Origin of the sequence: Pelomonas sp. Root1237, from assembly GCF_001425055.1 — a bacterium.
GTDB lineage: Bacteria > Pseudomonadota > Gammaproteobacteria > Burkholderiales > Burkholderiaceae_C > Pelomonas.
In genome coordinates, this window is the sequence record NZ_LMDK01000017.1 from 1 (window position 1) to 57,671 (window position 57,671).

Consider the following 57,671-nt stretch of genomic DNA (forward strand, 5'->3'; position numbering starts at 1 on the left):
CTCTTCTCCGTCCAGACCATGGGCTTCTTCCGGGGCTTCTAAACCCCGAAAGCGTTACCCATGTCCTGGCACACCCGTTACCTATGTCCCCGGTCTATACAGTCGCTCAAAAAGAAGGTCGCCCGCCGGGGCGACGTCCCGGCATGGGCCTCACCCGGAGGCCAAATGGCTAATCAGCAAGAGCCCGTTGGCTGACGTGACCTCGCGGCTCCGTCGCGTTGCGAGGCGGGATTTGTTGGGATTCACTGCGTTCACCCAACCTACCCACTGCGAGGTCAGTCGTGCCATCCAAACTGCAACAGCCAACGACGGCTGCCACTACAGAAGATGAATCCTTGCCAGACTACCGCCCATCCCAACGCGATAGCCTCTCCTCCGACTTCGAACACATCGGCATTACCCACAACGTGGCTCAGATGCTCTAGAAAGCCAATAACGACGTTCCGCTGAACAAGGTCTCCTTGGGTCGACGGCGAATACGCCTGCACGAAGAACCACTGAAAAACGGCCGCTTCGACCGCACCGCGCCAAGGCGCCGCAACCGGCAGCAGTTCGATCTTCTTTGCTAAGTCTGATCGGTCAGAACCAAAGATTTCCCGAGCAATTGCCTCTTTCAGTTCCGCAGATTCCTCAAGGGCAGCGAGCGTGTATTGGCAAGCGTGATCACTGCCCTCGTTGAGGGCTGCGACTACCGCCAAATACCCGTTGCATGTCTCAATAGTCATCGCGCTTTCCTGGAGAAACCGCTGCCTTCAACACCAGTGCTTGTTCGGGGGCGCGGGCCGACAACAGCTGGCAAACGCGGCGCCACTAAGAGTTCAGGCCTCAGCCCCTCACCTCACCCTGCCCCAACACCACCCACTTCATCGACGTCAGCCCCTCCAGCCCCACCGGCCCGCGAGCGTGGAACTTGTCGGTGGAAATGCCGATCTCGGCACCCAGCCCATACTCAAAGCCATCCGCAAAGCGCGTGCTGGCATTGACCATCACGCTGGCCGAATCCACCTCGCGCAGGAATCGCATCGCGTTGGGATGATTCGTCGTCAGGATCGCATCCGTGTGATGCGAGCCATAGCGATTGATGTGGGCAATGGCTTCGTCAAGTGAATCGACCACCTTGATGCTGATGATGGGGGCGAGGTATTCGGTGGACCAGTCTTCCTCCGTCGCCGGCACCGCACCAGGCACCAAAGCCAAAGTCCGCAGGCAGCCGCGCATCTCCACGCCCTTGGCCTTGAAGATGGCCGCGATGCGCGGCAGGAAGGCTGGCGCCTGGGCCGCATGCACCAGCAGCGACTCGGTCGCGTTGCAGGGGCTGTACTTCTGCGTCTTGGCGTTGTCGACGACCTTGAGGGCCTGCTCCAGGTCCACCTCGGCGTCGACATAGCTGTGGCAGTTGCCGTCCAGATGCTTGATGACGGGCACCTTGGCCTCGGCAGAGATTCGCTCGATCAGCCCCTTGCCGCCGCGCGGAATGATGACGTCCACCCATTGCGGCGAGCTGATCAACAGTCCCACGGCGGCGCGGTCCGTCGTGTTGACGAGCTGCACGGCCGCGCGCGGCAGCCCGGCTTCCTCCAGTGATGCGGCCACCAGCTCGGCCAGGGCCAGGTTGGAGTGAATCGCCTCCGACCCGCCGCGCAGGATGCAGGCGTTGCCGCTCTTGATGGCCAGCGAAGCGGCCTCGATGGTCACGTTGGGTCGGCTCTCGTAGATCATGCCGAACACGCCCAGCGGCACGCGCATGTGGCCGACGCTGATGCCGGTCGGGCGGCGCTTCACGCCGGTGATCTCGCCGATGGGGTCGGGCATGGCGGCGATCTGCTCGCAGCCTTCGGCGACCGTCGCCAGCGTCTTGGCGTCGAGTTTCAGGCGGTCGCGCAACGGGCCGCTGAGCTCGGCGGCGCCAGCCAGGTCGCGGGCATTGGCGTCGGCGAGCGCCGGGCCGGCCTCGCGAAGGCGGCGGGCCAGGGCCAGCAGTGCGGCGTTCTTGGCGGCCGTCGGGGCGGCGGCCATTGCGGTGGCGGCGGCGCGGGCGGCGCGGCCGAGGTCGTCCATGTAGGCAGGCAGGCTCATGGCCGCCATTTTCGTCGACGACCCTCGACCTACAGCTTCGTAAGGTCTGGGCCGCCCTCCGCGCCGAACCAAGCCTTGCTCAACGCCTGGCGAGCGCTGTTCTCGGCGGCCGTGTCGCCGCGCTTCCTGTAGACCTCGGCCAGGGCCGCCAGCGCCCAGCCGTTGTTGCGCACGCGGGCCAGCGATTCCCGCAGGGCTTTCTCGGCCTCGTCCAGCCGGCCCTGGCGCAGGCGCACGGCGCCCAGGGACTGGCGCACCGGGTAGTACCAATAGGCCGGCTCGGTGTAGGCCAGGCCCTCCTCGATGGCGACGGCCTGCTCCAGTGCGGCGGCCGCGCCCGCCAGGTCGCCCTGGGCGTCGGCCAGGCGGGCCGTGGCGACGAGGCGGGCCGTCTGCGCGATGGCTTGAGCCGGAATGCCCCAGGCGTCGAAGGGTTTGAAGTCGGCGCCCTTCTCCAATGCCGTGATGGCGTCGATTTCAAGCCGGGCCGCGGCCGCATCGTGGCGGGCCGCCTGGGCCAGCGCGCGGGCGTAGTGGTACATGACGCGCACCAGCACCAGGTCGTCGGGCGGTGCGGCCAGCTTCAGGATGACGTCGGGCGGGCTGAACTGGGCGTGCGTCGTGTAAGGCGCGGCCTTGACGGGCTGCATGATGGGGAAGGCCTTGACGACGTCGACGGGCATGGACGCGTCGAGCTTGGCCGCCGCGTCGATGGCTGTCTTGGCCGCACCACCCATCTGGGCCGACACCATCAGGAAATGGATGTTGTGCGGGTAGTAGGCCGAGCGGTAGAGCGGGTCGGACGGCGAGCTCTTGAAATAGGCCTCGTCGACGGCGATGGCCTGGCGGTTGGCATCCAGTGACTCGCGGTACAGGCCGACGCGGTAGTAGATGTGGGCCGGCATGTGCACGATGTGGCCGGCACCGGGCATCTGCGCGACCAGGCGGCGCGCGGGCTCCAGCGCGCGCTCGGGCCGCGTCGAGGCCTCGACGGCATGGATGTAGAGGTGGATGGCGGCGGCATGGTTGGGGCGGCGCTTGAGCACGGTCTCCAGCGCCGCCACGATGTCGGCGGTGCGACCCTTGGGCTTTGCGCCGGCGGCCTCCCAGTAGTCCCAGGGCTGGGTGTCCATGGCGGCCTCGGCGTAGAGCACCTGCATCAGGTCCTCGCCGGGGAACTGGGCGACGACGCGCTTCATCGCGTCGGCATAGGCGGCGTCCAGCGCGCTGCGATCGGCCGGCGGCTCGGCCGCATAGCGCTTTTGCAGGGCTTCGACGAGGACGCGTTCGCGCGGCGGCAGCTTGTCCTTCAGCGCGACGGCGCGGGCGAGCGCAGCCCAGGCGGGCGCATTGGCCTCGGCCTGCATGGGCACGTTGATGTTGGGGCCCAGCACCAGCGCCTCGCCCCAGAAGCACAGGGCGCAGCCGGGGTCGAGCTTCTGCGCGGCCTGGAAGGCACGCTGCGCCTCGGCATGGTTGAAGGCAAAGGCCAGGCGCAGGCCCTGGTCGAAATAGGCCTGCACCTTGGGCGACGCATGCTCGAGCTTGAAGCTCATGCGCCCCAGATCCTTGTAGAGCGGCACGTCGCCCGGCGCAGCCTTCATGGGCGCGGGCTGGAAGGGCGCGGTCTCCGTCCTGGGCGTTGTGGTGGCTGAGGCCAGCAGGGCCTGCAGCAGCACGGGCCGACCGGCCACTGACGGGGCGCAGACGCCGCCGGGGCTGCTCAGCAGCGGGTCAAAGGCGGCGGCCGTATCGGCGCTGCCGGTCAGGGCAACGAGGCCCAGCGCGGCAAGGGCCTGCAGCAGGCGGGTGGCGGGGTGATGGCGTGACGGCATGCGACCTCCAGGCCCGGCAGGGGCCAGGAGGGGCATGCTCGCACCAGCGCCGCGCGGCCGCAATCAGGGCCGGGTCAGGGCAGTGGTTTGCCCTCGGCGTCGCGAACCTCGGGCTTGCGGCCAATCGCTTCCAGCTGCGGCACGATCTTGGCCTTGTCGCCCACCGCCACGACGATGAGCTGGGCTGGGTCGAGGTGCTGCTGGGCGGCCTTCAGCGCGGTGGCAGCGGTGACGGCACCGACCTTCTTCGGCAGCTCGGTGATCGCGTCCAGCGGCCGGCCCGCGGACCAATTGCCCGAGTAGCCGGCCACGACCGCGAGGTTGGTGTCGAACAGGCCGGGCAGCGACAGCAGCTGGGCGTTGCGCACGCGGCCCAGCTCGGCCGCGCCCATGGGCTTGGCGCGCATGCCCTCGATCTCCTTCCACATGTCGACCAGGGCCGGGCCGGTCACGTCGGTGCGCACGCTGCCGCGGATGCCGAACTGGCCGCGCTCGCGGCCCATGGTGTAGCCGGAATGGATGCCATAGGTGTAGCCCTTGACCTCGCGCAGCTGGTTGTTGATGCGCGACGTGAAGAGGCCACCCAGGGCCGCATTCATGACATTGATGGCGGCTGCATCGGGCGCGGCGGCGAAGGGGCCGGGCGAGACGACGGCCAGTGCGGTCTGCGGCGCGCCGGGCTTGTCGACGACGACGGTGCGCGCGGCGATGGGCCTGGACGCGGGCAGCGGCGCGGCGGCTGCAGCGGCGCCCTCGCCCTTCCAGGCGCCGAACAGCGGTTCGATCAGTGCCCGCAGCTCGGTCTCGGTCAGGTCACCGGCAACCACCAGGGCCGCGCGCTCGGGGCGGTAATGGGCCTGCCAGAAGGCACGCAGCGCAGCGCCATCCACGGCCTTGATGCTGGCCTCGGTGCCCAGCGCATTGGTGCTGAGCGGGTGGCCCTCGCCATAGGTCACGCGGTTGCCGACTGCATTGGCCAGCAGCGGTGCCTGCTCGCGCATCTGGGCCAGGGCGGCCAGGCGCTGCGCCTTCTGGCGCTCGATCTCGGGCGCCGCAAAGGCGGGGTTCAGGGCCAGGTCGGCCAGCAGCCCCAGGCCTTCCTTGGCACTGGCCTTGAGGCCGGAGAAGTCGATGCGCGCCTCCTCGCTGCCGGCCTGGGCGTTCAGCGTGGCGCCCAGGACCGCGGCAGCTTCGGCAATCTGCTGGGCGCTGCGCGTCTTGGTGCCCTCGGGCAGCATGGCGGCGGTGAAGCCGGCCAGGCCAGGCTTGTCCGCCGGGTTGGCGCCCTGGCCGGCACGCACCACCAGGGCGGCGCTCACCAGCGGCAGGCCGGGCTTGGGCGAGTAGATGACGGTCAGGCCGTTGGCCAGCGTGAAGCTCTGCGCGGCCGGCAGCGTCAGCGCCTTGGCCTTGGCGGCACCCGGCGGCTTGGCGCGCCAAGCCTCTGCCGCGTTCAGCGACTCGCGCTCACCCTTGGCGGCCTTGGTGGGCGCCGGCGGCGTGGCCACCTCGGGCGGCAGCACCTGCTCGCCAGGCTTCGCTTGCACGACGACGCGGTGGTCCTTCTTGAGCCATTGCGTGACGGTGGCACTGACGTTGGCCTGGCCCAGTTGCCCATAGCGCGCCAGGTCCTTGCCGACAAAGCCGGGGTCGCCGGCCATCTGGTTGTAGTGGTTGATGAGGTCGGCCAGCGACGTCACCTTTTCCATGCGCTGCAGCAGCTGGGTCTGGATGGTGGCGCGGGCCTGGCCCAGTTCGGCCTCCGTGGGCGGCGTGGTGGCCAGTTTGGCGATCTCCGCGTCGACCAGCTTCTCGATCTCGTCCAGCGACGCGCCAGGGCGGGCGACGATCTCGATGTTGAAGATCGAGCTCAGCGACTGCGAGTCCTGCCCCACCTGCACGCTCTGGGCGAGCTGCTTGTCGCGCACCAGCAGGCCGTACAGGCGGCTGGCCTTGCCACCACCCAGCACATGAGCAGCGACGTCCAGCTCGGCGTCACCGGCGGCGAACATGGGCGGCGTGTGCCAGGCGAGGTTCAGGCGCGACAGCTCGATGCGGTCGGTCACGACGAGGCGGCGCTCCTTCGTGATCTCGGGCATGGCGACCTTGACCTCGGGCACCTTGGCGCCGGCCTTCAGCGAGCCGAAATACTTCTGCACCAGGGCCTTGGCCTGCTTGGGGTCGAAGTCGCCGGCCAGCACCAGGGTGGCGTTGTTGGGCCGGTAGTAGGTGCGGGCAAAGTCCTTGACGTCCTTGAGCTGGATGCCCTGGATGTCGGCATGCGAGCCGATGACGGCGGCGCGGTAGGGGTGGCCTTCGGGGTAGAGGGCCTGGTACATCGCCTCCTCGACGATGCCGTAGGGCCGGTTCTCGAAGCTCTGGCGGCGCTCGTTGCGCACCACGTCCTGCTGGTTGGCCAGGGACACCGAATCGACCTCGTCGATCATGTAGCCCAGCATGTCGGCCTTCAGCCACAGGCCGAGTTCGAGCTGGTTGGACGGCAGCGTGAAGAAGTAGTTGGTGCGGTCGAAGTTGGTCGAGCCATTGCTGTCGGTGCCGCCGGCGGCGTCGACGAATTTGTCGAATTCGCCGCGCGGGATGTGCTTGCTGCCGGCGAACATCAGGTGCTCGAATAGGTGGGCAAAGCCGGTCTGGCCTTTGGCCTCGTTGCGCGGGCCGGCATGCACCCACAGGTTGAAGGCCACCAGCGGCAGGCGGTGGTCCTCGACGAGGATGACCTCGAAGCCATTGGCCAGGGTGAGCTTCTCCTGGCGCACGGCGAGCTGGCCGGCCTCGGTGTTGACCGCACCCTTCATCGCGGATTCAGGGGCGGCGCCCGCGGGCAGGGCGGCCGAGAGGGCGCCGGCCAGGGCCAGCAGCGCGACGAGACGGCGGGGGGCGGGAGCTTTCATTCGTATCGGTCCTCGAAGGGCAATGCGGGATTGGGCGACGTGTTCAACGCGGTGCGGAAGTGCCGGGAGTCACCATGAGCCTACCAAGGCGACAGCCAGGCGAGCAGTGCCAGCCAAAGTGGCGCCGTGGCGACGTAAAGGATGGTGGAAACGACGGTGGCGGCCGTGACCTCGGCCTCCAGCGCCCGGTAGCGCTGCGCGAAGATCAGCGCGTTGGAGCCGGTCGGCAGCGCCGCAATCATGACGATGACGGCCAGCGGCATGCCGTTCAGCCCCAGGCCCCAATGCGCGACGCCCAGCACCACGGCCGGCATCAGCAGCAGCTTGGCCAGCACCAGCCCGGCCAGGCCGCGCCAGGTGCGTGGCCAGCCGTAATAGGCCAGCGACATGCCGATCAGCGTCAGGCACAGCGGCACGACGGCCGTGCCCAGGCTTTGCAGCGCCTCATCGGCCACGGCGGGCAGGGTGAGGCCGGTCGCGTTCCAGGCCAGGCCGGCCAGCACCGGCAGCACGACGGGATGGATGACGGTGTTGCGCACGGTCTGCAGCAGCGTGCCGGCCAGGTTCCCGCTGCTGCGCTCGCGCGCCAGGTCGAGCTCGACGATGGCGGTCAGCAGCGTGAGTATCGACAGCGCATGCAGGCTCACCACGGCGATGTGGATGGCCAGGCCCTTCTCGCCGAACACGCCGGCCGCGACCGGCAGGCCCACCTGCAGCGTGTTGCCAAAGCCTGCGGTGATGGCCCTGACACTGGGCGCGACGACGTTCTCACCCGGCTTGCGCAGGCCGCGGTACAGCACGTAGAGCAGCGCGATCAGCACCAGCACCGGCACGAAGAAGGCGAACAGGAAGGCCCAGGGCAGCGCCGCCGTATCCAGCCGCGCCGTGGTACGGAACAGCAGGGCCGGCACGAAGATGTAGAAGGCCGCATTGGCCAGCACGCGGGCCGGGTCGCTGTCACTGCCCGCCTCGCCACCGCCCAGCCAGCGCATGCGGCCGACGGCCCAGCCGATGGCCACCGCAACCAATATCGCCAGCAGCTTCGCCGCAATTGCCCAGGTCATTCAGGCCCCTCGCCTGGTCTCGCCGCGCTGAACGCCGGCGCGCCCAATCGGTCTTGCAGACCGCGCTGCGGCAAATGCCGCAGCTCTTCGGCAGGCACATCGCGTCCACTGGACGCAATGTGTCCGGCCAAAGCCCCCGAGGGGACGGTGATGCTTGCCGGATCGACCGGCAAGCACATCGCCAAGGCGGGCCGGCTCGGGAGCGGCCCAGCGCTCGGCCCGAAATGCGTCAAAGAAGCTCACGCCAGAGGAAGACGAAGTTCGAACACAAAGCTGCTGCCCTGCCCCGCCGTGCTCTGCACCAGGATCTGGCTGCCCATCAGGCGCACCAGCTGCTGGCTGATGGACAGGCCCAGGCCCGTGCCGCCGAGGTGGCGCGAGGCGTCGGACACCTGCTCGAAGGCCTGGAAGAGCCGCGCCTGCTGGGCCGGTGTCATGCCGATGCCGGTGTCGCTGACCTCGAAGCGCAGCCGCGTGTGCCTGGCATCGAGCTCGACGACGCGCGCGTCGAGCTGCACGCTGCCGCTGTCGGTGAACTTGACGGCGTTGGACAGTAGGTTGAGCAGCACCTGGCGCAGGCGCTGGCCGTCGGCGATGACCTGGGTCGGCAGGCGGGCGTCGATGTCCAGCCAGAAGGCCAGGCCCTTCTGCTCGGCGCGCAGGCGCACGCTGTCGCAGGCCATGTCGACGAGGGCGCGCAGGTCCACGGACGCCGGCTTGAGCGAGACCTTGCCGGCCTCGATGCTGGCCATGTCCAGCACGTCGTTGATGAGCTCCAGCAGATGCAGGCCGGAGTCACGCATCAACTGCAGCTTGGCCTGCTGGCCGGCGGGAATGGCGGCATCCATCTGCATCAGCTGCGTGAAGCCCAGGATGGCATTCAGCGGCGTGCGGAACTCGTGGCTCATGGTCGCCAGGAAACGGCCCTTGGCCTGGTTGGCGCTTTCGGCGCGCAGCTTGGCCTCGCTGAGTTCGGCGGTGCGCTCGTTGACGAGTTCTTCGAGGTGGTCGCGGTGGCGGGTCAACTCGGCCTCGGCCTGGCGGCGCAGCGAGATGTCGCTGACCATGCCCTCGATGCGACGCTGGCCGCTCTCGCCCTCAACCCAATGCGCGTTCAGCTCGACCCACAACGGCCGGCCACCCGCGCCGCGGAGCTGCAGCTGGCATTGCTGGATCTTGCCCTGCTCGTTCATGACGGCGGCGACGCGCTGCATCTCATGCCGGTCAATGCCGGACAGCTCGCGCAGCCGCCGCCCGACGGGGCTTTGCGAACCCAGGCCCAGCATCTGCGTGAAGGCGCGGTTCATGCTGAGCACGCGGCCATCGGCGTCGGCCTGGAAGACGCCCTCGGTCGCGTTCTCGAACAGGCTGCGGTAGCGCGCCTCGCTGGCGCGCAGGCCTTCGGAGCTGAGCTGCACCTGGTCGGCCGCGCTGCGCAGCTTCAGGCTCATGGCGTTGAAGCGCATCGTCAGCTCGCCGATCTCGTCGCCGCGCTCCACGGTCTCCTGCGCCCCGAGGTCGCCCTTGGCAACGCGCTGGGCCAGCGCGCCCAGCTTCAGCACCGGCCGGCGCACCAGCCATTGCACGAGCAGGGAGCTGGCGATGACGATGCCGATGACGACGACGGCCAGCAGCTCGACGACGAAGAGGCGGGTGCGGCTGATCTGCTCGTCGATGAGATCACGCGTGACGGTGAGAACGGCCGAGGCGACCTGGGTGCCGGCCGTGTCAGCCGCGGGCTGGTAGGTGATGGCGAACTCGCGTCGCAGCGGCCCCACGGCCGGGGTGTCGCGGCCGCGCCGCGCCTGGCCGCCGCGCAGGCCCAGGCCCTTGAGCTCGATGGCATGCACCTCGGGGTCGGCCATGACGGCGTCGAGCAGGTTCTCGATGGCGACATGGTCTAGGTTCCAGATCGGGCCCGCGAAACCGCGCTCGATGAGGCCAGCCATGCGCGCCTCGCGCTGGCGCAGGCCGGCCATCAGCTCGGCCTCTTCATGTGTCGTCCAGTACCAGCCCACCGCCAGCACCAGCAGGCTCGCAACCAGCGCAATGCCGGCCGTCAGGCGCGTCTGTATGCCGATGCTGATCGGTGCCAACGCCATCCCCTCTCCCCCGGTGCAGCCTTGTCAGGCCATGCGGCGAGCATAAATGCTGTGGCGCCGCGAATTTCCTGCCCGCTCAGCTCTTGGCCGCCGTCTTCTTGGCTGCCACCTTCTTGGCAGCAGGCGCCTTGGCAGCGCGCGGCTCGAACTCGAAGATGACCTTGCCTTCCTTCTTGTCATAGGCCAGGAAGGCCTTGAACTTGCGGCGCGTCTTGTTGGAGACGAAGTTTTCCAGCAGGTCGGTCTTGCCGTTGGCCAGCAGCTTGTGCACCTGGGCCGGCTCGATGGGCTGGGTCAGGATGACCTTGCCGGTCTTGAAGTCGCAGGTGACGGTGGCACCGACCGAATGCTCACAGACGTAGTTGGCGCCGTGCTCGTAGACGTGGCCCTTGCACTTGGGGCAGGCCCCGAGCGAGTTCTGGCCGGAAAAGTCCACCGGTTCGCCATCGCCCTCGGCCTTCTTGGCGTCCTCGCCGAAGTCGAATTCCAGCTTCCAGTTGGCGATCTCCTCGTCATAGACCAGCGCCAGCTCGGCCGTGAAGGGCCAGCCCGCCTTGGAGCGGAAGCCTTCCAGCGGGCCGATCTTCTTGTTCGCCAGGAAGGTCTCGACCTCGTTCAGCTCAAAGCTGCGGCCGCCCGGGATCTTGCCGATGGAGAAGCCGCAGGCGTCCTCACCCGTGCCGCTCTTGCCGGTGCAGGTGAAGCGCCGATAGTTCTCTTTCACGATGCCGCCGCACTTGGGGCAGGGCGTCTTCAGCGTCGCATAGTCGCCGGGGATGGTGTCGCGGTCATAGCCCTTGGCCTTGGCGACCATCTTCTCGGTCATGGCCGCGATCTCGGCCATGAAGACCTCGCGCTTCAGGCGCCCCTTCTCCATCTCGGCCAGCTTGTATTCCCAGTCGCCGGTCAGTTCGGGCTTGGTCAGGTCCTCCACGTCCAGGCCGCGCAGCAGCGTCATCAGCTGGAAGGCCTTGGCGGTCGGGATCAGCTCGCGGCCCTCGCGCAGCATGTACTTCTCGCTGATCAGGCCTTCGATGGTGGCCGCGCGCGTGGCTGGCGTGCCCAGGCCCTTCTCGGCCATGGCCTCGCGCAGCTCGTCGTCGTCGATGAGCTTGCCGGCGCCTTCCATGGCGGACAGCAGCGTCGCTTCGGTGTAGCGCGCCGGCGGCTTGGTCTGCAGCGCCTTCACGTCCACGCTCTCGGTGCGCACGACTTCGTTGGCCTGCACCGGCACGAGGTTAGCGTCCTCGTCGTCCACGTCCTTGCCGTAGACGGCCAGCCAGCCCGGCTTGACCAGCACCTTGCCGTTGGTCTGGAAATGGTGCTTGTTGTCGATTTTCGAGATACGCGTCGTGACCAGGAACTCGGCCGGCGGGAAGAACACCGCCAGGAAGCGCTTGACGACCATGTCGTAGAGCTTGGCCTCGATCTCGGTCAGGGCCTTGGGCGCCTGCAGCGTCGGGATGATGGCGAAGTGATCCGACACCTTGGCGTTGTCGAAGACCTTCTTCGTCGGCTTGATATAGCCCTCCTTCAGCGACGTGGCGGCATGCTGGGACAGCGCGGCCAGCGGGCCGGGCAGGTCCTCGGTCGCCAGCATCTTGGCCGTGTCCTTGGCCACGGCCACGTAGTCCTCGGGCAGGAAGCGCGAGTCCGTCCGCGGGTAGGTCAGCACCTTGTGCTTCTCGTACAGCGCCTGGGCGATGGACAGCGTCGTCTTGGCCGAGAAGCCGAAGCGCGAATTGGCCTCGCGCTGCAGCGTCGTCAGGTCGTAGAGGCCGCCGCAGCTCGTGGTGCTGGGCTTGCTTTCCTCGGTGACGACGGCGGGCTTGCCGAGCACCGCCTTGGCGATCTCGTCGGCCTCTCCTTGAGTCCAGAGCCGGTCGGCCCGGCGCTCCAGGTCGTCGTTCTTCTTCCACGCGGGGTCGAACCACTTGCCTTCGTACTGGCCGGCCTGGGCGTCGAAGTTGGCGCGCAGCTCCCAGTAGTCGCGGGCGACGTGCTTGCGGATCTTTTCCTCGCGCTCGACAACGACCGACAGCGTCGGCGTCTGCACGCGGCCCACCGTGGTCAGGAAGAAGCCGCCGTCGCGCGAGTTGAAGGCCGTCATGGCCCGCGTGCCGTTGATGCCCACCAGCCAGTCGGCCTCGGAGCGGCAGCGCGCCGCGTCGGCCAGCGGCAGCATCTGCGCGTCGCTGCGCAGCTTCTCGAAGCCCTCGCGGATGGCGGCGGGCGTCATGGACTGCAGCCACAGCCGCTCGATGGGCTTGTTGAGCTTGCCCTTGGCCGGCTGGGCGTACTGCTCGATAAGCCGGAAGATCAGCTCACCCTCGCGGCCCGCGTCGCAGGCGTTGATCAGCGCCGTCACGTCCTTGCGGCGGATCAGCTTGGCCAGCGCGTTGAGCCGACCCTTGTTCTTGTCGATCGGGTTGAGGTCGAAATGCGGCGGGATGACGGGGAGGTTGTTGAAGCTCCACTTGCCGCGCTTGACGTCGAACTCCTCGGGCGCCGCGATCTCCACCAGGTGGCCGACGGCCGAGCTGACGACGTACTGCTCGTTCTCGAAGTGGTCGTCGTGCTTGTCGAACTTGCCCGCCACGGGTGTCAGCGCGCGGACGATGTCCTGCGCGACGGAGGGCTTCTCGGCAATGATCAGAGTCTTGCTCATCGGTCTTTCAATCAGTTGTCAGTTCGTCTTCCCGGGCCGAGCGCCGGGCCGTTCCCAAGCCGGCCCGCCGGGCGATGTGCACGCGGCTCGAAGCCGCGTGTATCGCCGTCCCCTCGGGGGACCGGCCAAGGTAGTCCTTGGACGAGGGGTCTCATTCTTGCTGCCTACAATCCGGGCCTCGCGCGCACGCCTACGCACACGCGCACCCATGAAATCACCGTACCACAGCGCCGATGACCGCCAAATCCCCGCGTCCTGCCCCGCGCCGCAAGATCGAAGTCCGTGATTCCGGCGTGCATGGCCGGGGGGTTTATGCAGCAGCTCCCATCGCCGCCGGTGCCCGCATCATCGAGTACACCGGCGAGCGCATCACCTGGGAGCAGGCGGTTGACCGCCATCCGCACGACCCGGCCCAGCCCAACCACACCTTCTACTTCCACCTCGACGGCGGCCTCGTCATCGATGCGCTGTATGGCGGCAATGACGCGCGCTGGATCAACCACGCCTGCGAGCCCAACTGCGAAGCCGACGAGGTCGATGGCCGCGTCTTCATCCAGGCCCTGCGCGATCTGGAGCCCGGCGAGGAGCTGTTCTATGACTACGGCCTGGTGCTGGACGACCGCCACACGGCCAAGGTCAAGAAACAGTTCGCCTGCTGGTGCGGCGCGCTGACCTGCCGCGGCACCATGCTCGCCCCCAAAACCCGCAAGTCGGGGCGCTGACCTGATGGAACGGCGCCACCTCGCCGAATGCGGCTCGACCAACACCGAGGCGCTGGCGCATCTGCGTGAGGGCGGCGGGGCGCTGCTGGTTTCGGCCTCGCGCCAGACCGCGGGTCGTGGGCGCCTGGGCCGGGCTTGGCTGACTGAACAGGGGGGGGATGACGCCGCGCTGACTTTCTCCATCGCCTTGCCACTGCCGGCCGCGCTTCACCTGAGCGGCCTGTCCCTCGCCGTGGGTTGCACGGTGGCCGATGCGCTGGACCCGGCGGGCCGGCACATCCAGCTCAAATGGCCCAACGACCTCTTCCTGGATGGCGCCAAGCTCGGCGGCATCCTCATCGAAACCGTGCCGTTGCCGGCGGACCAGCGCGGCGTCGTCATCGGCATCGGCCTCAACCTGCGGCCCTTGCCCGAAGGCGCCGACCGCGCCGCCTTTGCCAGCGGCCACGCGGCGCTGCAGACGCTGGACCCGGCCGCCACCACGCATGCCACGCTGGACCGTCTGGCTCCTGCGCTGCGTGGCATGCTGGCTGATTTTGAAACTCTGGGCTTTGCGCCCTGGCAGGCGGCATTCGCGCGCCGCGACCTCGCGGGCGGCCAGCGTGTGCGCGTCGGCGAGCAGGCCGGCACCGCACGCGGCGTCAGCGAGCGTGGTGAACTGCTGCTGGAAACCGCCGCTGGCCTGCTGCCGATCAGCGGAGGCGAACTGAGTCTCAGATTGGAGAAATCGCTGTGATGCGCGTGGTCGTGCTGGTACTGCTGGCGGTGAACGCCCTCTTCCTTATCTGGTCGCGAGGCTGGCTGGACACCGTCACGGGCCTGCCGGCCGAGGGCGGCCGCGAGCCGCAGCGCGTCAAGGCCCAGCAGCATCCCGAACGCATCCAGCCCCTGGCCGCCAGTGCGGCCGCCGTCGCCGCCCAGCGCAGCTGCCTGGAACTGGGCCCGCTCGATGGCGATGCGGCCCTCGCCGCCGCCCAGGCCGCTTTGAAGGCTGCCGGTGCTGAGGCCCAGGTGCGCAGCAGCGAGCAGCCGGGCGTGTGGGTGGTGGCGACCATCAAGCTCGCCGACCCCGAGTTCCGCGCCCGCAAGGAAGCCACCTACAAGCAGCTGCGCATCAACTTCGAACCGCTGGACGGCCTGCCCGCCGAGCAACCGGCCTTCGTGCTCAGCAAGCACCCCAGCCAGGCCGAGGCGAACGCCCAGGCCGAGAACTTCGACAAACGCGGCCTCAAGGGCCTGCGCGTGCTGACGCTGAAGGCGCCGCTGGCTCGCCACAGCCTGGTCATCAATCAGGCCGACGGCCTGCTCGCGGCCCGGCTCAAGGCGTCCAAGGACGCGGCCCTGGCCGTCGGTTTCAAGGCCTGCAGTGCGGCGCCCGCCGCAGCCGCATCAGCGGCCAGCAGCTGAGCGTCGCAGCGCCAACGCCGCCAGCAACAGACCAGCCAGCCAGGCCGCGCTGGCTGCGCCGCCGCCGCCACCACCCGACGAGCCGCTCGACGAAGACGCTGCCGCGACGCTGATCGTCGCCGACTGGCTATAGACGACACCGGCGTTGTCGGTCAGGTCGGCGCGCACCGTGAAGCTGCCGGCCGCCGTCGGCGTGATCGTCGCCGTGGCCGTGCTGGCACCGGAGGCAAAGGCCGTCACGATGCCGCCGCCATCGACCAGCACCCAGGCCGTGGAGGCGACCGAGCGGTCCCCGGGCAGGCCGGTGGCCGTGGCGGTCAGTGTCAGCGTCTGGCCAGCGGTCAGGCCGCTCGCCGGGCTTGGCGTGATGGTCACCGTCGTGCCGTTCAGCGCCTGGGTCGCGGCCACGGCCGCAGCGGCGTCCACCATGCCGGCGCCGCAGGTGCTGGTCGTGCAGTAGCACTCGTCCTGCGCCGTGGCACTGGGTGCCTTGCATTGCGGCGGGTTGCCATCCGCGGCGCTGCCGCCCCCGCTTGTCGGGAAGGGGCGCGCCGTGCTCTTGAGGATCTGCGTCGCCTCGGCCGAGGTCAGACCCGGCCGAACCGAGGCCATCAGCCCGACGATGCCACTGACGATGGGTGCCGAGAAGCTCGTGCCCACCGAGGCGCCGCTGCCGGTGTAGGTGTCTGCGCCCGCCACCGGCGTCGTCGTGCCCGAGTTGGTCGTGCTGACCATGGGATAGAGGCAGGCTTGGTTGGTCAGCGTGTTGATGCAGTTGCCGCCCGGCGCGGCGATCGTCACTTCGGAGCCTAGGCTGGAGAAGCCGACCTTGGTGCCGACATGACGCAGCGCCGCCACCGTGATGACGCCGAGGCAGTTGCCCGGCAGGCCGACGGCCTGGCCTTCGGAATTGCCGGCCGCGACGACGATGGTGGCGCCGGCCGCGTTGACCTGGCTGATGACGTCGCGGTAGAGGGCGCCCGTGCCCGTGGCGCCACAGGTCCCGCTGCCGCCCAGGCTCATATTGAGCACCTTGGCCTTGTTCGCATTGGCCGGCAAGCCCGGCACGGCAATGCCGGCAGCCCACTTCATGCCAGCCATGATGTCGCTGTCATAACCGCCGCATTTGCCCAGCACACGCACGGGCAGGATCTTCAGGCCCCAGCCGACGCCGGCCATGCCCAAGCCATTGTTGCTGCTGGCAGCGATCAGGCCGGACACACGGGTGCCGTGCCAGGAGCTGTTGCCGATGTCGCTGCTGTCGCAGCCACTGCCCAGGGCGCCGCCGTTGATATCGGTCTGGCTGACCCAGTCGCCCGGGTCGGACGGGTCGTTGTCAGCACCGCCACCATCATTGGCGATGGCAATCGACGTCGCTTGCTGGCTGTTGCCGGCGCTGCCGAAGCCGATCATGTCGTAGCCGCTGACGAATTGACCCGACAGGTCGGGGTGATCCAGGCGCACGCCGGTGTCCAGCACGGCGACTATCGTTGTGGCGGTGCCGGTCGTGGTGTCCCACGCTGCCGGCGCATTGATGCTGGAGACAACCTGGCCCGGCGTGGCGCTGGGCTTCTTCAAATACCACTGGTCGATGGTGCGGGCCTGCACACCACCGACGGTCGATTCAGGGTTCACGTCCGCGCCACCGAACAGCGGGTCGTTGGGGAGGCGGGCATGCTTGCGGCGTTGGTCGACGACCACCAGCTCGACCTCGGCATCGGTGGCCAGCTTCTTTGCCAGCGCGGCACCGGTCATGCCCTTGGCGATGACCACATGGGTGCGCTCGTCCAGGCTGATGCCGGCCGCCAGCCGCTGGCCGCTGCGCAGGCCCAGGGCCGTCGCGCGCGTCTGCGCCACCTCGCGCGCCTCGGCCCGGGTGGCCCGCAAGGCCAGGGCCTTGGCGCGCACGCTGTCGGCCTGGGGCTTGAAGCGCACGATGACGCGGGCTTCGGTGTCTGGCGTCTGGGCCAGCACGGGCGCGGCCATCACGGTCAGGGCGGCGATCAGCAGCGGACGCAAGGACTTCATGACGGCGAGCTCGAACGGGCGGGGCGGCCAGTTTAGGCGCGCCCTTGTGAAGCAATCGCAAACAAGTGTGGGGCGCAAGAAAGCAGAAAGGCCAGCCGATCGCGAGATCGACTGGCCTTCATCAAAGCTCTGGCCCGCGTTCAGCGCGGCCAGACTGTGCGAGCGGCTCGTCAGCCGGCCACAACGCGGGCCATTTCGAGGACCTTGTTCGAATAGCCCCACTCATTGTCGTACCAGGACACCAGCTTGACGAAGGTGCTGTCCAGCGCGATGCCTGCGTCGGCATCGAAGATGGAGGTGCGGGCGTCACCGCGGAAGTCGGTCGCAACGACCTTGTCCTCGGTGTAGCCCAGCACGCCCTTGAGCGCGCCTTCGCTTTGCGCCTTGAATTCGGCGCAGATCTCTTCGTAGCTGGCGTCCTTCAGCAGCTCGACGGTCAGGTCGACGACCGACACGTCGCTGGTGGGCACGCGAAAGCTCATGCCGGTCAGCTTCTTGTTCAGCTCGGGGATGACCTTGCCGACGGCCTTGGCGGCGCCGGTGCTGCTCGGGATGATGTTCTCGAGGATGCCGCGGCCGCCGCGCCAGTCCTTGTTGCTCGGGCCGTCGACGGTCTTCTGCGTGGCGGTGGTGGCGTGCACGGTGGTCATCAGGCCGCGCTTGATGCCCCACTTGTCGTTCAGCACCTTGGCCAGCGGGGCCAGGCAGTTGGTGGTGCACGACGCGTTGGAGATGATGGCTTCGCCGGCGTACTTGGTGTGGTTGACACCGAAGACGAACATCGGCGTCTCGTCCTTGGAGGGGGCCGAGAAGATGACCTTCTTGGCGCCTGCGGCCAGGTGCTTCTCGCCGCCGGCCTTGTCCAGGAAGATGCCGGTGGCTTCGATGACGATGTCGGCGCCGGCCTCGGCCCACTTCAGTTCCGACGGGTCCTTCACGGCGGTCAGGCGGATGCGCTTGCCGTTGACGATCAGGGTGTTGCCGTCTACCGAGACTTCGCCGTCGAACTTGCCGTGCACGCTGTCGTACTTGAGCATGTAGGCCAGGTAGTCGGGCTCGAGCAGGTCGTTGATCGCGACGACCTCGATGTCCTTGAAATTCGCCACGGCGGCACGGAACACCATGCGCCCGATGCGGCCGAAGCCATTGATGCCGATCTTGATGGTCATGGAACTGTCTCCAGAGGATGAAAAATTCGGTGCGGGCGCGATTCTCGGCGATTCGCGGTACGGGGTGGTTTCAGGGCGATTTCAGCCCGCCGGTCGCGGCGGCAAACCGGCCGCAGGGAATGTCAATGACCATGGATTCATCGAACAGCCAGTCCTGCGAACGCGAGTCCAGCTCCATCTCCAGCCCGGCCAGCCAGCGCAGGAATTCCAGGCGGTTGGGATCGGGTCGTCCGACCTCGAAAGCGGTGTTGGGCAGGTGAGGCCGACGTTGCGTCCAGGTCACCTTGAAGGGGCACGCCATGGTGTCGAAATCAAACGAAGCGTCCAGGGTCCGGCGGCCTTTCACCCAGCCCATGAACTTGGACAGCGGCACCTCGGCCTCGCGGAACTTCGGCGGCTTGGCGGACGTGAAGACGTACTGGAAGAGCTGCTCGAAGGCAAATGGGGGATCGCCTGCCTGCCGGCAGGGCATCCGGTATTGCTCCAGGTATTCCTGGATCGCCTTCTGCGGTCGTGGGCCGGCGTTGGAGTAAAGGACCTGAACCTTGGGCGGCTGTTGGCCGTCGCCGTCGAAGCGGGCCACCACCAGGGTCTTGACGATGGGGCCCTCCATCTGCGAATACACGAAATCGGGCGCCTTGCGCGGCATGACCACACACTTCTGCGTCGCGGCCTGCTCCGACCACCCCCGTGCCGCCGATATCCGCACCGGTGCATCGCCGGCGAATACGAATTCCTGGACAGCCACGAGCGGGGCAGCGCCCGCAGGCAGGCAGGGCAGGCGATGGCCCTTGAGATAGTCGAAAACCTCGTCCTGCATGGACTCATCGGCCGTGTTGGCCAGCACCTCCACGCGCGGGGCCGCGTCCGGGCGCTCGAACAGCAGCTTCACCCGCACCATCCGTGAACTCGACGGTTGACCGCGCAAGGCCTCCCGCTTTTCCCTCGGCAGCTGAGGGAGTGCGTTGGCATTGAGCAGGCAGGCCAGCATCTGGTCAGCCCTGTCATCCGGCCTTGGCACCTGGCCCTGAGCCGCCAATGTGCACAGCCCTGCCGCCAAAAGAATGATGAAGTCGCGCATTGCATCTCCTGCCGCCATGACCGGAGGTTTTACCGCAAGACCGCCGCGTTATTCCTTCTTCAGCACCGCCTTGACGGTCGCGGCCACGTTCTCCGGCGTGAAGCCGAAGTGCTTGAACAGCACACCGGCCGGCGCGGTCTCGTCGAAGGTGTCGATACCAACGACGGCGTCGACACCGTATTACCACCAGAAATCGCTGACTTCAGGTCAAGCCCTTCTCCTGCAAACTGGCCAGCACGGCCGAGAGCTCGCGCTCCACCGCCTGCAGCAGCGGCTCCAGGCCCACCGCTTCGACGCCCTGGCTGCAGGCTTCCTCCAGCGTGGTGGCGGCACGTTGCAGGGCGGGCATGCCCAGGCTGCCCGCGACGCTCTTCAGGTCGTGCGCGCAGCGCAGGGCGGCCTTGCCATCACCGCGCTCACGGGCGGCCCGCAAGCGCACGACGATGTCGCTCTCACGCTCGCGGAACAGCGCCAGCAAGCGCCGATACAGCGCCTCGTCACCCATCAGCGCGGCCAGGCCGGCGCCCATGTCCAGGGCCGCGGGCGGCGCCTGCGGCGCGGGCGCGGGCAGCGCCGGACGCACCCAGCGCGCCAGCGTGGCGAACAGCTCGTCAACGCGGATGGGCTTGGGCACATGGTCGTTCATGCCCGCCTCCAGCGCCTTCTGGCGATCGCCAGCCATCGCGTTGGCCGTCATCGCGATCACCGGCAGGTCCTGCAGTTCGGGGCGGCGGCGCAGTTCGCGCGTCGCCTCGTAGCCGTCCATCACCGGCATCTGGCAGTCCATCAGCACGGCCTCGAAGCGCTCGCGCGCGAGGATCGCCAGCGCCTCCTGGCCGTCGCCGGCGATGTGCACGACGATGCCGGCGCGGTTCAGAAGGTCGCGCGCGAGCTCCTGGTTGATGGGGTTGTCCTCGACCAACAGGACGCGCGCGCCGGCCAGCCCGGCCTGGCGCGCCTGCAGCAGTTCGTGGCGCTGCACGTTGCGGCTGAGCCCGGCACGCGGACGGCCCAGCGCATTGGCGCAGGCGTCCAGCAGGCCCGAGGGCGTGACCGGCTTGGCCAGCAGCCCTGCCACCAGCAGCCCGCGTGCGGTGAGCTGGCGTTCGGCCTCGTCGCGGTTGAAGGCAGTCACCATCAGCACCGTCGGCGGAGCGTGCCTGCCGGCGGCCTGCCCCAGCCGTTCCAGGCAGCCGATGCCGTCCAGGACCGGCATGTGCCAGTCCAGCAGCAACAGCCTGAACGGCCGGTCCTCGGCGTCGGCCTGCGCCACGGCCTGCAGTGCCGCAACGCCATCCGCCGCCGTCTCGGCCTCCAGGCCGAAGGCCGTCGCCAACGTGTGCAGCAGCTCGCGTGCCGCCGGGTGGTCGTCGACGACCAGCATGCGCATGCCGTGCAGTTCGTTGTCCTGCGGCGCTGGCGCCGCCCCGGGCTGCAGGCCCAGGGGCAGGCTGAAGTGGAAGCAGCTGCCGCGCCCGGGCTCGCTGTCCAATCCGATCTCGCCGCCCATGCGCTCCACCAGGTGGCGGCAGATCGCCAGGCCGAGCCCCGTGCCGCCGTAGCGCCGGCTGGTCGATGCATCGGCCTGCGTGAAGGGCTGGAACAGGCGCGCGACGGCCTCGGGCGCGAGGCCGATGCCGCTGTCGCGCACCTCGAAGCGCAGCGTCACGCGCTGGCCTTCGCGCGCCGTCTCGGCCACCGCCACCGTGACCTCACCCTGCTCGGTGAACTTGACCGCGTTGTTGCTCAGGTTCAGCAGGATCTGGCCCAGCCGCGACGGGTCGCCGACGAGCGCGGTTGGCAGCGTGGGCGACAGCGCGAACAGCAGCTCCAGCCCCTTTTCCTCGGCGCGCATGCCCACCAGCGTGGCGAGCTGGTCCAGCACGTCGCCGAGCTGGAAGGGGATCTCCTCGATCTCCAGCCGGCCGGCTTCGATCTTCGAGAAGTCGAGGATGTCGTTGATGATCCCGAGCAGCGACTCGGCGGCACGGTGCACCTTGTCGACGTAGTTGCGCTGGCGCGCGTCCAGGCCGGTCTGCAGCGCCAGGTAGGACATGCCGAGGATGGCGTTCATCGGCGTGCGGATCTCGTGGCTCATGTTGGCCAGGAACTCGCTCTTGGCCCGCGTGGAGGCCTCGGCGGCGTGCTGGGCGCTGGCCAGCTCTTCGGTGCGCTCGCGCACGCGCTGCTCCAGCCCTTCGGCCACCTCGCGCGCGACGCGGGTGCGCTCGTCGAGCCGCGCCTGGAGCGCGATCTCGAAATGGCGGTGCAACTGGCGCATGCGCAGGCGGTAGGCCAACCACAGCGCCGTCAGCAGCAGCACGGCGACCGCGGCGCGGAAGTACCAGGTGGCATACCACGGCGGCGGAACATGGATCTTGAGCGGCACCGCGCTCTCGCTCCAGTCCCCGCGGGTGCCGCGCGCCTGGACGAGGAAGGTGTAGTCGCCCGGCGGCAGCATCGTGTATGTCGCGTTGCGCCGCGCGCTGTCCGTGTCGTTCCACTTCGTCTCGAACCCTTCGAGCCGGTACCGGTAGCGGGTGTGCGCCGGGTCGACATAGTTCAAGGCGGCGAAGTCGAAGGACGCGATGCTGCGTGGTTCCAGCGCCAGCGCAGAAGCAGACCAGATCGGCTGCTGCAGCGGCGTGCTGCCTGGCAGCACCGACTCGCCGAACAGGCGGAAGTCGGTCAGGAACACCGGCAGCGTGCGCTTGCGGTCGACGACCTGGCCGGGGATGAACGCCACCAGCCCCTTTTGCGAGCCGAAGAACAGCTCACCGCTTGAACTCCTCGCGGCCACCACGGGGTTCGCGAACCGGTCGGTCAGCAGGCCGTCGGACGCGCGGTAGTTCGTGAAGGTCCCGGTGCGCGGGTCGAAGCGCGACAGCCCGTTCGGCGTGCTGACCCACAGCTGTCCATCGTCGTCTTCCAGGATGCCGAACACGCTGTCCGCGGGAAGGCCGGCGCGCGAGTCGTACGAGGTGAACGTGCCGTCGCGGGGATCGAGCTTGACCAGCCCGCGGAAGGTCCCGGCCCACACCGTCCCGGCGCGGTCGACGTGGACCGCATTGACGCGTTGATGGCCCGGCGGACGCGCGGCGCGGAGTTCCGCATCGAAGACCTTGAAGGTGCTCGTGCGGGGGTCAAAACGGTGCAGGCCGTGAGATGACGTCGCCAGCCACAGCACGCCGCTGGCGTCCTCCGCGATCGAGCGGTACTGGACCAGGGTGCCGGGCTGCGGGCTGAAGGTCGAGAACCTTTCCGTCGCCGGCTCCCAGCGGCTCAGGCCGAAGTCCGTGGCGACCCACAAGGTGTTGCCGCGATCAACCCACAGTGCCGTGATGCGGTCGTGGTTCAGCGAACTCGGGTCCGATGCGACGTGGGTGTACGCCGTGTAGCGCTGCGTGCGGCGATCGAAGCGGATCAGGCCGTTGCCGTAGGTGCCCAACCACAGATCGCCCGCGTGATCCGCAATCGCCCGGACGCCCCGCGCGAACACCGGCAGGTCGATCTGCGTCACCTGATCGGTCGCGCGGTCGACCCGGTTCAGGCCGCGGTCGGTGCCGATCCATAGCGTCTGATCGTTCTCGGCGTAGGCGGCGGTCACCGGGCCCTTGCCGAGGCTGCGCGGGTCCGCCTGCTGGTGGCGGTAGGACCGGAAACGCGGACGCTCGGTGTCGAAGCGGTAGACGGTCCCCGCCCTCGTCGTCGACCAGAAGCTCCCGTCGCGGTCCCGGAACAGGCCAACGACGAGGTCGCCGCGCAAGCCGTCGGGGTCGTCGGGGTCGCTCTGGTACCAGAGCGCCTGAGTGCGGTCCGGCGTCAGCTTCACGAGGCCCAGCTTGCTGGTGCCGAGCCAGAGTGCGTGGTCGTCGTCCTCCTGGATCGACACGACGCCGGAGGAGGCGTTCGGCGCCAGCCCGCCGCCCCGCAACGCATAGACGGTGACGGCGCCGCTGGCCACGTCGACCGAGGCAAGGTCCCCGCCGGAGGAGAGGCCAAACCACAGCATGCCCCGGCTGTCCAGGAACGGCTTGGACGGGAATCCCGTGGCGACGACTTTGCGCCCGGGACTGGTCTCCAACCGAATGTGTCGCCTGACCTCGCCCGAGCGCCGGTCCAGCACGTAGAGGCCTTCGGTGCTGGTGACCCAGAGCGTGCCGTCGCGCAGCGCCAGCGTCGCGATGACGCGCGTCTCGCCGAGCCCGGGCGTGTAGCGCGGCCGATGGCAGGTCGTCTTCGACGTGACCGGATCCAGGGCCGTCACGCCGTCGTCCGTCGCGAGCCAGATCAGGCCGTCCGGGTCCTCGCTGATGTCGTGGGTGATCGCCACGGTGCCGCAGGCTTCGTTGGGTGACCGGTACTGTTTGAAGCTGCCGGTCGCAGGGTCGTAGCGGCTGAGCGAATCGTCGGCGCCGATCCACAGCCGGCCCGCGTGGTCCTTGAACAGCGACTGGCCAATGATGAAGCCGACGCTGCTCGCGCGCTGGTCCGCCGGGACCTTCATGAAGTCGTAGCCGTCGTAGCGCCGCAACCCGTCCTCGGCGCTCAGCCACAGGAAGCCGAACTCGTCCTGCACCATCCGCTGGACCGCCACGGACGCAAGGGGCGACGGCAGCGGGTAGAACGGCATTGGCGCGCCGGCGACGAGCGGTACGTCGACGACGCGGATGTCCTGAGCGCAAGCGGCCCTGCAGGTGGCGAGCGCAGCAAGCGCGGTGAACAACGCGACGAAATTGCATAGCCGTGCGCTGATGGCGCGCCAGCCCCTCGAACGCGCACGAAACAAATCGCCAGTCGCCAACGCCAGCCCTCCAGAGCCCCCGGAATCAAGGGCCATTGGATGTCTGTCCGGGAACCCCGGCTATCGGCATTCACCCGCTGCGCCGGGCAGGCCCGCGGCGGCGCCCCCGAGCCCCTGATGTCCATCGCCACCCCCTGACCGCACATGGCCCGGGGCGCGACGGCATCACTTCTTCTTCAGCACCGCCTTGACGGTCGCCGCGACGTTCTCGGGCGTGAAGCCGAAGTGCTTGAACAGCACGCCGGCCGGGGCGGACTCGCCGAAGGTGTCAATGCCGACAACCGCGTCGACACCGTACTTCCACCAGAAGTCGCTGACGCCCATCTCGACGGCGACGCGCGGCAGGCCCTTGGGCAGCACGCTCTTCTTGTAGTCCTTGTCCTGGCGGTCGAAAACGCTGGTCGACGGCATGGAAACCACGCGCACCTTGATGCCCTCGTCGGCCAGCAGCGCCTTGGCGGCCATGGCCAGCTGCACCTCGGAGCCGGTGGCGATGATGACGGCCTCGGCCTTGCTGTTGCCCTTGGCGCTCACGGGGTCGAACAGCACATAGGCGCCCTTGGCGATCTCGTCGACGTTGGTCTTGGGCGAGTAGGTCAGGTTCTGGCGGGAGAGGGCCAGCAGGCTCGGGCGCTGGGCGTTGCCGATGGCCATGGTCCAGGCGACCACCGTTTCGGTCGTGTCGGCCGGGCGCCAGACGTCCAGGCCCGGGATCAGGCGCAGCGACGCGACATGCTCGATGGACTGGTGGGTCGGGCCGTCTTCGCCCAGGCCGATGGAGTCGTGCGTCATCACGTGGATGACGCGGGCCTTCATCAGTGCGGCCATGCGGATGGCGTTGCGGCTGTAGTCGCTGAAGGTCAGGAAGGTGCCGCCGTAAGGGATGAAGCCGCCGTGCAGCGCGACGCCGTTCATGATGGCCGCCATGCCGAACTCGCGCACGCCGTAGTTGATGTGGCGGCCGTTGTTGGGCGTGCCGTCGGCGGCGATGCGCAGGGCCGGCGTGCTGCTGGTGTTGGTCAGGTTGGAGCCGGTCAGGTCGGCGCTGCCGCCGAGCAGCTCGGGCAGGGCGAGCGTGAAGGCTTCCAGCGCCAGTTGGCTGGCCTTGCGGCTGGCGACGGTCTGCGCTTCGGCATGGGCCTTGACGACGGCGTCGACGGCGATCTGCGCGAAGTTGGCGGGCAGCACGCCGGCCATGCGGCGCTGGAACTCGGCGGCCAGCTCGGGGTGGGCTTCGGCATAGGCGTCGAAGCGGCTGTCCCACTCGGCCTCAACCTTGTCGCCCCGTTCCTTGGCATCCCAGGCGGCATAGACCTCGGCCGGCACGGCGAAGGGCTCGTGTTCCCAGGCGAGGGCCGCGCGGGTCAGCTTGATCTCTTCGGCGCCGAGCGGTTCGCCGTGGGCCTTGCTGGTGTTGGCACGGTTGGGCGAGCCCTTGCCGATGGCCGTCTTGGCGATGATCAGCGTGGGCTTGTCCTGGCTCTCCTTGGCCTTGCCGATGGCGTCGTCCAGGGCGTCGACGTCATGGCCGTCCACCGGGCCGATGACGTGCCAGCCATAGGCCTGGAAGCGCTTGGCGGTGTCGTCGGCGAACCAGGGCGCAACCTGGCCGTCGATGGAGATGCCGTTGTCGTCGTAGATGGCGATCAGCTTGTTCAGCTTCCAGGCGCCGGCCAGCGACGCGGCCTCGTGGCTGATGCCTTCCATCAGGCAGCCGTCGCCCAGGAAGGCGTAGGTGTGGTGGTCGACGATCTCGTGACCTTCGCGGTTGAAATCGCGCGCCAGCAGCTTCTCGGCCAGGGCCAGGCCCACGGCGTTGGTCACGCCCTGGCCCAGCGGGCCGGTGGTCGTCTCGATGCCCGGGGTGATGCCCACTTCGGGGTGGCCCGGCGTCTTGCTGTGCATCTGGCGGAAATTGCGCAGCTCGTCGATCGGCAGGTCATAGCCCGTCAGGTGCAGCAGCGCGTAGATCAGCATCGAGCCGTGGCCGTTGGACAGCACGAAGCGGTCGCGGTTGGCCCAGTGCGGGTTGGCCGGGTTGTGCTGCAGATGGTGGCCCCACAACGCGACGGCGATGTCGGCCATGCCCATGGGTGCGCCCGGGTGGCCGGAGTTGGCCGCCTGCACCGCGTCCATCGCGAGGGCGCGGATCGCGTTGGCCATGAGGGTGGGGGAAGCGGTCGATGCAGTCATGGCCGGGGCTTTCTTGGGGCTGAAGGGCAAAACCAGGGATTTTACGGGGGTGGTTCGATTGACTTGATCCAGCGCAAGACCGCCCGCGCGGCGAAGCGCGACGCTTGGCGCATGACCACGCCCATGCCCCTGGCCGTGCGCATCATCCGCGCCGAGCACGACGCCCTGGCCGCGATGCTGCGCACCTTGCCCCTGCTGCTCGAAGCCCAGCAGCGCGCCGGCACACCCTGCGACTTCGGTGCGCTGCGGGCGATGCTGTTCTATGTCGACGAATTTCCAGAACGCTTGCATCACCAAAAAGAAAGCGAGCTGCTGTTCCCCAAGCTGCGCGCGCTGGCGCCCGAACTGCGCGAGACGCTGGACGAACTCGACGCCGACCATGCCCAGGGCGAACGCGCGGTGCGCGAGCTGCAGCACAGCCTGCTCGCCTGGGAGCACATGGGCGAGCCGCGGCGCATGAAGTTCGAGCAGCAGCTCAAGGTCTACACCGCCCGGTACCTGCGCCACATGCGGCGCGAGGAGACCGAGATCCTGCCGCGCGCGGCACGGCTCCTGAGCGCCGCGGACTGGGCCGACCTGGACGAAGCCTTCAGCAGCCACCAGGACCCGCTGGCCCCGCGCCCGGGCCAGCCGGTGGACGAGTCCTATGCGCCGCTCAGGCAGCGCATCCTGGCGGCGCTGCCGGCGCCGCTGGGCTGGGGGCCGGCGCTACCGCCTCCCACTTAAACCAAAGCCTGAAGCGGATTGGCCTTGGCCTGCGCTCGCAGCGTGAAGCGAAAGCCGACGTCGTCACGGATGTCCAGGCGATAGATAAGCCGCGTGGCGGCCGACCGCGTCCCGCCTGGGGGATCGGCAAAGGAACCACCGCGTGCAGCGAAGTGAACATCGATTCCCTCAGCGGGTCCAGCCGGTGGTAGCTCGTCTCGGCAGATCTCGGCCACGTTGCCGTGCATTTCGTAAAGGCCCCAGGCGTTGGGCGGCAGGCTGGTCACCGCGCAGGGCGCGCCGGTCAGCATCTGAACCTGGCTGTTGTTGACGCTGCTGCCGAAGGACCAGCCCGTGTCCGTACCGGCGCGGCAGGCGTATTCCCATTCCGCCTGGCTTGGCAGCAGCGCCTGGCAGGCCGGCAGTAGGGCGCCCAGGCGGCGCAGGAATTCGAAGGCTTGCGCGGGCGTGATGCCCGTCGCAGGATCGTTGTCGCGATCGCCGTTCCAGTCGGCGGGTGTCTCGTCGGCCATCAGCATCAGCCACAGCCCCGAAGTGCAGGCCGTGTCCGCGATCCAATAGCCCTCTGTCAACTGCATGGGCTCCGCAATGCGCTCATTGCCGAGGCGGCCGCTGTCGGTCAGCGGCGAGCCCATCATGAAGCCCCCCGGCTCCATCCAACGCAGGCGCTGGGTGACAGGCCGCGCGCCACCGTCGCGCGTGATCGTCAGCAGCGCGAAGACACCGAAGAGGGCGTCCGCGCCCACTCGCAGCAAGGCCGCGTGCTCGCCGTCTCGATGCGTCAGCAGCGTTTCGGTGGGGCAGGACCAGCCTCGCGGCACGGACCAAGTGGAGGCAGTGGTTCCGTCCCGCGTCGCCAGCCAAAGCCGGTGGTTGCGGTCCAACATTGGCGCTAGCACGCGTGGCACCGGATGTTCTGCACTCACCTCCACACGCGGCGCCCAGCTTGGGCGGCGCAGGATGGCGTGCAGAGATGCGCCGAAACCCTCGAGTAGCTGTAGTGCCATGGCCTGGGACAGGTGCGGCCGCAACTCACGCAACGTCTGCTCTATCGGTCCGGGCGGCATGCCCTCCGCCATCCAGTCATTCAGACGCTGCAACCAGGGCGAGCTATAGAGCGTGCGCCAGAGGCCTTCCGGCAGACTGCGACCGCCCAAAGCGGGTCCTTCCCTTGACAGAGCGAAACGCACCAGCTCCGGGTGGCCCGAGACCAATGCTTCGAGCAGACCGCGCTCGTCCTCCAACCGGGGCTCGTCGAGTGGGGCCGGTCCCGGCTCGGGCACTGCTGGTGCCGGCGGCATCGCCACGACAGCGGCTGGCGCAGCAGGGGCCGGTTCGACCGCCGCGGCTGCTACCGGATCGACCAGGGGCGGCTGTAGCGGTGCCACAGGCTCGGGCATCACCGCTACGGCCGACGGCGGCATCGCGACGGACTCCGACGCCCTGTCCTCCGCCTTGGCCTCGGTGAAGGCCAGCAGCGCGCCGAGCTGCGTCGGCGTCAGCGGCGCCCGTTGCCTCAGATCACCCACCCGCGCCAGCAGCTCCAACAGGTCAAAGCCGGAGCGGTTCTGCATCGCAGCCTCGCAGAGGTCGGGCAGGCGCAGCAGCACCAGGCGGTAGTTCAGCTCTGCCGGCGACGTCACCGCGCGCACCTCGCCCGCCAATTGCTGGCGCAAGGCATCTAGGTCGCGCAAGCGGGCGTCGGCGCGCCAGTCGGCCAGCGTCAGCAACAGCATCGGGCCGCGCATACGCAAATAGCGGTAAAGCGATGGCGTGAACAGCTGCAAGGCGCAGACGACGGCCAGCCACTGGCGGCGCTCCTGACCCTGGCCGGTGACGGCGGCGGCGAGCTGGTCAGCCATCTCCAACAGGTTGACCATGCGCAGCAATTTGCGCGGCACCGAAGGCGTGATGGCCGCCACCAGCCGGGCCAGGTCGTTGCAGGCGCCCGGCGTGCCAAACAGTTCCGGGTGCTTCAGCGTCAGGAAGTCCTCGGCCTCGGCGCGCGTCGGCCGCGGCAGCCGCACCGGCAGGTGCACGAGCTTTTCCAGGTACTCCGCGCCGGTGATGGGCGTCATGCCCTCCTTGCCCTGCAGCGCGTAGTCGCGGTAGCGGTGCGCGATGCCACGCTCGATGACCTCTTCGTCCAGCGCCAGCACGAAGGCGCAGCCCTCGACCTCGAGGAAGAGTTTCACCGCCTCCAGTACCTCAACGGCCTTGTCGGGCAGGCAGCGGTCCAGGTCGTCGACGAGAAACACCAGGTTGACCTGCACGCCCGGCGCCGTAGCCACTTCTCCGGTGAAGAACCAGTCCCAGGCCGTGCGGGCATGAAAGCGCAGCGCCGGCCACAGGCCGCTGCCGCGCCGCAGCAGGCGCTGCCGATGCAGGGTCAACGCCGACGGGTTGCGCCCCGTGACCGCCTTGAGCTGTTCGAGGAAGTCGTAGTAGAGGCTTTGGAGCTGGCTGATGGGTGTGTCCAGCCGGCGCGCGTTTGCCCTCAGGCGGCGGTTCAGCGCCAGCACCTCCAGGGCGCTAGGGCTGGGCTTGCCCTCGGTCGGCTTGATGGCTGGCAGCTTGAGCGCAACTCCATGAGCCGTCAGCGCCGCCTGGGCGAGGTCGCGTCCGCCGTGCTGGTAGATGACCTGGGCCAGGTCGCCCAGCAACAGCAGCTGATCGGACAGCCGCTCGTGACGCTTGATGTCGGTGCCCAGGCTGTCGTCGATCGCCTTGCGCAGACATTGCTGGGCGACCCGCAACAGCGGCACCAGCAGATGCTCCTCGCGCTCGAAGCGCCAGGCGTTGAAAGGCACGACGACCGTCAGCAGCCCCTCACCGTTCTTCTGGCCGCGCTGGTTCAGCTCGTCGCCAATGGTCTGCAACAGCCGGCTCTTGCCTGCACCCCATTCGCCGAACACGCCGATGACCAGGGCCGGCTCGGTGCTGCTGCCGGCGCCGGGCTGCAGGCTGGCTTGCAGCTCATCGACAAGGCGCCTGGCCAGCGCCGCGTGGCCAAAGGACAGAGGCGCGTGGGCAGGCAGCATGTCGGATGCTCCGCCTGCCGCGCCGGCCTCAGCTGCGACCTGAACGCTGCAGCGTCAGCCGCCCGCTGGCGGCCCAGCTGTCCAGCGGCCGGCGCATGTCCTGGCGCAGCTCGTCCTCGCCATCGGCTTTGGCGTCCAGCAGGCCGACCCAGGCGTTGCGGCCGGTGTCCTTGGCGTCGTACAGCGCCGCATCGGCCAGGTCGATGGCGGCATGCCAGTCCAGCGCGCGCGGCAGCCTGGGGCACAGCGGGAAGGCCGAGAAGCCGACCGAGCAGGTCAGGGTCAGGCGCAGCCCGCCGTCGAGCTCGAAGGGCTGGGCCATGATGGCCTGGCGGGCGCGTTCGGCCAGCTCGGCCGCGCGGCGGCGCGGCGTGCCGCGGGCGACGATGAGGAACTCCTCGCCGCCCCAGCGCACCAGGTAGTCGGTGGCGCGAAAGACCTGCTCCAGGCGGCCGCGCATCTGCATCAGCACGGCGTCGCCGGCCATGTGGCCATGGGCGTCGTTGATGCGCTTGAAGTGGTCGATGTCGATGAGGAAGAACAGCAGGTCCTGGTCGCTGTCGGGGTTGGCGACGAGAGCGCCCGAGGTCGGCTCGTAGTGGCGCAGAACCATGGCGACGTCGGCCGGCATCTGGCGGTCCAGGAAGCGGCGGTTGCGCAGGCCGGTCAGCGGGTCGGTGAGGCTGGCCTCTTCCAGCTCGACGGACTTGGCCGTCAGCGCGGCAGTGGCGGCCTCCAGCGCTTCGGTGCGCTCCTGCACGCGCAGCTCCAGCACGCGGCGGTGGCGCAGCAGCAGCCGCGTGCGCATGCTGACGATGGCCGCCACCAGCCCCACGGCCGCGATGACGGCCAGGGCCAGGGCCCAGCGCGTCTGCCACCAGGCGGCGCGCACGTTGACACCGATCTTGATCTCGGTGGGGCTCCAGGCGCCGTCACGATTGCTGCCCTGCACCTGCAGCTGGTAGTGGCCGGGTGACAGGTTGGTGTAGGCCGCCGTACGGCCCAGCATGCCGGCGTCGATCCAGCCGGCGTCCAGGCCCTGCAGCCGGTAGCGGTAGCGGTTGCGGCTGGGCTGGCTGTAGTCCAGCGAGGCGAAGGCCAGGCTCAGGCCCCGCTCGCCGGGCGCGAGGACGATGTCGCTGCCGTTGGCCGGCAGCGCGCGCTCCTCGCCATCGACGCGCAGTTCCGAAACGACCAGCGGCGGCTTGTACGTCCAGGGCGAGAAACGGTCAGGGTCGATGACGAGCAGGCCGCGTGCGCCGCCGAACAGCATGCGGCCGTCGTCGAGCTTGGCGTAGGCGCGGAACCAGCCGGTGCCGAGGTCGGCCCCGTCGGCCGCGCCGAGTTCGCGGCGCTCGCCGCTGCGCGGGTCGTACATATTGCGCTGCGACCAGATGCGGCCCTGCTTGTCGAACAGCAGGTTGGCGCCGAACGCCCCACCGATGTCGGAGGCGCCGACGACTTCGAAGCGCGCCTTCTTGCCGTCGCTGTCGATGAGGCGGTGCAGGCCGGTGCCGGTGTCCACCCACAGGCGCCCGGCCAGGTCGACGGCCATGCCCAGTACGGTCTGGCCGGTCAGGCCCACGGGCTCGACCCATTCGGCCACGGGCTCGTCCGACCCCGGCTTGGCGACGCGGAACAGGCCGGCCGCGCCGCCCGCCCACAGGCTGCCATCGGGCAGGCTGGCGAAGGCATTGACCTCACCGGTGCCACCCACCAGGCCGGCGGTCGGGATGGCGCGCATCTGCGGGTGCTCGGGCGTCCAGCGCATCACGCCGTCCAGCGTCGCGATCCATAGCGAGCCGTCGTCCAGCGCGTGGAAGCGCCGCGGCACGGCATTGCCGCTGCGCAGGGTTTCCTTCCAGCGGCCCTGGGTGTCGAAACGAAGCAGCTGGGTGTCGATGGCGACCCAGACGGAGCCGTCCTTGCTCTGCCCCAGTGCATTGACCCGCCCTGACGGCAGGCCGCCATTGCCCTGGGCGACCACACCCAGCGGCATCAGCTGGCGGTCGCGGCGTTCGATGCCGCCGGCCAGCGTGCCCAGCCAGATCTCGCCGTTGTCCAGCTGCAGGATGCTGCGCACGTCCAGGCCGCCCGAGACCGAGCCGATGGCCTCGCGCACCATGGACAGGCCAGGCAGCGACGGCACATGGCGCATCAGGCCGCCACCATAGCTGCCGGCCCAGACCGTGCCGGACGGATCGCGCATCAGCGCGCGCACATCGCTGCGCGGCGCGGTGCCGGCACCGGTGGCGGGCAGGCGCTCGATCAGCGCGCCGTCGACCGCGCGACGGCGCGACACGCCCGAGGCGTCACCGAACCACAGCTCGTCGGCATCGGGCTGGGCCATGGCCATGACGGGCCAGACGCCCGAGGTGGCGCCTGGCTGGGCGCCGGGGCTGAAGGGCAGCGGCTGGCCATTGGGCGACAGCGCGCGCAGCCGCCCCTGGGCCGTGCCGACGATGATGCGGCCGTCCTGGGCCTCGCTGATCAGCGTGACGAGCTGGTCGCCGATGCCGACGTCCAGCGCTTCGATGGGGCCGTCGGGCGCCTTGCGTGCCAGGCCCCGCCAGGTGCCGATCCACAGCGTGCCCTGGCGGTCGACGAGCAGGGTCTGCACGCGCGGGTCGGGCAGGCCGTCCTCCTTGCCGCGGTGGTGGGTGAAGCGCTGGCTCTTGACGTCAAAGCGGTCCAGGCCGCCGCTGCCGCCAATCCACAGCGTGCCGTCCTTTTCCAGCGCGAAGGTGCGCACGGTATTGGCGGCGGGCGCGGTCTCGTCGGCCGACTTGCCGTTGCGCGCCCAGCGATCCCAGCGACCGGTGGCCACGTCCAGGCGCACCAGGCCGCTGTTGCCGGCGGCCACCCACATCCAGCCGCGCGGGTCGGGCAGCATGGCGCGCACGAACTGCTCGGGCAGCAGCTGCCCGTCGGGGCCGCTCAAGGGGTAGCGCCGGAAGGCATAGCCGTCAAAGCGCAGCAGCCCCTCGGGCGAGCCGGCCCACAACACGCCGCGGGCATCCAGCGCCAGTGCGGAGACAACGTTGTCCCTTACCGCGCCCGCTTCCCCGATGGGCTCGAAGCGCGGCACCACCGCCTGTGCCGCGGTGGCCAGCAGCGCCGCGGCGATCAGCAGCGCTGCAGCGCACCCTTTTGTTGTCAAGACCCTCATAACGGCATTCTCAGGCACCCAAAGGGCCTGCTTTGCCGGGTCTTGCCCTCAGAGAACGTGAATGATCACTGCGCAAGAGGCTTGGCGATGCTGTCGACGCGTTCGATGACTTCCGGGGTCAGCTTGGGCGTCACGGCCAGGGCGCCGAGGTTGTCGCGCAGCTGCTCGATGCGGCTGGCGCCCAGGATGACGGTGGACACACGCGGGTTGCGATTGATCCAGGCGATGGCGAGCTGGGCCATGCTGCAGCCCAGCTCGGCGGCGATCTCGGACAGCTTGCCGACAGCGTCGTTCCTGGCCTTGTCCTGCAGTTGCTCGCGCATCCAGCTCATGTTCTCCAGCGCGCCGCGGCTGCCGGCGGGGATGCCGCTGCGGTACTTGCCGGTCAGCAGGCCCGAGGCCAGCGGGCTCCAGGTCGTCAGGCCCAGGCCGATGTCCTCGTACAGGCGGGCGTAGTCCTGCTCGACACGGCGGCGGTGGAAGAGGTGGTACTGCGGCTGCTCGACGACGGGCTTGTGCAGGTGATGGCGCTCGGCAATTTCCCAGGCGGCGCGGATGTCGGCGGCGCTCCATTCGCTGGTGCCCCAGTACAGCGCCTTGCCCTGGCGGATGATGTCGCTCATCGCCCAGACGGTTTCCTCGATGGGCGTGTTCGGGTCGGGGCGGTGGCAGTAAATCAGGTCCAGATGCTCGAGCTGGAAGCGCTTGAGTGACGCGTCGACCGCCTGCATCAGGTATTTGCGGTTCAGCGTGTCCTTGCGGTTGACCGTCACGCCATCACGCTGCAGACCCCAGAAGAACTTGCTGGAGACGATGTAGTCCAGCCGGTTCCAGCCCAGCGCCTTGAAGGCCTGGCCCATGACGACCTCGCTCTCGCCCTGCGCATAGACCTCGGCGTTGTCGAAGAAGTTGATGCCGGCGTCGAAGGCGGCGGCCAGCATCTCGGTGGCGGCCTTCGTGCCGACCTGGTTGTGATACGTGACCCAGGAGCCGAGGGAGAGTTCGGAAACCTGGAGGCCGGCGCGGCCGAGACGGCGGTATTGCATGGAGCGTTCCTGTGCGGGAGGGGCGGAAAAGCCGCAGCTTATCGGGGCCGCCCGGCCCGGGCGGTGCATGGCCGCAATGGCCCCGAGCACGCCGGGGGCGAGGCGCCCGACACCCCGAGTCGCCGCGCAGCTGCATCGCCGGCAGTTATCGTTGAGCCCATGAAGCTCGCCGTCATCGGCGCCGGTCCTGCCGGCCTCGCCCTCGCCCTGCTCGCCGCCGAGCGCCTGGCAGGCGCTGAAATCCATCTTTTCGACACCCGGCCGCTGGACCACGACATCAGCGGCGACGCCCGCACGCTGGCGCTCAACCTCGGCAGCATCCGGCTGCTGCAGCGCCTGCACGCCTGGCAGCCCCAAAGCGCCCAGGCCATCCAGACCGTGCATGTCAGCCAGGCGCCGCCCGCGCCGATTGCCGGCGAGGTGCGCATCAGTGCCACCGAGCAGGGCCTGCCCCAGCTTGGCGCCGTGCTGCCCTATGGCGCCCTGGTCGCGCCGCTGCAGCAGCGTTGGCTGGAGTTGGCCACCGCCCAGCGCGAGCGCCTGTTCACCCGCTTCGGGACCGCCGTGCATGCGATTCGCTCGAACCTGGCTGGTGTGGAGCTGGACTGCGGCGAAGGTCCGATCGTCGACAGCTTTGACCTCGCCGTCGTCGCCGAGGGCGGCGTGTTCGCCGAGCAGGATAGAAAGTCCATCACCAGCGACTACCACCAGAACGCCTGGGTCGGCACGGTGCGCCTGGCGCCGCCCGGCCTGCAGGGCCTGGCCATCGAGCGCTTCACACGCAACGGGCCCCTGGCCCTGCTGCCCCTGCCCGACGACGCGCAAGGCCCGCGCGCGGCCATCGTCTGGTGCCTGCCCCAGGCCGAGGACGACATCGCTACCTTGAACGACGCCCAGCGCCTGGTCGTCATCCAACAGCAACTGCCCGCCGTGGCCGGCCGGCTGACCGGCATCTCGGCGCTGAAGTGCTTTCCGCTCGGGCTGAACGCCGAGACCCGGCTGCTGCAAGGCCGGGCGCTGCGCATCGGCAATGCGGCCCAGACCCTGCACCCGGTCGCGGGCCAGGGGCTGAACCTGGGCCTGCGCGACGCCCAGGCGCTGATCGATGCATTGCGCGATGCGACGGAAACCGGCCTGGGCCTGGACGCCGTGCTGGCCCGCGTCGACTGGCAGCGCGCCCCCGACCGGTGGCCCATGATTGCCGCGACCGATTTCCTCGCCCGCAGCTTTGCCTGGCGGCTGCCGGGGCTGCCGGCGCTGCGTGGCCTGGCCCTGGCCGGCCTGGAGCTGGCCACGCCGCTGAAAAAAGCGCTGGCCCATCGCATGATGTTCGGAGGCTGATCTGGAGATCCGACCCATCCAGCCTGCCGAGGTCGAAGCCGCGCGCGAGCTGCTGATCGCCAACCACTGGGGACCGCGCGTGGCCGATGCCGACGTCTTTGCGGAACTGGTCCGGCGCTCCCAGGTGGCCCTGGCTGCCGTGGACGACGACGGCGAGGTCATCGGCTTCCTGCGCGCCATCACCGACGGCCTCTTCAACGGCTATATCTCCATGGTCGTCGTGGCGGACTCCCACCGCGGCCGCGGCGTCGGCAGCGCCCTCGTCAAGGCGGCCATCGGCGACAACGACGAGATGACCTGGGTGCTGCGCGCCGGCCGCGACGGCGTGGCCACCTTTTACGAAAAGCTGGGCTTTCAGGTCTCCCAGGTGGCCATGGAACGCAAGCGCAAATCCTGAAAGCATCGATGCGACACGCTCTCCTTCTGACCCTGCTGCTGGCCACGACCGTGCCGACCCAGGCCCAGGCCCAGCTCATCCCGCCGGGCAAGGCTATCGCTGGCGCCACGCAGGAGGAATGGTCCAAGCGCTGGTGGCACTGGGCCTTGTCCTTCGACGAAGAGGACAGCCCCGTGGCGGACACCGACGGCAGCCTGTGCGCCAGCGGCCAGTCCGGGCCGGTCTGGTTCCTGGCCGGCACCTATGGCACAAAGCGCACGGTGCGCCGCTGCAGCATCCCGGTGGGCAAGACGCTGTTCTTCCCGCTGATCAACTTCATCGCCTTCCCGCCCGACGATGAGCGCGAGGCCTGTGCCTCGCTGATGCTGCGCGCCGAGTCCCTGACCGAGGCGCCCGCGGCCCTGGTGCTGGATCTCAACGGCAAACGCTTCGCGGGGCTGGAAGCGCACCGCCAGGCCACCAAGGGCTGCTTCCTCGTCGCGCCTGACGACGACGCGCCGGCTGCCGGCAATGGCTACTACGTGGCCCTCGGGCCGCTCAAGCGCGGCCGCTACACGCTGAACTTCGGCGCCATCCTGCCCAGCATGTCGCAGGCCGTGACCTATACGCTTGACGTGAAGTGACCCCGTCATGCCGCGGGTGAAAGCTCCCGCCAGCGGCACGGTCATGACGCACCGGCTGTTTTCCGAGGCCTGAAAAGCCGGGCAGAGCGGCCGCTTTTGTTGCCCTGCCCAGCCGCGCCTGGGCCTAGCATGGGACACCCATGTCGCGCCCTGCCCTGCTTCCCGCCGCCCTGCTGGCCCTGTTGCTGGCCGGCTGCGGCACGCCCAGCCAGCCCCTGCCCATGGCGATCAGCCCGGCCGAGGCGCTGCAGATCCGTGGCTGGGTGCCGGATGCGCTCAAGGCCCAGGTCGGCGTCGCTGCCGTCAAGGGCGGCCAGGAGACCGGCCGCTGGTGGGGCTCCAAGGTCAGTGCGCTGGCACTGCAGCAGGCGCTGGAAGAGTCTCTGCATGCCGTCGGCATGAAGCCGCTGTCGCCCGAGCCGGCGCCGCGCTTCGAGTTGCAGGCCGAGCTGCTGCAGCTGGACCAGCCCCTGGTGCCCGCCGTCGGCGTGACCGTCGGCGTGGCGGTGAGCTACACCCTGGTCGACAAGGCCAGTGGCAAGCCGGTCTACCAGCGGCGCGTCGCCAACACCGACGAGGCCCGCTTCAGCGAGGCCATCGTGTCGCCCAACGAGCGGCTGCGCATCGCCAACGAGCGCGCGCTGCGGGCCAACATCGACCTGCTGCTGCGCGACCTGGTCACGCTGCGGCCGTGACCTCGTGCCGGCGCCGACCGGCCGTCAGCCACAGCGCCAGCGCGCACAGTAAGCCCAGCGCGCTCGCGGTGCCGAAGAAGGCCATCATCGGCCCGTAGCCCGCCGGGTTGGCCGCGCCGGCACCGGCCTGGTCGTTCAACCAGCCGGCCATCAGGTTGGCACCGCTGACACCCGCGTTCTGCGCCACCCACATGAGGCCGATGGCCGTGCCGAAGCGCGCCGGGGCAACGAGGCGACTGGTCAGCGGCCACATGACGGCCGGCACCAGCGAGAAGCTGATGCCGATCAGCGCCGTCGACACCCACAGGGACCAGTCCGTCAGTGCCATGACGGCCAGCGCCAGCGGCAACAACAGCGCCCCCAGGGCCAGGAAAGGCGCATAGCGGCCAAGCCGGTCGCACAGCCAGCCGAAGGCCGGCGTGGCGAACACCGCGGCCAGGAAGACATAGCTGTTCATTTCGCCGGCCGTGGCCAGGTCCAGACCATGCGTGTGCTGGAAATACTTGATCGAGAAGGTGCTGCGAAAGGCCAGGATGACCGAGTACCACAGCACGCACAGCGCCAGCAGATACCAGTAGGCCTTGCCGAAGTACAGCAGGTCGCGCAGCACGAAGCGCTCAGCCGCAGGCGCGGCCTCGACGGCGGGTACTTCACGCTGGGCATCCCGGTCCACCCACCAATAGGCCAGCGACGCCACGAACGACGTCGCAGCGAGGGTGGCGGCGATGACCAGCGGCGGCTGCCAGCCCTGGGCGTAGGCGCTGGCGAACCAGGTCGGCGACATGTCGGCGCCAAAGGAGCCCAGGCGCCCGATCGCCAGCGCCAGCCCCATCGCGAAGGCGACGGTGCCGCCGGCGAAATACTGCGCGATGGCCGCCAGCGTGGCGATGCCGAAGGTCTCGGCGCCGATGCCGAACAGCAGCCGGCCGGTCGCCATGCCGGCGAAATTGGGGCTGAAGGCGGTCAAGGCCGCGCCAGCCAGGCAGATGGCCGCCGTCCACAGCGTCATGCGCGCGGCGCCGAAGCGGTCCACCAGCACCCCGCCGACAAGGATGAGCACGATATTGGGCAGGCTGTAGATCGCGTTCAGCAGGCCGATCTGGCTGTCGCTGAAGGCGCGCTGCTGCTGCAGCAGGTCGGCCACCGGGCCGATGGAGTCGTAGACGTAGTAGTTGCCGAACAGCGCCAGCGCCACCAGCGCACCCACCAGCCAGGCCGTGGAGCGGCTGGCCATCTTGTCAGTCATGGGGAATCCTTTGCAGACGCCGCTCGCAGGCCCGGAGCGGCGGAGTGCGCCGATTCTCGACGCGCCTGCTCAGAGCTTGCGGTGGGCCAGGGCCGGCAGCTGCTGGCGCACCTGAGTCAGGCGCGCCGGGTCCACGTCGGCGACGACGACGCCCTCGCCTTCGGCCAGCACGCTGAGCACCTGGCCCCAGGGGTCGATGACCATGCTGTGGCCCCAGGTGCGGCGGCCGTTGGCATGCTGGCCGCCCTGGGCGGGGGCGACGACGTAGCACTGGTTCTCGACGGCGCGGGCGCGCAGCAGCAGCTCCCAGTGCGCCTGGCCGGTCGTGTAGGTGAAGGCGGCCGGCACGGCGAGCAGGTCACAACCGGCATAGGCGCGGTAGAGCTCAGGGAAACGCAGGTCATAGCAGACCGACAGGCCGACCTTGATGCTGCCGGTGTCGAAGCTGGTGGGCTGGTTGCCAGACTCCAGCACGCGGCCCTCGTCATAGCTCTCGCGGCCGTTGTCGAAGGCGAAGAGGTGGATCTTGTCGTAGCGCGCGACGCGCTCGCCGTCGGGCGAGAACACCAGTGTCGAGTTGCGCACGCGCTCAGTCGTTGTCGACCTGATCGGCAGCGTGCCGCCGATGAGCCACAGGCCGAGGTCGCGCGCGGCGCTCGCCAGCATGGCCTGGATGGGGCCTTCGCCCTCGGTCTCGGCCAGGGCCAGCTTGTCGCTGTCGTGCATGCCCATCAGGCAGAAATACTCCGGCAAGGCCGCGAGCTGGGCGCCGCGGCGGGCGGCGTCCTCCAGCAGGCGGCGCGCCGCGCCGAGGTTGGCGGCCACGTCGGGGCCGGAGACCATCTGGACTGCTGCGATCTTCATGTCAGCGTCGCCCGGCCGCCCGTAGGCGCTGACGCGCCCCCTCGGGGGGCAGCGAATGAAATGAGCGTGGGGGCATTCATAGCGCTGATGCTAGCCGCTCGATGTCCGCTGGGTTGTTAAGCCAGGAAAATGAAGCGCGCACGATGCCGTCCAGGCCACGGGCCTGCATGTCCAGCGGCGTGTAGGGCACGCCGTTGGCGCCGACATGGATGCCTTGCTGAGCCAGGCGCGCGCGGGTCGCCGGGGCTGCCTCGCCTTCGACGGTGAAGCTGACCAGGCCCGAGCGCGTGCCGTTGCCGAGGTCGTGCACGCGGACGTGGGGCAGCTCGGCCAGGCGTTGGCGCAGCCGGGCAGCCAGGCCCTGCACATGCACGGCGATGGCTTCGATGCCGATTTCCAGTGCTTCGGTAATGGCCACCTGCAAGGCCAGTCGCAGCGCCACCGGTTGCTCCGCCGTTTCGAAATACCCTCCCGAGACGTCCACCCAAGGCGGTTCCAGCTGATTCAGGAAGCCTTTGCGCACATACAGCAACGCCGTGCCGCGTGGCCCGCGCAGATGCTTGCGGCCGGCGCTCTTCAGCACATCGCAGCCCAAGGCCTGCACATCCACCGGCAACTGCCCCACGGCTTGGCCGGCATCGATGAAATACGGCACGCCGGCCGCGCGCGCCACCTGGCCCAGGGCGGCAGCGCCGTTGATGAGGCCGCCATTGGCGGGCAGCCAGGTCAACGAGATCCAGCGCACGCGCTCGTCAATCAGCGCCGCGCTGGCCTCGGCGTCGACGCTGCCGTCTTCACGGCAGGGCAGCACCTCGACGCTGGCACCGCTGCGCTGGTAGGTCGCCAGATTGCCGCCCCATTCCTGGCGACCGACCAGGATGCGGTCGCCGTGGCGCAGCGGCGTCTTGTGCGTGAAGGCCGACCAGGCCGCGCCAAAGGCGGCCGAACCGCTGCTGAGAAAGGCAACCTCGTCCGTGCCAGCGTTCAACAGCCGTGCGGCGTCCTCGCGCAGGCGCTGCAGTTGGGGCGCGACCGCGTCCCCGGCCTCCATCGGCCCGAGGCGAGATTCCAGCGCCAGATGTGCCTGCAGGGCCGCGAGTGCCGCCGCCGACATCGGCGAGGCGCCGGCATGGTTGAGCAGCAGGTGCCCGGTCACGACACCAGCTCCACCAGCGCCTCGACCTCCACCGCCGCACCCGCCGGCAGGCTGGCCACACCGATGGCCGCGCGCGCATGCCGGCCGCGCTCGCCCAGGGCGGCCACGACAAGGTCGGACGCACCGTCGGCCACGGTGCTGTGTTCGGTGAAGCCCGGCGACGAAGCGATGAACACGCCCAGGCGCAGCACCTGGCGCACGCGGCCCAGGTCGCCACCGACAGCCGCGTCCAGCACGGCCAGCAGCTTCAGCGCGGCGACCTCGGCCTCGGCGCGGCCGGCTGATGCGTCCAGCGCGCCGCGACCGGGCGTACCGATCTGGCCGGCGATGACGAGCAGGCCTTTGCCTTCGCGGTGGTGCAGATAGTTCGCAGCAGGTTCGCCGAGGTCGGGCAGGGTGTGGCCGAGGCTGGCCAGGCGGTCTTGCAAGGTGGTCATGGCTTGAGCAGCAATTTGCCCTGCGTCGCACGCGACGCGAGCAGTTCATGGGCGCTGGCCGCGTCGGCCAGCGGGAATTCGGCATGGATGCGCAGCTGCACGGCGCCGCTGAGCAGCGCATCGAACACGGTTGCCGCACGCGCGCGGCGCTTGGCCGCATCGGGCAGGAAGTGGGGCAGCACGGGCCGCGTCAGCGTCAGGCTCTTCTTCTGCAGCGCCAGCACGTCGACCGGCTCGGGCTGGCCGCTGGCCGCGCCGAAAAGCACGAGATGGCCGCCCATGCGCAGCACATCCAGGCTGCCGGCGAAGGTCGAGCGGCCGACCGAATCAAAGACGACGGCGACGCCGCGGGCGGCGGACACCCAGTCGCTGTCCACCAGCAGCGGCGCGGCGCCCAGGCCGCGCAGCCAGTCGGCCTTGGCAGCGTTGGACACCGTGCCGAAGACCGGATGGCCGCGTGCAATCAGCCACTGCACCAGCCAGCCGCCCACGCCACCGGCCGCGGCATGCACGAGGACGGGCTCGCGCGCCGGCAGCCGCGCGACGTCGTCGAGCAGCATCGCCGCCGTCAGGCCATGCTCCAGCGCCGCAGCGGCGTCACGCAACGACAGCGCATCGGGCACACGCACCAGATGCTCCAGCGGCACGGCGAGATGGCTGGCATAGGCACCTTGCACGCCGGTCGTGAAGGCGACGCGATCACCGAGCTGGAACTCGGCGCCTGGCGTGACGTCGACGATCTCGCCCGCCCCCTCCAGGCCGAGGCGCCAGGGCAGGCTGATGTTGGGATAGCGGCCTTCGCGCTGGTAGAGGTCGACAAAGTTGATGCCGGCGTAGTCGATGCGCACGACCGCCTGGCCGGGCATGGCCTCCGGCATCGGCAGCTGCTGCAATTCCAGCACCTCGGAGCCACCGAACCGGTGGACAAGAATGGCTTGTGCGGGCATGGCTTTGATCTCCAGCGTTAACGTCGCGCCACTGTCGGCCCCACCCGCCCGCCACACCAGCGAGGCTTTGGCACACCGGCTGTGCCGATTTCTCAACACCATGCGCGAACGCCTGCCACCCCTGTTTTCCCTGCAAGCCTTCGAGGCCGCCGCCCGCCTGGGCAATTTCAGCCGCGCCGCCGCCGAGCTGCATCTGACGCCCGGCGCCATCAGCCGCCAGGTGCGCCAGCTGGAAGACTGGTGCGGCCAGACCCTGTTCGAGCGCGTGGGCAACCAGATGCGGCTGACGGCCGAAGGCCGCGAGCTGCTGGCGCGCCTGGGTGGGCCGCTCGCGGCCCTGCACGACGCCGTCTACCCCGAGCCAGAAGAGGCACGCACGACGCTGCAGATCGCCACTCTCGGTTCTCTCGCTCGCGCCTGGCTGCTGCCGCGGTTGCACGGCTTCATCGCGGCCGCGCCGACGGTGCGCCTCATCGTGCAGACCGACTACGCGCTGGTGCGCCCGCCGCCGCGCGTGGCCCTGGTGGCACTGCGCCACGGCCGGCCCGAGGATGGCGGCGAGCTGCTGTTCGAGGACAGCCTGCTGGCGGTCGCCGCGCCAGCGGTGGCCCACGCGCTCGGGCCGGATGCCATGCGCTGGCCTGCAGCGCAGATGCTCAGCCATGTGACCGGCGACGCGCCGCTGTGGCAGGCCGCGGCCGGTGCCACCGCTCAAGCCGAAGGGCCGGCCTTCAACGATGCCGGCGTCACGCTGGACGCGGCCGAGGCCGGCCTGGGTGTGGCGGTCACGCGCCTGTCGCTGGCGCTGCCGCGGCTGCGCGTGGGCACGCTGGTGCAGGCGCACGCGCTGCTGCTGCCGTCGCCGCGCGCCAACCTGCTCGTTGTGCGCGAGGACGCCGCCGCCCTGCCCGTCGTGAAGCGCTTCGCGGCCTGGTTGCGCCAGGAGGCTGCACAAACGGCCGCCGACTTGAAAGCCTACGCACCGGCCTGAACTGACCTCGATGAGCCAGGCCGGACTGTTCGACGATCTTGCGCCGTCGCCGGGCGCACTGCCCGCCGGCTTGCGCTACGACGCAGGCTTTCTGTCCGCCAGCGAAGAAGCGACCCTCATCGCCATCGTGCAGGCGCTGCCGCTGCAGGAAGCGAAGTACAAGAGCTATACCGCACGCCGCCGCGTCGTCAGCTTCGGCGGCCAGTTCGATTACGACAGCAACGAACTGCGGCCGTCGTCACCCCTTATCGCCGAGCTGCACCCGCTGCGCGAGCGGGTCGCCCGCTGGGCTGGTGTCGACGCACAAGCCCTCGTGCATGTCCTCGTGGCCGAGTACGCGCCCGGCGCGCCACTGGGCTGGCATCGCGACGTGCCGGATTTCGAGGACGTCTTTGGCGTGTCGCTGGGCAGTGAGGCGCTGCTGCGTTTCAGGCCCTATCCGCCACACAACCCGAAGCGCGAGGACATCATCAAGCTGAACGTCGAACCGCGCTCCGTCTACGCACTGCAGGGCGCGGCGCGCTGGGGCCGGCAGCACAGCGTGGCGCCGGTGGACGCCCTGCGCTGGTCGATCACGTTCAGGACTGCGCGGCAGAAGTCACGCCCGCCGGCATGACGCCCCAGGGGCTGCGGCATGAGAATCGAGCGGACATGCAGCTTCCCTCCCGCCTGCGGCGCCAACTGCTGGCGCTTCCCCTCGCCGCCGCGCTACCCGCCGCGCTGTCGCCAGCCCATGGTGCCGGCACGCCGCTGACGCTGCGACTGCCCGACCCCAATGCCTACAGCGCCCACGGTGACTTCTTCATCGAGGCGTTGAAGCTGGCCCTGAGCAAGACGGGCGACGGCGAGCCGGCGCCCGTCCTGGTTCACGCGGCACCTGACCTGCCACGGCCGCGCATGCGCCAGATGCTGCAGGACGGCCTGCTGGACCTGATGTGGAGCACGACGACACCCGAGCGCGAGGCGCAGGCGCTGCCGGTGCGCTTCAACCTGCTCAAGGGCATCAACGAGCTGCGCTTCCTGCTCGTGCGGGCCGCCGACCTCTCCCCCCTGCGATCGGTGCGCACGCTGGAGGCGCTGCGCCGCTTTCGCGCCGGCGCGGGCACCTACTGGAGCGACGCGCAGATCCTGCGGGCCAATGGCTTCATCGTCGAGACGGCGACCAAATCCGAGCTGCTGTTCCGCATGCTCAAGGCCGGCCGCTTCGACTTCATCCCGCGCACCCGCGAAGAAATCGACGCCGAGCTGCTGCAATTCACCGACCAGGGCTTCGCCGAGCTGCCGGGCGTGGCGCTGCAATACAAACAGCCGCTCTACTTCTTCGTGGCGCGCGACAAGCCGCAGCTGGCCGAGCGGCTGATGCGCGGGTTGAGCCTGGCGGCGGCCGATGGCAGCTTCGACACCCTCTTCATGGCCGAACCCGGGCTGAAGACCGCGCTGATGCAGCTGCGCGGCTACACGGGGCTGCGGCTGCAGCTGAAGGCGCTGGATTAGGGCGCGCTCGCCGCCTTGGCCGGCAACGCTTCGACCTTCTCCACCTTGGGATCGTCCCAGGTCCCGGTGATGTGGAACTCGCGCGTGTTGGCCGCGGCCACCGGGCGGCTGAGGATGAGCTGGGCCAGGAAGGCACCGAGCGCAATGGCCGGGTTGATGGCCGCATAAGCCAGCGATGCACCGCCGGCCGACACCTCGGGCACCACGACGACGCGCAGCTTCTGCGTCTCGGCCGCCAGGTCGGTGCTGCCGTCCACCAGCACGGCCGCCTGCAGGCCGCGGATGCGGATGTTGTCGCTGCGGGCCACGCCGGCGGTGATCTTGACGTCGCCGGTCACGCCGTCGAATGTGAAGCCCTCGGCAAAGACGTCGCGGAAGTCCAGCAGGAAGCGGCGCGGCAATGATTGCAGGCTCAGCACGCCCAGCAGCCGCCCGACGCCGGGCTCGGCCTTCAGGAAAGTGCCCGTGTCGAGCTGGATGTTCAAGGCGCCCGCCATGCTGGCGTAGTGCGGCGCCAGCGGCGAGCCGTCCCAGCCGACCTGGCCGGCCAGCACGCCCTTGCCGCCGCGCAGCACGGGGGCGTCCTTCTGGCCTTGGCCGAGGCGCTCCAGCAGCTTGCCGGCGTCGGCGATGTCGAGCTTCCAGTCGAGCTGGGTGCGGCGCCGGGCGTTGCCGTCGCCACCCCAGTGGCCGGTGGCCATCAGCGTCGCCTCGGGAGAGTGGATCTGCAGCTTCTCCAGCTTCCAGTCACGCGCGGCGGCCGGCGCGTGGGCCAGCACCTCCAGCCGGCCCAGACGCTTGCCGCGCAGCTCGAAGTCGTCGACCGCGATGTCCAGCGACGGCAGCGGGCCGCTTCCCGCGTCGGTCTTGCCCGGATCGATGAGCTCGCTGACCGACTCGGCTTCCTGGCGCGGCAGCGATAGCCGGGTCAGCCGTGCCTGCACGGCGTCGATCTGGCCGCCCTTGACGCCCTTCAGGTCGATGCGGCCGGAGAGCTGCTCGGCGTCGATGTTGACGCGCCAATTGGCGCCCTCGCGCGCCACCACCGCGGACGCGTGGCCGAGCTGGCGGCCACCGACCTTCAGCGCCTGGCTGCGCAGCGAGATCTGGCTGGGCAGCAAGCCCGCGTCGTCAGCACCCTCGCCGCCGCTGCCGCCGCTGCCACCACCCGCCAACCCGCCCAGGCGCTGCTGCCAGGCGTCCAGGTCCAGGGCCGCGACATTGACCTGCAGCAGCACGCCGGTGGCCGGCAAGGCCGGCAACTTGTCCTGCACGGCCAGGGCGCCACGCAGCACCTGGGAGCTGGGGCCGGAGATATCGCGCTGCAGCTGGGCCTGCAACAGCGGCGCTGCGGGGGTGCCGACTTCGAGGCGCAGTTCGTCGCGGCCGGCGGCGGTTGGCGTCATCAACAGGCGCAGCGGCAGCACCGCATCGGCCTCCTTGTGGCCGGGCGCGGGCAGGTCCAGGGCCAGGCCCTGCAGATTGCTGGTGACGCTGAGCTCGCTCTGGCCGTCCCGGGGAATAGCGAGCTGGAAGCGGTAGGCGGCCTGGCCGCTGGCCGCCTGCGCCAGGCGGGTGACGGCGCCCAGCTCCGTGGCGCGGCGCAGGCCCTCGGCCGTGGCCTGGCCCTGCACGGCGAAGCGCATGCCGCCGTCGCGCTGGGTACCGCCCTCGATGCCGGCGTCGCCGCCGAGCAGGCGGGCCGTCATGCCGGTCAGCTGCAGGCCCTTGCGGTCGAAGTCGACCCGGCCACGTGCGCCGCTGAGCGCCGGCAGCTCGGGGCGCAGCTTGAGGTCGACGCCACCGAGCTGGAGCTGGCCTTTGACCGCCGTCTGGTGGGTGTCGTCCAGCGGGATGGTGATGCCAAGCTTGAGCCCGACCGGGCCCTGGGCTGTCGTGGTGCTCAGCGCATGGCCCAGCCACTCGTCCAGCGGCGAAGCACGCACGAAGCGCAGCAGGTCGGCGCCGGCGCCGCGGCCGTTGCCGTCCAGCTGCAGCACGCGGGCATGGTGCAGGTCCTTGATACCACCGTTGACACCACTGAGTTCATAGCCCAGCACCTTGGCATGGCCGTCCTTGATCTCCATGCCGGCGCGCTCGAAGATCAGCTCGGCATCCACGCCCTCCATGGCCGGCCAGTTGCCGCCGTTGTCGCTCGGCGGCACATAGGCCAGCGTGACGTTCTGGGCCTGGGTGGCCACACGGAAGATGCCGGGGGATCTGGGGGCCGCGAAAGGGAAGTCGCTCAGCTCGCCCTTGAGCCGCACGCTGACGTTGCGCGCCTCGCCGCCGAGGATGGCACGCGACACATAGCTGCGCGTGGCCGGCAGGCGCTGCGGGATGTAGCGGGCCACGCGCGTGGCCTCCACGCGCTGCACGCGGCCGCTGAGGTCCAGGAAGCCCGGCGTGGTGGCACCGGCCGCGCGCCGCCAGGTGACATCGAACTCGCCGCTCAGATCGGGCGTCTGCAGTTGCAGCTCGCGCAGCTTCAGCTCGACCTCGCCGGGCGGCTTGCCCTTGCCTTGTCCGTCCGGCTGGGGCAGCTTCCAGGTTAGCTGTGTGGACAGCCGCGTGATCGGCAGGTGCGGGTCCTCGAACAGGCCCGGCAGCTCGACCTCGCCCTGGTGCACGGCCAGCTTGGCGGTGCCGCCACGCTCGTTGGCGTCGAGTTCCAGGCTGGCGCCGTGCAGGCCGGGGCGGCCGAGGTGGTCCTCCTGCGCGCCGGCCTTGGCGGCCACAGCCAGGCCGTCGATCTGCGCCTTGACACGGTAGCTGCGCGGCGCGTCCAGTGCGCCCTGCCATTGGCCGCTGAGGGCCGTCAGCACGCCGCGCGGCTCCAGCTCGTCGAGCAGCTGGTGCGCGCGCTCGCCAAGAGGCAGGCGCTGAGCAATCTGGGCCATCAGCGCAAAGTCCAGGCGCTGGGCGTTGACCTCGCCACCCAGCACCTCGTCGGCCTTGCCGAGCTGCAGGGCCACGCCCCAGTCCGAGCGCGGCCAGACCACGACGCTGCCGTCGTTGTCCCGGCTGACAAAGCCGAGCTGACGGGCCTGAACGCTCAACGCGCCCTTGGCGCGGGCCAGGTCCAGCCGGCCTTCGATGTGGTCCAGGTCCAGCTCGGGCGCCGATTCCAGCAGTCTCAGGCGTACCGAGCGCAATGCCAGGTCCAGCGTCGCCGCCACCGGCTGGCCGTCCTTGATCTGGCCCCAGGCGCGCACGGCACCGTCGCCCTCGCTGAGCTGAAAGGGCAGGTCGACATGGCGCTTCAACTGGCTCAGGTCGGCACGCGGCAGCTCGGCATAGAGCTGGCCACTCCAATGCTGGAATTCGCCCGGGCGCTTCAGCAGGCTCTGAGTGAACTGGCCACGCAGCGTGAAGCGCCGACCCCAGTCGGCGGGCGGCGTGGCGTCCAGGCGCAGGTCGTGGCGGCGCAGGCCGTTGCGCATGACGAAGTTCAGCGCCGACAGCTCCAGCGGCCGGGTGTCGGCGCGCTTCTCGTCCACCCAGCGCACCCGGCCGTTGACGATGGCCAGCTCGGGCTGGCTGAACAGCCAGTCCATGCCGGCTTCGGTGGTGCCGGCGTCGGTCTTCTCGGCCTCGTCCAGGCCCAGCCCGGCGATGAAGATGCGGCCCTGGGCGTCGCGGCGGATGATCAGTTCGGGCGCGTCGACCAGCAGTTGCGAGAAGCGCGGCTCCAGCGCGAGCAGGGACTGGGCCGACAGCACGGCCGCGACGCGCGGCAAGCGCAGGGCCGGCCGGCCGGCAGCGTCCAGCACCTGCACATCACCCAATTCCATGCGCGGCAGCCAGCCACTGGATTCGACGCTGATGCGGCCGATGCGCAGCTCTACCCCCAAAGCCTTTGAGGCTTCCTTTTCCAGCCAGGGGCGCCAGTCATTGGCGTGCGGGAGAATGGCCCAGTGCAATACAGCCCAGGCCATCACCCCCAAAGCCCACAACAGGGCCAGCACCAGCACGGCCCAGCGCAGGCTGTGCCAGCACAGGCGCAAAGGCCAGCGCGAGGCGCGTGTACAGCGGTGGAGGGCGGCCGAGAAGAAGTCAGACACGGTGTCTTGGGGCACGTGAAATGTCGGCCGGCAGTCAATCTAGCACAGGGTCATGAGCGCACTGTTTCCCGTTCTTGCTGAGCACAGCCGCTATGTGCAGCGGGTTCGCCGCCGATATGCGGCGGAGTTGCCACTGTTGCAACCGGGCCTGCCCGACCGGGGCGTCATTGCTGCGCTGATCGAGACTTTGGCCACGAACCGGTCGCTGGCCAGCAGCCTGCGCGTGGCCCGCCACCTGGTGCTGGAGCGCCTGGCGGTGCTGGACATCGAACAGGGCGCCACTGTGGAAGATGTCACGCTGGCCATGACGCACCTGGCCGAGGTGACGCTGGACAAGGCGCTTGCCGACGCGCGCACCGAGCTGGATGCCATCCACGGCGAGCCGCGCACCGCGGAGGGCGGCGACATCGCCTTCTGGGTGCTGGGCATGGGCAAGCTCGGCGCCCGCGAGCTGAATGTCTCGTCCGACATCGACCTGATCTACGTTTACGAAGACGACGGCCAGACGCAAGGTTCACGGCCTGTCAGTGCCCACGAATACTTCTCCAGCGTGGCCAAACGGCTCTACACGCTGATCGGCGACGTGACCGACGACGGCCAGGTCTTTCGCGTCGACCTGGCGCTGCGCCCCAACGGCAAGAGCGGCCCGCCGGTCGTCAGCCTGGGCATGCTGGAGGAGTATTTCCTCGTGCAGGGCCGCGAGTGGGAGCGCTTTGCCTGGCTGAAGAGCCGCGTTGTCGCGCCGCTGTCGGGCATGGGCGCGCCGGGCGACGCCCGCACCCTGCAGTTGCGCAACCTCGTCACGCCCTTTGTCTACCGCCGCTACCTGGACTACGGCGTCTTCGAAGGCCTGCGCCAGCTGCACGGCAAGATCCGCAGCGAGGCCAAGGCCCGCGCGGCCGGCCGGCCCGAGCGCGCCAACGACGTCAAGCTGTCGCGCGGCGGCATCCGCGAGATCGAGTTCATCGTGCAGCTGCTGCAGGTGGTGCGCGGCGGCCAGTTCCCGGAGATCCGCACCCGCTCCACCGTCAAGGCGCTGGCCCAGCTGGCGGCCGGCGGGCTGATGAAGGCCGAGACGGCGCACAAACTCAGCGAGGCCTATGTCTTCCTGCGCCGCGTCGAGCACCGCATTCAGTTCCTGGACGACCAGCAGACCCATTGCCTGCCGCAGGGCGATGCCGACCTGGCGTGGATTGCCGCGTCGCTCGGATTGAAATGTTCGCGCGAGGCCTGCGAGCTGTTTGAAATGCTCGGCGAGGTGCGCGAGCTGGTCGCGACCGAGTTCGACGCGCTGCTGCACGAAGGCGGCAAGCCCAAGGGCGGCTGCAAGGGCGGCCAGTGCGGCGGGCCCAAGCCAGCCGTCGATGGCGAGGACTTCCTGGCCGGCCTGCAGCCGGAGCTGGCCACGGCCGTGCGCGCACTGGCCGACACGCCGCGCGTGCAGGGCCTGCGCGAGGAATCGCGCCAGCGCCTGGCCAAGCTCTTCCACCGCGCGGCGCAAGCCGTGGCGGCCGACGAATGCTCGCTGGACGCGGCGCTGCGCTTTGTCGACTGGGTCGGCCCGCTGCTGCGCCGCGAGAGTTACCTGGCCCTGCTCGTCGAACGCCCGGCCGTGCAGCAACGCCTGCTGCGCCTGCTGGGCCTGGCGCGCTGGCCGATGCGCTACCTGATGCAGCACCCCGGCGTCATCGACGAACTCGCCGACCCGCTGCTGCTGACCGCCCGCTTCGACCGCGAGGCCTTCATCACCGACCTGCTGGAACGCGAGCAGGGCTGGGAGCGCAGCGGCGAGGCCGACGAGGAGGCCCTGCTGGACACGCTGCGCCGCGCCCACCATGCGGAAGTCTTTCGCACGCTGGTGCGCGACGTCGAGGGCCGCATCACGGTCGAGCAGGTGGCCGACGATCTGTCGCTGCTGGCCGACGCGGTGCTGCAGATCGCCATTACCTGGGCCTGGGCGCGTTTTGGCAAGGCGCATCGCCCGCAGCCGCGCCTGGCCGTCATCGCCTACGGCAAGCTGGGTGGCAAGGAGCTGGGCTATGGCGGCGACCTGGACGTCGTGTTCGTCTTCGATGACGAGGACGAGAACGCGGCCGAGATTTACGGTGCCTTCGTGCGCCGCCTCATCACCTGGCTGACGCTGCGCACCGCTGCCGGCGAGTTGTTCGACATCGACACCGCCCTGCGGCCCAATGGCAATTCGGGGCTGCTGGTCACGTCGCTGGCGCACTTCGAGGCCTACCAGACCGGCCGGGGCAGCAACACGGCGTGGACCTGGGAACACCAGGCCATCACGCGGGCGCGCTTTTGCGCCGGCAATGCCGAGCTGGCCGAGCGCTGCGAAGGCGTGCGCCGCCAGGTGCTGACGGCGCCGCGCGACGCGCAGGCGCTGAAGACCGAGGTGCAGGCCATGCGCGAGAAGGTGCGCGCGGCGCGGCCCGTGAAAGACGGTCTCTTCGACGTCAAGCACAGCGAGGGCGGCATGATGGACGCCGAGTTCGCCGTGCAGTTCCTGGTGCTGGCGCATTCGGCGACGCACCCTCAGCTGCAGGACGACCTTGGCAACATCGCGCTGCTGCGCATTGCGGAGTCAGCCGGTCTGCTGCCGGCCGGCGTGGGTGTCGCGGCGGCCAACGCCTACCGCGAGCTGCGCCGCGTGCAGCACAAGGCGAGGCTGGATGAGCAGTCCACGGCGCTGGACGCCGAAGCCGCCGACCCGCTGGCCGCGCACCGGGACGCCGTGCGCGCGCTATGGCAAGCCGTGTTTGGCTGATGCTGTGCGCGGCGCTGGCCGCGCTGTCCCTGCTGGCCTGGCCGCTGCCGCGCGAGGCGCTGGACTGGCAGCCAGCCCTGGCCGGCGCACAGCCCTGGCGCGCTGTCACAGCCGCCTTTGTTCACTGGACGCCTATTCACCTGGGCGCCAATCTCGCCGGCTGTGCCGTCCTGGCCCTGCTCGGCTGGCGTGCCACGATGGGATCGAGCGAAGCCCTGGCCGCCCTGATCGCCCTGCCGCTGACCCAACTCGGCCTGCTGCTGCGCCCCGAGTTGCTGCACTACGGCGGGCTGTCCGGCGAACTGCACGCGCTGGCGGCCATCGCGGCGATGGCTTTGCTCACGCGCGGGGGTCGCGAACGCTGGGTTGGCGCCGGCATTGCGCTCGGTCTTGTCATCAAGCTCTTCCTTGAACACCCGCTCGGCCCCGTGCTGCGCGACACGCCGGGATTCGACTTTCCCGTGGCGCCATTTGCTCACCTGACGGGCGCTGTCGCCGGCGCGCTGGCCTGGCGGCTGACAATGCGCCGATCTGACAAATAAAACCTGAGGACGCCCCATGGGACGTGAAGCCAGTTGTACCGCCCGCGTCGGCGCCGAGACCGAAGAGGTCACCGCCCTGCTCGAATCCACCACCGTCGTGCTGCGCGGCGCCATCAAGCGCAAGTGGGATATTGCCGCCCTGCAGAACCTGCGCGTCGAAGGCGAGGAACTGCGCTTCGAAGCGGACGAAAACGGGGAAGAGGCCGTCGCCCTGGTGCTGGGCGAAAAGGAGAGCGCCAAGTGGTTGAAGAAGCTGCAGACGCCGCCGCCCACGCTGGCCGCCAAGCTCGGCGTCAGCGCCGACAACCCCGCCCTGCTGATCGGGCCCACCGTCGGCACGCTGGACCCGGCCCTGGCCGAGGCCCTGGCCGGCGGCATCACCACCAATCTGCGCGAGGCGCGCATGCTGGTGGCCGTGCTGAGCAACCCGTCCGAACTTCCGCGCATGGCGGAGTTCCATGCCGACATGATCTGCAAGACGGTCTGGGTCGTGCACCCCAAGGGCCCGGAAGCCAGCCCGTCGGACACCGAGGTGCGCCTGGCCATGCGCAACTGGGGCTATGTGGACAACAAGACCAGCGCGGTATCGGACAAGCTGACGGCGACGCGCTATGTGCTGACCCAGCCGCCCGCCAAGAAGCGCGTGCGCAACAGGTAGACCGGCGCTAGATGACGTTGGCCTCGATCAGAGGCCGTCCGTCCAGCAGCCGCTGCGGCGTCAATGCATCGATCAAAGGCGCATCCAGGCCCGCGATCAGCCGGGCCATCGAATGGCCTACCGCCGGCGACTGCTGCATGCCGTGGCCCGAGAAGCCGCAGGCCGTGAAGGCATTCGCATAACCCGGCAATCGGCCGGCCAGGCCGTTGTGGTCGAAGGCGTTCATCTCGTAGTAGCCGGCCCAGGCCGAGCGCACGCGCAGCGCCTCGAGCGCCGGCACGCGGGCGGCCAGCGTCGGCCACAACAGTTCATCGAAGAGGCCATGGTCGATGTCGTGCAGCGGCGCTTCGTCGGCGTCGTCCCCGCGCGGCGGGCCACCGGCCAGGATCAATGAACCCTCCGTGCGGAACCAGAAGCCGCTGGGGTCGATGACCAAGGGGCAGCCGGGCAAGGTGGCCGGCGTTTCCAGCACGAAGACATCGCGCTTCTTGGCGCTGACCGGCAGCGTGAAGCCGAGGGCCGCGCCCAGCGGCGCACTCCAGGCGCCGGCCGTGATGACAAAGGCTTCGCCACCCACACGCGAGCCGTCTGAGCAGCGCACCGCGGTGACGTGGTCGCCAGTGGCGTCGAAGCCCACCGCCTCCGCTTCGACAAAGCGCACACCGCAGGCCTTGGCCTTGCGCCGGAAGGCACGATGCAGAGCCGGTCCGTCGAACCAGCCCTCGCCGCTCAGGCCCAGCGATCCGAGCACGATGTCGTCGACGGCCAGCCAGGGGAAGCGCGCAGCAAGCTCGGCCGGGCTCAGCAGCGCGACATCCACGTTCTGGGCACGCTGCAGCGCATGCACCTCGCGCAGCGTCGCGGCACCTGCCTCGGTCGCGAGATAGAGATAGCCCGGCTCGACCAGGCCGATGGCGGGCCTGTCGTCCGCCGTCGCCAGCTCGTCCGCTGCGCGGCGCAGGAAGTCGATGCTCCACCTCGACAGCGCCATGTTGACCGGCTGCGAGAACTGCTGGCGGATGGAACTCAGCGACAGCGAGCTGGAAGCCTGCGCATAGGAGGCATCGCGCTCGACGACGGTCACCGCCGCGCCATGGTCGCGGGCCAGGAAGCAGGCCGTGGCGGCGCCCATGATTCCCCCGCCAATGATGGTCACCTTGAACATGCTGGCAGCATAGGGGCCATGAGCTCTCCGATCAGCCGCCAGACCCATCTCGATCCCCGCGCCGTTTCATTGCTGCTGTTGTGCTGCTTCCTGTGGGGCATCAACCAGGTGGCCGCCAAGGCCGCACTGACCGAGATCTCGCCGCTCTGGCAGGCGGGGCTGCGCTCGGCCGTGGCGGGCCTGCTGGTGTGGCTGTGGTCGATGTCGCGCGGCATCCGCCTGTTCGAGCGCGACGGCAGCTTGGGCGGCGGCCTGCTGGCCGGCCTGCTGTTTGCGGCCGAGTTCGGCTGCATCTTTGTCGGCTTGCAGTACACCAGCGCCTCGCGCATGGTGGTCTTCATCTATCTGGCGCCCTTCGTCGTCGCCCTGGGCATGCCGTGGATCGCGCGCGGTGAGGCGCTGTCGGCGCGGCAGTGGCTGGGTCTGGTGCTGGCCTTCGGCGCCATGGCTTTCGCGTTCGCGGAAGGCTTCTCGGCGCCGGGCACGCCGATGCAATGGTGGGGCGACGCCCTCGGCGTGGCGGCCGCCGTGCTGTGGGGCGGCACGACGCTGGCCATCCGCGCCACCAAGCTGAGTTCGGCGCCGGCCGAGAAGACCCTGCTCTACCAGCTCGGCGTTTCAGCCCTGACGCTGTGCGCCGCGGCTCTGGTCGCCGGCGAACCCCTGCCCCTGCACTGGTCACCGCGCCTGCTGGGTCTGTTCGGCTTCCAGGCCATCATCGTCACCTTTGCCAGCTATCTGGTCTGGTTCTGGCTGATCCGCCATTACGCGGCCACCAAGCTGTCCGTCTTCACCTTGAGCACGCCGCTGTTCGGCCTGCTGGCGGGCGCCCTGCTGCTGGGCGAGGGCATCAGCGCCCGCCTCGTCGCGGCCCTGGCGGCGTTGGCGGTGGGCATCGTGCTGGTGAATCGATAGGGAAGTGCTGAGCAAGCCCTTCCCGCTGTCGCCACCGCGCTAGAGCCGCAGCGCCGCTCTGCATAGACTGCGGCATTCACCAGGAGACCTCCCCATGATCACCCTCTGCGGCATCCCGCTCTCGAACTACTACAACAAGGTCAAGCTGGCCCTGCTGGAAAAGGACATCCCCTTCAGCGAGGAATACATCAAGACGCATTCCCATGCCGAGGACGTGCTGAGCTGCTCGCCGCTGGGCAAGGTGCCTTTCATCAAGACGCCGCATGGCCCGCTGTGCGAAAGCCAGGCCATCGTGGAATACCTGGAGGCGGCCTATCCCGAGACGCCCCGGCTGATCCCCGCCCATCCCTACGAGGCGGCCAAGGTGCGCGAGCTCATCACCTACGTCGAGCTGCACCTGGAGCTGGTCGCGCGCGAGCTGTATGCCGAGGCCTTCTTCGGCGGCGAGGTCAGCGACGGCACCAAGAAGCGCGTGGCCCGCGTGCTGCCCGAGAACATCGCCGCCTTCAAGCGCCTGGCCAGGTTCGGCCCCTATCTGGCCGGTGACAGCTTCACGCTGGCCGACTGCGCCGGCTGGGTCAGCCTGCCATTGGTGGGCATGGCGACCAAGATCATCTATGGCGAAGACCTGCTGCAGGCCGGCGGTGTGGACTGGAAGCCCTATGCCAAGCTGATCGGCGAGCGCCCGCATGCCATCAAGGTGGCGGCCGACCGCAAGGCCGACCAGGACCGCTCACTGGCGGCCAATCGAGCCTGAACACGCCCCTGCCTTGACCGCCGCGCACATCGAGATCGAACTGATGTTCCTCGTGCCGGCGTCGTCCCGCGCGGCGCTGGCGGCCGAGCTTGGCGCACGCGGCGCGGCGCGGCGCGTCTCGCTGATCGACGCCTATTTCGACACGCCCGACCGGCGCCTCGCTCGCGCCGGGCTGGCTTGGCGCATGCGCCGTGAAGGCCGGCGCTGGGTGCAAGGGCTGAAGGCCGCGCGCGGTGGTGCGCTGGAGCGCTTCGAGCACGAGGTCACTCGCCCCGACGCCAGCCCCGACCCGCAAGCCCATGCCGCGACGGCGCCTGGCCAGCAATTGATCGAGTTGCTGGCACAGGCCAAGGCCGAGGGCCAGGATGCCCTGGAACGCTTCCAGATCCAGCAGCGCCGCCTGATGCGCCGCGTGCGCACACGCGGCGCTGTCGTCGACATCGCGCTGGACGAGGGCCGGCTGACGGCCGGCGCCGCAGTGCAGAAGTTTCGCGAGATCGAGTTCGAACTGGTGTCGGGCTCGCCGGTCGCGATGCTGGATCTGGTTGAGCGTTGGCGGCAGCGCTTCGGCCTCGTCCACGACCCGCGCAACAAGGCCGAGCGCGGCCACGGCCTCGCGGCCGGTTCGCCTCATCCGCCGTTGCGCAAGGCCAAGTCGCCGCGCTACGACCAGGACGCGGGCGCACTGGACGCATTCGGTGCGGTGTTCGATGAATGCCTGGCCCACCTCAACCGCAATGCCATCGGCCTGACCGAGGGCGCCCCCGAGCTGCGCGCCGAGCATGTGCACCAGGCCCGCGTCGGCATCCGCCGCCTGCGTAGCGCGCTGCGGGCCTTCCGTGGCTGGGTGGCCGAGCCACCGGCCGGGCTGGTGGACGGCCTGCGCCGGCTGTTCGCCGAACTCGGCAAGGCGCGCGACAGCGATGTGCTGGGCAGCGGCGTCGTCGCCGAACTCAAGCAGGCCGGTGCGCCGCCGCTGTCCCTTCCCGCCGACAGCGCCCTGCCCGACCTCGCCGCGCTGATCCGCAGCGACGAGACGCAGCACCAGCTGCTGGCCTGGATCTCGTGGCGCGCCGGCCTTCAGCCCCTCGCCGAGCCGCAGGATTCGCTGCAGCGCCTGGCGCGCAAGCGGCTGCGCCGCTGGCACAAGAGGCTGGTGGACGGCTGCCGCCGCTTCGACGAGCTCGAGCCCACGGCCCTGCATGCGCTGCGCAAGCACGCCAAGCGCCAGCGCTATGCGCTCGAGTTCTTCGCTCCGCTGCTGCCGCACAAACGCGCCACCCGTCATCTGCAGGCCCTGGCCGCGGCCCAGCAGGCACTGGGTGAGATCAACGACCTCGTTGTCGCGCGCGATCGCTACCAGGCCCTGGTGACCGCCGACCCTGCCGCCTGGTTCGCCGTCGGCTGGCTGACCGCGCGCCTGGCCGAGGCCCGCGAGCGGGCGCGCGACGAACTGGGCCATCTGGCCGCCGTCGAGCCGCTGCCGCGCTGATGCCACAGCCGCGGGAGCGCTCGGTCAGCACGCTCTCGCGCCGTCCTACACACAAGAACCGCAACGCGGCGAAAACTGGGCCTTCGCCACCAAGGAGCCGACCATGATTCGCAAGCTCGGCAGCGGCCAGTACCGCCTTTACTCTCGCAAGCCCGATCCACAGACCGGCAAGCGCAGGAACCTGGGCACGTTTGACACACGCGAACAGGCCGAAAAACACGAGCGCGAGGTGCAGTACTTCAAGCGGCATTGACTGCAGGAGAAACCATGGAACCCTTGCAAACTGACGCCGGAAACACCGGCTGGGTCACAGGCTGGATGGTGCTGCGGGTGAAGCAGGAGCTTCCCGGCGATTTCGTCAGCATCCATGCGCACGCCGCCGAGGCGCAAGCCGCGGCCCACCAGCGCGGCCCCGGCCATCAGGTCTTTCACGGCAGGTATCACGCGGCGGGCGGCGAGTTCTTCGTTGACTAGCCCGGCGACGACAGCTTGAGCCCGGCGATGCCGGCCACGATCAGTGCGATGCTGAACAGCCGCGCCGGGTTGGCCGGCTCACCGAGCAGGAAGATGCCCAGGATCACGGTGCCGACCGCACCGACGCCCACCCAGACGCCATAGGCCGTGCCCACTGGCAGCGACTTCATCGCGATGCCCAGCAACCAGAGGCTGGCCACCATGCAGGCCGCCGTTGCCACGCTGGGCCAGGGCTTGGTGAAGCCGTCGGTGTATTTCAGGCCGATGGCCCAACCGACCTCGAACAGGCCGGCGATGACGAGAATGATCCAGGCCATCCGTTTTCCTCTGGAGAGATGCGCCGCGGATTCTGGCCGCGCTTGAATCCCCGGGGCCGCGTGGGGTTGCCTTAACCTAGCAGCAATGAGTCACAAGCCCACCACCGTCAATGACCTGGGCGAGTTCACCGTCCTCATCGACGTGCGCTCGCCGGCCGAATACGCCCTCGACCACATTCCCGACGCCATCAACTGCCCCGTGCTGGATGACGAGGAGCGTCGCATCGTCGGCACCACCTATGTCCAGGTCTCGGCCTTCGAGGCGCGCAAGATCGGTGGG

43 protein-coding genes (1 of these 43 running past the window's edge) are annotated in these 57,671 nt (G+C 69.4%); 20 read left to right on the forward strand and 23 right to left on the reverse strand.

Annotated elements, in window-relative coordinates:
- Nucleotides 1-275: 275 nt before the first annotated feature.
- The 7 genes from ASC91_RS29530 to ASC91_RS17920 form a co-directional block, all read right to left on the reverse strand.
- The gene (locus tag ASC91_RS29530; protein ID WP_157281773.1) at nt 276-725 is read right to left on the reverse strand and encodes a hypothetical protein; all 450 of its coding nucleotides are present in this window, start codon (nt 723-725) and stop codon (nt 276-278) included.
- Nucleotides 726-825: 100 nt separating this feature from the next.
- Nucleotides 826-2,085, reverse strand: a complete 1,260-nt coding sequence (locus ASC91_RS17895; RefSeq protein WP_056199759.1) for a glutamate-5-semialdehyde dehydrogenase — start codon at nt 2,083-2,085, stop codon at nt 826-828.
- 20 nt (nt 2,086-2,105) lie between these two features.
- A complete protein-coding gene (locus ASC91_RS17900; RefSeq protein WP_082532791.1) occupies nt 2,106-3,911 on the reverse strand; it encodes a tetratricopeptide repeat protein in 1,806 nt (601 codons plus the stop codon).
- A 74-nt stretch (nt 3,912-3,985) separates the two neighbouring features.
- Entirely contained in the window at nt 3,986-6,823 is a 2,838-nt protein-coding gene (locus tag ASC91_RS17905) for a pitrilysin family protein (protein ID WP_056199761.1), read from the reverse strand.
- A gap of 80 nt (nt 6,824-6,903) precedes the next feature.
- Complete coding sequence (locus tag ASC91_RS17910) at nt 6,904-7,887, reverse strand: AEC family transporter (protein WP_056199765.1); 984 nt, start codon at nt 7,885-7,887, stop codon at nt 6,904-6,906.
- A 239-nt stretch (nt 7,888-8,126) separates the two neighbouring features.
- Nucleotides 8,127-9,989, reverse strand: coding sequence for an ATP-binding protein (locus tag ASC91_RS17915; protein WP_056199767.1), 1,863 nt, complete (start codon nt 9,987-9,989; stop codon nt 8,127-8,129).
- Between the two features lie 76 nt (nt 9,990-10,065).
- Nucleotides 10,066-12,657: a DNA topoisomerase III gene (locus tag ASC91_RS17920; RefSeq protein ID WP_056199770.1), complete on the reverse strand. Its 2,592-nt coding sequence runs from the start codon at nt 12,655-12,657 to the stop codon at nt 10,066-10,068.
- Between the two features lie 233 nt (nt 12,658-12,890).
- Between ASC91_RS17920 and ASC91_RS17925 the strand changes: the two genes are divergently transcribed.
- The 3 genes from ASC91_RS17925 to ASC91_RS17935 are packed head-to-tail and all read left to right on the forward strand — an operon-like array spanning nt 12,891 to nt 14,786.
- Nucleotides 12,891-13,379, forward strand: coding sequence for an SET domain-containing protein (locus ASC91_RS17925; RefSeq protein WP_056199773.1), 489 nt, complete (start codon nt 12,891-12,893; stop codon nt 13,377-13,379).
- Nucleotides 13,380-13,383: 4 nt separating this feature from the next.
- Nucleotides 13,384-14,115, forward strand: coding sequence for a biotin--[acetyl-CoA-carboxylase] ligase (locus ASC91_RS17930; RefSeq protein WP_056199775.1), 732 nt, complete (start codon nt 13,384-13,386; stop codon nt 14,113-14,115).
- Complete coding sequence (locus ASC91_RS17935; protein ID WP_056199777.1) at nt 14,115-14,786, forward strand: hypothetical protein; 672 nt, start codon at nt 14,115-14,117, stop codon at nt 14,784-14,786. The genes ASC91_RS17930 and ASC91_RS17935 overlap by 1 nt, the downstream gene beginning before the upstream one ends.
- Here ASC91_RS17935 and ASC91_RS17940 read toward each other — a convergent pair.
- The 5 genes from ASC91_RS17940 to tkt all read right to left on the reverse strand — a co-directional run bounded on the left by ASC91_RS17940 (nt 14,769) and on the right by tkt (nt 26,061).
- Nucleotides 14,769-16,814 carry a S8 family peptidase gene (locus ASC91_RS17940; RefSeq protein WP_056199780.1) on the reverse strand — a complete coding sequence of 682 codons (2,046 nt, stop codon included), beginning with the start codon at nt 16,812-16,814 and terminating at the stop codon, nt 14,769-14,771. The two genes, ASC91_RS17935 and ASC91_RS17940, sit on opposite strands and share 18 nt — an antisense overlap.
- Nucleotides 16,815-16,984: 170 nt before the next feature.
- Nucleotides 16,985-17,983, reverse strand: coding sequence for a type I glyceraldehyde-3-phosphate dehydrogenase (gene gap, locus ASC91_RS17945; RefSeq protein ID WP_056199784.1), 999 nt, complete (start codon nt 17,981-17,983; stop codon nt 16,985-16,987).
- Between the two features lie 70 nt (nt 17,984-18,053).
- Entirely contained in the window at nt 18,054-19,064 is a 1,011-nt protein-coding gene (locus ASC91_RS17950) for a hypothetical protein (protein WP_157281775.1), read from the reverse strand.
- A 202-nt stretch (nt 19,065-19,266) separates the two neighbouring features.
- A complete protein-coding gene (locus tag ASC91_RS17955) occupies nt 19,267-23,790 on the reverse strand; it encodes a hybrid sensor histidine kinase/response regulator (RefSeq protein WP_056199790.1) in 4,524 nt (1,507 codons plus the stop codon).
- A gap of 243 nt (nt 23,791-24,033) precedes the next feature.
- The gene (gene tkt, locus ASC91_RS17960; protein WP_056201247.1) at nt 24,034-26,061 is read right to left on the reverse strand and encodes a transketolase; all 2,028 of its coding nucleotides are present in this window, start codon (nt 26,059-26,061) and stop codon (nt 24,034-24,036) included.
- A 111-nt stretch (nt 26,062-26,172) separates the two neighbouring features.
- On the opposite strand from tkt, the gene ASC91_RS17965 reads away from it, so the two are divergent.
- A complete protein-coding gene (locus tag ASC91_RS17965; RefSeq protein ID WP_235532023.1) occupies nt 26,173-26,787 on the forward strand; it encodes a hemerythrin domain-containing protein in 615 nt (204 codons plus the stop codon).
- On the opposite strand, the gene ASC91_RS17970 is transcribed toward ASC91_RS17965, so the two are convergent.
- The 3 genes from ASC91_RS17970 to ASC91_RS17980 all read right to left on the reverse strand — a co-directional run bounded on the left by ASC91_RS17970 (nt 26,784) and on the right by ASC91_RS17980 (nt 34,043).
- Nucleotides 26,784-29,828: a P-loop NTPase fold protein gene (locus ASC91_RS17970; RefSeq protein ID WP_056199793.1), complete on the reverse strand. Its 3,045-nt coding sequence runs from the start codon at nt 29,826-29,828 to the stop codon at nt 26,784-26,786. The two genes, ASC91_RS17965 and ASC91_RS17970, sit on opposite strands and share 4 nt — an antisense overlap.
- A 28-nt stretch (nt 29,829-29,856) precedes the next feature.
- A complete protein-coding gene (locus tag ASC91_RS17975; protein ID WP_056199796.1) occupies nt 29,857-32,997 on the reverse strand; it encodes a ligand-binding sensor domain-containing diguanylate cyclase in 3,141 nt (1,046 codons plus the stop codon).
- A gap of 65 nt (nt 32,998-33,062) precedes the next feature.
- Nucleotides 33,063-34,043, reverse strand: a complete 981-nt coding sequence (locus ASC91_RS17980) for an aldo/keto reductase (protein ID WP_056199798.1) — start codon at nt 34,041-34,043, stop codon at nt 33,063-33,065.
- 159 nt (nt 34,044-34,202) lie between these two features.
- Between ASC91_RS17980 and ASC91_RS17985 the strand changes: the two genes are divergently transcribed.
- The 4 genes from ASC91_RS17985 to ASC91_RS18000 all read left to right on the forward strand — a co-directional run bounded on the left by ASC91_RS17985 (nt 34,203) and on the right by ASC91_RS18000 (nt 37,099).
- Nucleotides 34,203-35,384, forward strand: a complete 1,182-nt coding sequence (locus tag ASC91_RS17985) for an FAD-dependent monooxygenase (protein ID WP_056199800.1) — start codon at nt 34,203-34,205, stop codon at nt 35,382-35,384.
- A 79-nt stretch (nt 35,385-35,463) separates the two neighbouring features.
- Nucleotides 35,464-35,781, forward strand: a complete 318-nt coding sequence (locus tag ASC91_RS17990) for a GNAT family N-acetyltransferase (protein ID WP_327082887.1) — start codon at nt 35,464-35,466, stop codon at nt 35,779-35,781.
- 8 nt (nt 35,782-35,789) lie between these two features.
- Nucleotides 35,790-36,404, forward strand: a complete 615-nt coding sequence (locus tag ASC91_RS17995) for a hypothetical protein (RefSeq protein WP_056199805.1) — start codon at nt 35,790-35,792, stop codon at nt 36,402-36,404.
- Between the two features lie 140 nt (nt 36,405-36,544).
- Nucleotides 36,545-37,099, forward strand: a complete 555-nt coding sequence (locus ASC91_RS18000) for a hypothetical protein (RefSeq protein WP_056199808.1) — start codon at nt 36,545-36,547, stop codon at nt 37,097-37,099.
- Here the strand turns inward: ASC91_RS18000 and ASC91_RS18005 are convergent.
- From ASC91_RS18005 to ASC91_RS29535, 5 genes are all read right to left on the reverse strand, one after another.
- Nucleotides 37,083-38,345 (reverse strand): MFS transporter, encoded by a 1,263-nt coding sequence (locus ASC91_RS18005; RefSeq protein ID WP_056199811.1) that lies wholly within the window; start codon nt 38,343-38,345, stop codon nt 37,083-37,085. The two genes, ASC91_RS18000 and ASC91_RS18005, sit on opposite strands and share 17 nt — an antisense overlap.
- A gap of 69 nt (nt 38,346-38,414) precedes the next feature.
- A complete protein-coding gene (locus ASC91_RS18010; RefSeq protein WP_056199814.1) occupies nt 38,415-39,209 on the reverse strand; it encodes a carbon-nitrogen hydrolase family protein in 795 nt (264 codons plus the stop codon).
- A gap of 76 nt (nt 39,210-39,285) precedes the next feature.
- Nucleotides 39,286-40,365 (reverse strand): aminotransferase class V-fold PLP-dependent enzyme, encoded by a 1,080-nt coding sequence (locus ASC91_RS18015; protein ID WP_056199816.1) that lies wholly within the window; start codon nt 40,363-40,365, stop codon nt 39,286-39,288.
- Complete coding sequence (locus tag ASC91_RS18020) at nt 40,362-40,802, reverse strand: RidA family protein (protein ID WP_056199819.1); 441 nt, start codon at nt 40,800-40,802, stop codon at nt 40,362-40,364. The genes ASC91_RS18015 and ASC91_RS18020 overlap by 4 nt, the downstream gene beginning before the upstream one ends.
- Complete coding sequence (locus ASC91_RS29535; protein WP_056199822.1) at nt 40,799-41,749, reverse strand: quinone oxidoreductase; 951 nt, start codon at nt 41,747-41,749, stop codon at nt 40,799-40,801. Before ASC91_RS29535 ends, ASC91_RS18020 begins: the two co-directional genes overlap by 4 nt.
- Here ASC91_RS29535 and ASC91_RS18030 point away from each other — a divergent pair.
- From ASC91_RS18030 to ASC91_RS18040, 3 genes are read left to right on the forward strand one after another with little or no spacing between them, the layout of a single operon-like run.
- Entirely contained in the window at nt 41,748-42,740 is a 993-nt protein-coding gene (locus ASC91_RS18030) for a LysR family transcriptional regulator (RefSeq protein ID WP_162247814.1), read from the forward strand. The genes ASC91_RS29535 and ASC91_RS18030 overlap by 2 nt on opposite strands.
- 10 nt (nt 42,741-42,750) lie before the next feature.
- Complete coding sequence (locus ASC91_RS18035) at nt 42,751-43,356, forward strand: alpha-ketoglutarate-dependent dioxygenase AlkB (RefSeq protein WP_056199829.1); 606 nt, start codon at nt 42,751-42,753, stop codon at nt 43,354-43,356.
- Between the two features lie 35 nt (nt 43,357-43,391).
- A complete protein-coding gene (locus ASC91_RS18040; protein WP_056199831.1) occupies nt 43,392-44,234 on the forward strand; it encodes an ABC transporter substrate-binding protein in 843 nt (280 codons plus the stop codon).
- Here ASC91_RS18040 and ASC91_RS18045 read toward each other — a convergent pair.
- Nucleotides 44,231-48,313 (reverse strand): YhdP family protein, encoded by a 4,083-nt coding sequence (locus ASC91_RS18045; protein WP_235532024.1) that lies wholly within the window; start codon nt 48,311-48,313, stop codon nt 44,231-44,233. The two genes, ASC91_RS18040 and ASC91_RS18045, sit on opposite strands and share 4 nt — an antisense overlap.
- A 37-nt stretch (nt 48,314-48,350) precedes the next feature.
- Here ASC91_RS18045 and glnE point away from each other — a divergent pair, with 37 nt between their 5' ends.
- The 3 genes from glnE to ASC91_RS18060 are packed head-to-tail and all read left to right on the forward strand — an operon-like array spanning nt 48,351 to nt 52,271.
- Complete coding sequence (gene glnE, locus ASC91_RS18050; RefSeq protein WP_056199837.1) at nt 48,351-51,071, forward strand: bifunctional [glutamate--ammonia ligase]-adenylyl-L-tyrosine phosphorylase/[glutamate--ammonia-ligase] adenylyltransferase; 2,721 nt, start codon at nt 48,351-48,353, stop codon at nt 51,069-51,071.
- Entirely contained in the window at nt 51,050-51,613 is a 564-nt protein-coding gene (gene rrtA, locus ASC91_RS18055; RefSeq protein WP_082532795.1) for a rhombosortase, read from the forward strand. The genes glnE and rrtA overlap by 22 nt, the downstream gene beginning before the upstream one ends.
- Nucleotides 51,614-51,629: 16 nt before the next feature.
- Nucleotides 51,630-52,271 carry a hypothetical protein gene (locus ASC91_RS18060; protein ID WP_056199843.1) on the forward strand — a complete coding sequence of 214 codons (642 nt, stop codon included), beginning with the start codon at nt 51,630-51,632 and terminating at the stop codon, nt 52,269-52,271.
- A gap of 7 nt (nt 52,272-52,278) precedes the next feature.
- Here the strand turns inward: ASC91_RS18060 and ASC91_RS18065 are convergent, their stop codons facing one another.
- Nucleotides 52,279-53,436: an FAD-binding oxidoreductase gene (locus ASC91_RS18065; protein ID WP_056199846.1), complete on the reverse strand. Its 1,158-nt coding sequence runs from the start codon at nt 53,434-53,436 to the stop codon at nt 52,279-52,281.
- 18 nt (nt 53,437-53,454) lie between these two features.
- On the opposite strand from ASC91_RS18065, the gene ASC91_RS18070 reads away from it, so the two are divergent.
- From ASC91_RS18070 to ASC91_RS18085, 5 genes are all read left to right on the forward strand, one after another.
- The gene (locus ASC91_RS18070) at nt 53,455-54,351 is read left to right on the forward strand and encodes a DMT family transporter (RefSeq protein WP_056199848.1); all 897 of its coding nucleotides are present in this window, start codon (nt 53,455-53,457) and stop codon (nt 54,349-54,351) included.
- Between the two features lie 94 nt (nt 54,352-54,445).
- Nucleotides 54,446-55,108, forward strand: coding sequence for a glutathione S-transferase (locus ASC91_RS18075; protein WP_056199851.1), 663 nt, complete (start codon nt 54,446-54,448; stop codon nt 55,106-55,108).
- A gap of 13 nt (nt 55,109-55,121) precedes the next feature.
- Nucleotides 55,122-56,600, forward strand: coding sequence for a CHAD domain-containing protein (locus tag ASC91_RS18080; RefSeq protein WP_056199854.1), 1,479 nt, complete (start codon nt 55,122-55,124; stop codon nt 56,598-56,600).
- A gap of 103 nt (nt 56,601-56,703) precedes the next feature.
- Nucleotides 56,704-56,853, forward strand: coding sequence for a hypothetical protein (locus ASC91_RS30040; RefSeq protein WP_157256336.1), 150 nt, complete (start codon nt 56,704-56,706; stop codon nt 56,851-56,853).
- Nucleotides 56,854-56,867: 14 nt separating this feature from the next.
- On the forward strand, nt 56,868-57,074 hold the full coding sequence (locus tag ASC91_RS18085; protein ID WP_056199857.1) for a hypothetical protein: 207 nt from the start codon (nt 56,868-56,870) through the stop codon (nt 57,072-57,074).
- Here ASC91_RS18085 and sugE read toward each other — a convergent pair.
- Entirely contained in the window at nt 57,071-57,391 is a 321-nt protein-coding gene (gene sugE, locus ASC91_RS18090) for a quaternary ammonium compound efflux SMR transporter SugE (RefSeq protein ID WP_056199860.1), read from the reverse strand. The genes ASC91_RS18085 and sugE overlap by 4 nt on opposite strands.
- An 85-nt stretch (nt 57,392-57,476) precedes the next feature.
- Here sugE and mnmH point away from each other — a divergent pair, with 85 nt between their 5' ends.
- Nucleotides 57,477-57,671: the 5' portion of a tRNA 2-selenouridine(34) synthase MnmH gene (mnmH, locus tag ASC91_RS18095; protein WP_056199862.1), read on the forward strand. Its footprint extends 852 nt past the window's final position; 195 of the gene's 1,047 nt are visible here — the first part of the coding sequence; the start codon lies at nt 57,477-57,479; the stop codon falls past the right edge of the window.

What these genes read in the sequence shown, in the direction of transcription:
- ASC91_RS17900 (WP_082532791.1), bottom strand. Translation starts at nt 3,911, where the DNA reads ATGCCGTCACGCCATCACCCCGCCACCCGCCTGCTGCAGGCCCTTGCC.
- gap (WP_056199784.1), bottom strand. Translation starts at nt 17,983, where the DNA reads ATGACCATCAAGATCGGCATCAATGGCTTCGGCCGCATCGGGCGCATG.
- ASC91_RS17970 (WP_056199793.1), bottom strand. Translation starts at nt 29,828, where the DNA reads ATGCTGCCTGCCCACGCGCCTCTGTCCTTTGGCCACGCGGCGCTGGCC.
- ASC91_RS18075 (WP_056199851.1), top strand. Translation starts at nt 54,446, where the DNA reads ATGATCACCCTCTGCGGCATCCCGCTCTCGAACTACTACAACAAGGTC.
- ASC91_RS18065 (WP_056199846.1), bottom strand. Translation starts at nt 53,436, where the DNA reads ATGTTCAAGGTGACCATCATTGGCGGGGGAATCATGGGCGCCGCCACG.
- ASC91_RS18085 (WP_056199857.1), top strand. Translation starts at nt 56,868, where the DNA reads ATGGAACCCTTGCAAACTGACGCCGGAAACACCGGCTGGGTCACAGGC.
- ASC91_RS18040 (WP_056199831.1), top strand. Translation starts at nt 43,392, where the DNA reads ATGCAGCTTCCCTCCCGCCTGCGGCGCCAACTGCTGGCGCTTCCCCTC.
- ASC91_RS17920 (WP_056199770.1), bottom strand. Translation starts at nt 12,657, where the DNA reads ATGAGCAAGACTCTGATCATTGCCGAGAAGCCCTCCGTCGCGCAGGAC.
- ASC91_RS18030 (WP_162247814.1), top strand. Translation starts at nt 41,748, where the DNA reads ATGGCTTTGATCTCCAGCGTTAACGTCGCGCCACTGTCGGCCCCACCC.
- tkt (WP_056201247.1), bottom strand. Translation starts at nt 26,061, where the DNA reads ATGACTGCATCGACCGCTTCCCCCACCCTCATGGCCAACGCGATCCGC.
- ASC91_RS18035 (WP_056199829.1), top strand. Translation starts at nt 42,751, where the DNA reads ATGAGCCAGGCCGGACTGTTCGACGATCTTGCGCCGTCGCCGGGCGCA.
- ASC91_RS18010 (WP_056199814.1), bottom strand. Translation starts at nt 39,209, where the DNA reads ATGAAGATCGCAGCAGTCCAGATGGTCTCCGGCCCCGACGTGGCCGCC.
- ASC91_RS17895 (WP_056199759.1), bottom strand. Translation starts at nt 2,085, where the DNA reads ATGGCGGCCATGAGCCTGCCTGCCTACATGGACGACCTCGGCCGCGCC.
- ASC91_RS18000 (WP_056199808.1), top strand. Translation starts at nt 36,545, where the DNA reads ATGTCGCGCCCTGCCCTGCTTCCCGCCGCCCTGCTGGCCCTGTTGCTG.
- rrtA (WP_082532795.1), top strand. Translation starts at nt 51,050, where the DNA reads ATGGCAAGCCGTGTTTGGCTGATGCTGTGCGCGGCGCTGGCCGCGCTG.
- ASC91_RS18070 (WP_056199848.1), top strand. Translation starts at nt 53,455, where the DNA reads ATGAGCTCTCCGATCAGCCGCCAGACCCATCTCGATCCCCGCGCCGTT.
- ASC91_RS17935 (WP_056199777.1), top strand. Translation starts at nt 14,115, where the DNA reads ATGCGCGTGGTCGTGCTGGTACTGCTGGCGGTGAACGCCCTCTTCCTT.
- sugE (WP_056199860.1), bottom strand. Translation starts at nt 57,391, where the DNA reads ATGGCCTGGATCATTCTCGTCATCGCCGGCCTGTTCGAGGTCGGTTGG.
- ASC91_RS17980 (WP_056199798.1), bottom strand. Translation starts at nt 34,043, where the DNA reads ATGCAATACCGCCGTCTCGGCCGCGCCGGCCTCCAGGTTTCCGAACTC.
- ASC91_RS17910 (WP_056199765.1), bottom strand. Translation starts at nt 7,887, where the DNA reads ATGACCTGGGCAATTGCGGCGAAGCTGCTGGCGATATTGGTTGCGGTG.
- ASC91_RS17950 (WP_157281775.1), bottom strand. Translation starts at nt 19,064, where the DNA reads ATGCGCGACTTCATCATTCTTTTGGCGGCAGGGCTGTGCACATTGGCG.
- ASC91_RS18020 (WP_056199819.1), bottom strand. Translation starts at nt 40,802, where the DNA reads ATGACCACCTTGCAAGACCGCCTGGCCAGCCTCGGCCACACCCTGCCC.
- ASC91_RS17985 (WP_056199800.1), top strand. Translation starts at nt 34,203, where the DNA reads ATGAAGCTCGCCGTCATCGGCGCCGGTCCTGCCGGCCTCGCCCTCGCC.
- ASC91_RS18060 (WP_056199843.1), top strand. Translation starts at nt 51,630, where the DNA reads ATGGGACGTGAAGCCAGTTGTACCGCCCGCGTCGGCGCCGAGACCGAA.
- ASC91_RS17995 (WP_056199805.1), top strand. Translation starts at nt 35,790, where the DNA reads ATGCGACACGCTCTCCTTCTGACCCTGCTGCTGGCCACGACCGTGCCG.
- ASC91_RS17965 (WP_235532023.1), top strand. Translation starts at nt 26,173, where the DNA reads ATGACCACGCCCATGCCCCTGGCCGTGCGCATCATCCGCGCCGAGCAC.
- ASC91_RS30040 (WP_157256336.1), top strand. Translation starts at nt 56,704, where the DNA reads ATGATTCGCAAGCTCGGCAGCGGCCAGTACCGCCTTTACTCTCGCAAG.
- ASC91_RS17925 (WP_056199773.1), top strand. Translation starts at nt 12,891, where the DNA reads ATGACCGCCAAATCCCCGCGTCCTGCCCCGCGCCGCAAGATCGAAGTC.
- ASC91_RS17905 (WP_056199761.1), bottom strand. Translation starts at nt 6,823, where the DNA reads ATGAAAGCTCCCGCCCCCCGCCGTCTCGTCGCGCTGCTGGCCCTGGCC.
- ASC91_RS29530 (WP_157281773.1), bottom strand. Translation starts at nt 725, where the DNA reads ATGACTATTGAGACATGCAACGGGTATTTGGCGGTAGTCGCAGCCCTC.
- ASC91_RS17940 (WP_056199780.1), bottom strand. Translation starts at nt 16,814, where the DNA reads ATGAAGTCCTTGCGTCCGCTGCTGATCGCCGCCCTGACCGTGATGGCC.
- ASC91_RS17930 (WP_056199775.1), top strand. Translation starts at nt 13,384, where the DNA reads ATGGAACGGCGCCACCTCGCCGAATGCGGCTCGACCAACACCGAGGCG.
- ASC91_RS17975 (WP_056199796.1), bottom strand. Translation starts at nt 32,997, where the DNA reads ATGAGGGTCTTGACAACAAAAGGGTGCGCTGCAGCGCTGCTGATCGCC.
- ASC91_RS18005 (WP_056199811.1), bottom strand. Translation starts at nt 38,345, where the DNA reads ATGACTGACAAGATGGCCAGCCGCTCCACGGCCTGGCTGGTGGGTGCG.
- glnE (WP_056199837.1), top strand. Translation starts at nt 48,351, where the DNA reads ATGAGCGCACTGTTTCCCGTTCTTGCTGAGCACAGCCGCTATGTGCAG.
- ASC91_RS29535 (WP_056199822.1), bottom strand. Translation starts at nt 41,749, where the DNA reads ATGCCCGCACAAGCCATTCTTGTCCACCGGTTCGGTGGCTCCGAGGTG.
- ASC91_RS17915 (WP_056199767.1), bottom strand. Translation starts at nt 9,989, where the DNA reads ATGGCGTTGGCACCGATCAGCATCGGCATACAGACGCGCCTGACGGCC.